This is a genomic window from Gammaproteobacteria bacterium (genome assembly GCA_021648145.1).
In the GTDB taxonomy this organism is placed as follows: domain Bacteria; phylum Pseudomonadota; class Gammaproteobacteria; order JAADGQ01; family JAADGQ01; genus S141-38.
In genome coordinates this window covers 57,672-115,342 of record JAKITI010000001.1, presented here as the reverse complement: position 1 = coordinate 115,342, position 57,671 = coordinate 57,672, and the positions used below count along the sequence as shown (strand labels likewise).

General features: G+C 43.3%; 51 protein-coding genes and 2 pseudogenes (2 of these 53 cut by a window edge). 10 read left to right on the top strand and 43 right to left on the bottom strand.

Annotated elements, in window-relative coordinates; genetic code table 11:
- The 13 genes and pseudogenes from L3J70_00560 to moeB all read right to left on the bottom strand — a co-directional run.
- Positions 1–226: the start of a MinD/ParA family protein gene (locus L3J70_00560; GenBank protein ID MCF6234864.1), read on the bottom strand. Its footprint begins 656 nt before the window's first position; only the first 226 of its 882 coding nucleotides appear in the window; the start codon lies at positions 224–226; the stop codon falls past the left edge of the window.
- Positions 219–1,532, bottom strand: coding sequence for a flagellar biosynthesis protein FlhF (gene flhF / locus L3J70_00555; protein MCF6234863.1), 1,314 nt, complete (start codon positions 1,530–1,532; stop codon positions 219–221). The genes L3J70_00560 and flhF overlap by 8 nt, the downstream gene beginning before the upstream one ends.
- A gap of 14 nt (positions 1,533–1,546) precedes the next feature.
- Positions 1,547–3,595 carry a flagellar biosynthesis protein FlhA gene (gene flhA, locus L3J70_00550; GenBank protein MCF6234862.1) on the bottom strand — a complete coding sequence of 683 codons (2,049 nt, stop codon included), beginning with the start codon at positions 3,593–3,595 and terminating at the stop codon, positions 1,547–1,549.
- A gap of 114 nt (positions 3,596–3,709) precedes the next feature.
- Entirely contained in the window at positions 3,710–4,837 is a 1,128-nt protein-coding gene (gene flhB, locus L3J70_00545; protein MCF6234861.1) for a flagellar biosynthesis protein FlhB, read from the bottom strand.
- Positions 4,838–4,843: 6 nt separating this feature from the next.
- Entirely contained in the window at positions 4,844–5,617 is a 774-nt protein-coding gene (fliR, locus tag L3J70_00540; protein MCF6234860.1) for a flagellar biosynthetic protein FliR, read from the bottom strand.
- 21 nt (positions 5,618–5,638) lie between these two features.
- Positions 5,639–5,911, bottom strand: a complete 273-nt coding sequence (gene fliQ / locus L3J70_00535; protein ID MCF6234859.1) for a flagellar biosynthesis protein FliQ — start codon at positions 5,909–5,911, stop codon at positions 5,639–5,641.
- A gap of 30 nt (positions 5,912–5,941) precedes the next feature.
- Entirely contained in the window at positions 5,942–6,679 is a 738-nt protein-coding gene (fliP, locus tag L3J70_00530) for a flagellar type III secretion system pore protein FliP (GenBank protein ID MCF6234858.1), read from the bottom strand.
- On the bottom strand, positions 6,676–7,128 hold the full coding sequence (gene fliO, locus L3J70_00525; GenBank protein MCF6234857.1) for a flagellar biosynthetic protein FliO: 453 nt from the start codon (positions 7,126–7,128) through the stop codon (positions 6,676–6,678). The genes fliP and fliO overlap by 4 nt, the downstream gene beginning before the upstream one ends.
- A gap of 12 nt (positions 7,129–7,140) precedes the next feature.
- On the bottom strand, positions 7,141–7,626 hold the full coding sequence (gene fliN / locus L3J70_00520; GenBank protein ID MCF6234856.1) for a flagellar motor switch protein FliN: 486 nt from the start codon (positions 7,624–7,626) through the stop codon (positions 7,141–7,143).
- Positions 7,626–8,621 carry a flagellar motor switch protein FliM gene (gene fliM, locus L3J70_00515; GenBank protein ID MCF6234855.1) on the bottom strand — a complete coding sequence of 332 codons (996 nt, stop codon included), beginning with the start codon at positions 8,619–8,621 and terminating at the stop codon, positions 7,626–7,628. The genes fliN and fliM overlap by 1 nt, the downstream gene beginning before the upstream one ends.
- Positions 8,622–8,627: 6 nt before the next feature.
- Positions 8,628–9,140 (bottom strand): flagellar basal body-associated FliL family protein, encoded by a 513-nt coding sequence (locus tag L3J70_00510; GenBank protein ID MCF6234854.1) that lies wholly within the window; start codon positions 9,138–9,140, stop codon positions 8,628–8,630.
- Between the two features lie 315 nt (positions 9,141–9,455).
- Positions 9,456–9,560 (bottom strand): annotated as a pseudogene (locus L3J70_00505) (transcriptional regulator).
- 210 nt (positions 9,561–9,770) lie between these two features.
- Positions 9,771–10,937, bottom strand: coding sequence for a molybdopterin-synthase adenylyltransferase MoeB (gene moeB / locus L3J70_00500; protein ID MCF6234853.1), 1,167 nt, complete (start codon positions 10,935–10,937; stop codon positions 9,771–9,773).
- A 211-nt stretch (positions 10,938–11,148) separates the two neighbouring features.
- Between moeB and L3J70_00495 the strand changes: the two genes are divergently transcribed.
- The 3 genes from L3J70_00495 (at position 11,149) to L3J70_00485 (ending at position 17,063) form a co-directional block, all read left to right on the top strand.
- Positions 11,149–13,149 carry a transglycosylase SLT domain-containing protein gene (locus tag L3J70_00495; protein MCF6234852.1) on the top strand — a complete coding sequence of 667 codons (2,001 nt, stop codon included), beginning with the start codon at positions 11,149–11,151 and terminating at the stop codon, positions 13,147–13,149.
- A gap of 53 nt (positions 13,150–13,202) precedes the next feature.
- Complete coding sequence (locus tag L3J70_00490) at positions 13,203–15,017, top strand: lactonase family protein (GenBank protein ID MCF6234851.1); 1,815 nt, start codon at positions 13,203–13,205, stop codon at positions 15,015–15,017.
- 135 nt (positions 15,018–15,152) lie between these two features.
- The gene (locus tag L3J70_00485; GenBank protein MCF6234850.1) at positions 15,153–17,063 is read left to right on the top strand and encodes an ATP-binding cassette domain-containing protein; all 1,911 of its coding nucleotides are present in this window, start codon (positions 15,153–15,155) and stop codon (positions 17,061–17,063) included.
- A 23-nt stretch (positions 17,064–17,086) separates the two neighbouring features.
- Here the strand turns inward: L3J70_00485 and L3J70_00480 are convergent, their stop codons facing one another.
- The 13 genes and pseudogenes from L3J70_00480 to L3J70_00420 form a co-directional block, all read right to left on the bottom strand.
- Positions 17,087–17,518, bottom strand: coding sequence for a DUF1841 family protein (locus L3J70_00480; protein MCF6234849.1), 432 nt, complete (start codon positions 17,516–17,518; stop codon positions 17,087–17,089).
- A gap of 15 nt (positions 17,519–17,533) precedes the next feature.
- On the bottom strand, positions 17,534–18,169 hold the full coding sequence (nth, locus tag L3J70_00475; GenBank protein ID MCF6234848.1) for an endonuclease III: 636 nt from the start codon (positions 18,167–18,169) through the stop codon (positions 17,534–17,536).
- Positions 18,166–18,870 (bottom strand): electron transport complex subunit E, encoded by a 705-nt coding sequence (locus tag L3J70_00470; GenBank protein MCF6234847.1) that lies wholly within the window; start codon positions 18,868–18,870, stop codon positions 18,166–18,168. The genes nth and L3J70_00470 overlap by 4 nt, the downstream gene beginning before the upstream one ends.
- Positions 18,860–19,495 (bottom strand): electron transport complex subunit RsxG, encoded by a 636-nt coding sequence (gene rsxG / locus L3J70_00465; GenBank protein ID MCF6234846.1) that lies wholly within the window; start codon positions 19,493–19,495, stop codon positions 18,860–18,862. Before rsxG ends, L3J70_00470 begins: the two co-directional genes overlap by 11 nt.
- A complete protein-coding gene (gene rsxD / locus L3J70_00460) occupies positions 19,492–20,532 on the bottom strand; it encodes an electron transport complex subunit RsxD (protein MCF6234845.1) in 1,041 nt (346 codons plus the stop codon). The genes rsxG and rsxD overlap by 4 nt, the downstream gene beginning before the upstream one ends.
- Positions 20,525–22,183, bottom strand: coding sequence for an electron transport complex subunit RsxC (gene rsxC / locus L3J70_00455; GenBank protein MCF6234844.1), 1,659 nt, complete (start codon positions 22,181–22,183; stop codon positions 20,525–20,527). Before rsxC ends, rsxD begins: the two co-directional genes overlap by 8 nt.
- The gene (gene rsxB, locus L3J70_00450; GenBank protein MCF6234843.1) at positions 22,180–22,731 is read right to left on the bottom strand and encodes an electron transport complex subunit RsxB; all 552 of its coding nucleotides are present in this window, start codon (positions 22,729–22,731) and stop codon (positions 22,180–22,182) included. The genes rsxC and rsxB overlap by 4 nt, the downstream gene beginning before the upstream one ends.
- Before the next feature lie 3 nt (positions 22,732–22,734).
- A complete protein-coding gene (gene rsxA, locus L3J70_00445; protein MCF6234842.1) occupies positions 22,735–23,316 on the bottom strand; it encodes an electron transport complex subunit RsxA in 582 nt (193 codons plus the stop codon).
- A gap of 42 nt (positions 23,317–23,358) precedes the next feature.
- A pseudogene (metG, locus tag L3J70_00440) lies at positions 23,359–25,062 on the bottom strand (methionine--tRNA ligase).
- Between the two features lie 107 nt (positions 25,063–25,169).
- Positions 25,170–25,451 carry a hypothetical protein gene (locus L3J70_00435; protein ID MCF6234841.1) on the bottom strand — a complete coding sequence of 94 codons (282 nt, stop codon included), beginning with the start codon at positions 25,449–25,451 and terminating at the stop codon, positions 25,170–25,172.
- A gap of 211 nt (positions 25,452–25,662) precedes the next feature.
- Positions 25,663–26,097: a thioredoxin TrxC gene (gene trxC, locus L3J70_00430; GenBank protein ID MCF6234840.1), complete on the bottom strand. Its 435-nt coding sequence runs from the start codon at positions 26,095–26,097 to the stop codon at positions 25,663–25,665.
- Entirely contained in the window at positions 26,094–26,435 is a 342-nt protein-coding gene (locus L3J70_00425) for a chaperone modulator CbpM (protein ID MCF6234839.1), read from the bottom strand. Before L3J70_00425 ends, trxC begins: the two co-directional genes overlap by 4 nt.
- A gap of 2 nt (positions 26,436–26,437) precedes the next feature.
- Positions 26,438–27,385 (bottom strand): DnaJ domain-containing protein, encoded by a 948-nt coding sequence (locus L3J70_00420; protein MCF6234838.1) that lies wholly within the window; start codon positions 27,383–27,385, stop codon positions 26,438–26,440.
- Between the two features lie 253 nt (positions 27,386–27,638).
- Here L3J70_00420 and L3J70_00415 point away from each other — a divergent pair, with 253 nt between their 5' ends.
- Both L3J70_00415 and rlmKL read left to right on the top strand, forming a co-directional pair.
- Complete coding sequence (locus L3J70_00415; GenBank protein MCF6234837.1) at positions 27,639–28,715, top strand: AI-2E family transporter; 1,077 nt, start codon at positions 27,639–27,641, stop codon at positions 28,713–28,715.
- Between the two features lie 6 nt (positions 28,716–28,721).
- Positions 28,722–30,929: a bifunctional 23S rRNA (guanine(2069)-N(7))-methyltransferase RlmK/23S rRNA (guanine(2445)-N(2))-methyltransferase RlmL gene (gene rlmKL, locus L3J70_00410; protein MCF6234836.1), complete on the top strand. Its 2,208-nt coding sequence runs from the start codon at positions 28,722–28,724 to the stop codon at positions 30,927–30,929.
- Between the two features lies 1 nt (position 30,930).
- Here rlmKL and L3J70_00405 read toward each other — a convergent pair whose 3' ends face one another.
- The 6 genes from L3J70_00405 to sdhC all read right to left on the bottom strand — a co-directional run bounded on the left by L3J70_00405 (position 30,931) and on the right by sdhC (position 36,515).
- Positions 30,931–31,959: a hypothetical protein gene (locus L3J70_00405; GenBank protein MCF6234835.1), complete on the bottom strand. Its 1,029-nt coding sequence runs from the start codon at positions 31,957–31,959 to the stop codon at positions 30,931–30,933.
- Positions 31,960–32,239: 280 nt separating this feature from the next.
- Positions 32,240–33,010 carry a peroxide stress protein YaaA gene (gene yaaA, locus L3J70_00400; protein MCF6234834.1) on the bottom strand — a complete coding sequence of 257 codons (771 nt, stop codon included), beginning with the start codon at positions 33,008–33,010 and terminating at the stop codon, positions 32,240–32,242.
- Positions 33,011–33,312: 302 nt separating this feature from the next.
- Positions 33,313–34,014 (bottom strand): succinate dehydrogenase iron-sulfur subunit, encoded by a 702-nt coding sequence (locus L3J70_00395; protein ID MCF6234833.1) that lies wholly within the window; start codon positions 34,012–34,014, stop codon positions 33,313–33,315.
- Complete coding sequence (gene sdhA, locus L3J70_00390; GenBank protein MCF6234832.1) at positions 34,010–35,803, bottom strand: succinate dehydrogenase flavoprotein subunit; 1,794 nt, start codon at positions 35,801–35,803, stop codon at positions 34,010–34,012. Before sdhA ends, L3J70_00395 begins: the two co-directional genes overlap by 5 nt.
- Entirely contained in the window at positions 35,800–36,126 is a 327-nt protein-coding gene (gene sdhD / locus L3J70_00385) for a succinate dehydrogenase, hydrophobic membrane anchor protein (GenBank protein MCF6234831.1), read from the bottom strand. Before sdhD ends, sdhA begins: the two co-directional genes overlap by 4 nt.
- Positions 36,127–36,134: 8 nt before the next feature.
- On the bottom strand, positions 36,135–36,515 hold the full coding sequence (gene sdhC / locus L3J70_00380) for a succinate dehydrogenase, cytochrome b556 subunit (GenBank protein ID MCF6234830.1): 381 nt from the start codon (positions 36,513–36,515) through the stop codon (positions 36,135–36,137).
- Positions 36,516–36,613: 98 nt separating this feature from the next.
- Here sdhC and L3J70_00375 point away from each other — a divergent pair, with 98 nt between their 5' ends.
- Positions 36,614–37,654 carry a folate-binding protein gene (locus tag L3J70_00375; protein ID MCF6234829.1) on the top strand — a complete coding sequence of 347 codons (1,041 nt, stop codon included), beginning with the start codon at positions 36,614–36,616 and terminating at the stop codon, positions 37,652–37,654.
- A 3-nt stretch (positions 37,655–37,657) separates the two neighbouring features.
- Here the strand turns inward: L3J70_00375 and L3J70_00370 are convergent, their stop codons facing one another.
- From L3J70_00370 to L3J70_00355, 4 genes are all read right to left on the bottom strand, one after another.
- Positions 37,658–38,032 (bottom strand): response regulator, encoded by a 375-nt coding sequence (locus tag L3J70_00370; GenBank protein ID MCF6234828.1) that lies wholly within the window; start codon positions 38,030–38,032, stop codon positions 37,658–37,660.
- A gap of 56 nt (positions 38,033–38,088) precedes the next feature.
- Positions 38,089–39,744, bottom strand: a complete 1,656-nt coding sequence (locus L3J70_00365; GenBank protein MCF6234827.1) for an ATP-binding protein — start codon at positions 39,742–39,744, stop codon at positions 38,089–38,091.
- Positions 39,741–40,823: a c-type cytochrome gene (locus L3J70_00360; GenBank protein ID MCF6234826.1), complete on the bottom strand. Its 1,083-nt coding sequence runs from the start codon at positions 40,821–40,823 to the stop codon at positions 39,741–39,743. The genes L3J70_00365 and L3J70_00360 overlap by 4 nt, the downstream gene beginning before the upstream one ends.
- Positions 40,824–40,937: 114 nt before the next feature.
- The gene (locus L3J70_00355) at positions 40,938–41,369 is read right to left on the bottom strand and encodes a hypothetical protein (protein MCF6234825.1); all 432 of its coding nucleotides are present in this window, start codon (positions 41,367–41,369) and stop codon (positions 40,938–40,940) included.
- Positions 41,370–41,578: 209 nt separating this feature from the next.
- Between L3J70_00355 and purL the strand changes: the two genes are divergently transcribed.
- Positions 41,579–45,466, top strand: a complete 3,888-nt coding sequence (gene purL / locus L3J70_00350; GenBank protein ID MCF6234824.1) for a phosphoribosylformylglycinamidine synthase — start codon at positions 41,579–41,581, stop codon at positions 45,464–45,466.
- A gap of 54 nt (positions 45,467–45,520) precedes the next feature.
- On the opposite strand, the gene rnt is transcribed toward purL, so the two are convergent.
- Together rnt and pyrC are read right to left on the bottom strand one after the other, a co-directional pair.
- The gene (rnt, locus tag L3J70_00345) at positions 45,521–46,168 is read right to left on the bottom strand and encodes a ribonuclease T (GenBank protein MCF6234823.1); all 648 of its coding nucleotides are present in this window, start codon (positions 46,166–46,168) and stop codon (positions 45,521–45,523) included.
- Positions 46,161–47,195 (bottom strand): dihydroorotase, encoded by a 1,035-nt coding sequence (gene pyrC, locus L3J70_00340; protein MCF6234822.1) that lies wholly within the window; start codon positions 47,193–47,195, stop codon positions 46,161–46,163. Before pyrC ends, rnt begins: the two co-directional genes overlap by 8 nt.
- Positions 47,196–47,312: 117 nt before the next feature.
- Here pyrC and L3J70_00335 point away from each other — a divergent pair, with 117 nt between their 5' ends.
- The 3 genes from L3J70_00335 (at position 47,313) to L3J70_00325 (ending at position 50,984) form a co-directional block, all read left to right on the top strand.
- Positions 47,313–48,524, top strand: coding sequence for an argininosuccinate synthase (locus L3J70_00335; protein MCF6234821.1), 1,212 nt, complete (start codon positions 47,313–47,315; stop codon positions 48,522–48,524).
- A 57-nt stretch (positions 48,525–48,581) separates the two neighbouring features.
- Positions 48,582–50,066 (top strand): glycosyltransferase, encoded by a 1,485-nt coding sequence (locus tag L3J70_00330; protein ID MCF6234820.1) that lies wholly within the window; start codon positions 48,582–48,584, stop codon positions 50,064–50,066.
- A 78-nt stretch (positions 50,067–50,144) separates the two neighbouring features.
- A complete protein-coding gene (locus L3J70_00325; GenBank protein ID MCF6234819.1) occupies positions 50,145–50,984 on the top strand; it encodes a DsbA family protein in 840 nt (279 codons plus the stop codon).
- On the opposite strand, the gene L3J70_00320 is transcribed toward L3J70_00325, so the two are convergent.
- From L3J70_00320 to L3J70_00300, 5 genes are all read right to left on the bottom strand, one after another.
- Complete coding sequence (locus tag L3J70_00320; protein MCF6234818.1) at positions 50,985–51,380, bottom strand: NUDIX domain-containing protein; 396 nt, start codon at positions 51,378–51,380, stop codon at positions 50,985–50,987.
- 131 nt (positions 51,381–51,511) lie between these two features.
- A complete protein-coding gene (locus L3J70_00315; GenBank protein ID MCF6234817.1) occupies positions 51,512–54,346 on the bottom strand; it encodes a response regulator in 2,835 nt (944 codons plus the stop codon).
- A gap of 41 nt (positions 54,347–54,387) precedes the next feature.
- Positions 54,388–56,097: a SpoIIE family protein phosphatase gene (locus L3J70_00310; GenBank protein MCF6234816.1), complete on the bottom strand. Its 1,710-nt coding sequence runs from the start codon at positions 56,095–56,097 to the stop codon at positions 54,388–54,390.
- Between the two features lie 27 nt (positions 56,098–56,124).
- A complete protein-coding gene (locus L3J70_00305) occupies positions 56,125–56,448 on the bottom strand; it encodes an STAS domain-containing protein (protein ID MCF6234815.1) in 324 nt (107 codons plus the stop codon).
- A gap of 184 nt (positions 56,449–56,632) precedes the next feature.
- A protein-coding gene (locus tag L3J70_00300; GenBank protein MCF6234814.1) for a chemotaxis response regulator protein-glutamate methylesterase crosses the window boundary here: on the bottom strand, positions 56,633–57,671 show its 3' portion. 35 nt of this gene lie beyond the right edge of the window; only the last 1,039 of its 1,074 coding nucleotides appear in the window; its start codon lies off the right edge, out of view — the gene reads right to left on this strand; its stop codon occupies positions 56,633–56,635.

The following is a 57,671-nucleotide window of genomic DNA, read 5'->3' as shown; positions in this document are numbered from 1 at the left end:
TATGTGTGGGTCTTATTCCCAATAAAACATCAATATTGGCCAACCCAAGATCCGCATCCATCAATAAAACTTTTTTTCCATTCGCAATCATCGCAAGTGCAAGATTGACTGATACATTGGTTTTACCGACCCCCCCTTTGCCGCTTGTAATCGAAAATACCTGAACAGGACGAGATTCCGTCATGTTACGTAAACCTGCTGCTTGATCCAGAGCACCTTCAAACATGTGCAGCAATCCCTCCATTATTTAAAATTGAAAGCCCTGGCGCTTCTTCTTCAAGAATACGCCCCGCTTGTTGCATGATTGATACCGCCTGATTAATTAAATTATGTGCTCGGGCAATACTTAGATCCTCCGGAACGCGCTGTCCATCACTGATATAAGCAATCGGCAGCTTATGCATAATTGCCTCACTTAATGCCGCTCCCAGGCTTGTGGCTTCGTCAAGTTTAGTCAATATGCACCCATCCAGATTTGCTGATCGAAAAGCACTCATTGTTTCATTTAAACAAGATAGCCTTGTCGTGGTTGATAATACAAGATAGGTAGTAATACTCACCTTGCTTTTTAGTAGCGAAAATTGTTGGTTTAAACGTAAGTCTCGTTGACTCATTCCAGCCGTATCAATTAACACTAAAGACTTGTCACTAAACTCTTCCAAAGCTTCACACAATTCATTGTGGCTCTTTGGAAAGCGTACGGGCATATCAAGTATTCGGCTGTAACTTCTAAGCTGTTCATGAGCCCCTATTCTGTAATGATCCATAGAGACCAAACCGACATGGCGAGCACCGTAGCGTAAAGCATAACGCGCCGCTAATTTAGCAATCGTGGTTGTTTTTCCAACCCCTGTCGGCCCCACCATCGCAACAACCCCGCCGCCGCTAATAATGGCATCATCATTTAGTGGCAACCAGCTTGAAAGTTTTGATAATGCAGCCAGCCATAATTTTTCAAAATCTTCAATTTCAGGAACTTCATTTAATAGGCGCTGACATATTGAGGTACTTAAACCCAGCTTTGTAAGCTGCTGCAATAGTTTGACACGCTCGGGATAACGCTGAATCATATCGCCCCAGGCAAAACCTGAGAGTTGATTTTCAACCAGACCACGCAGTGACTTTAACTCTTCGCGCATCTCTAAAAATGCAGGGTCCTGAGTCCAGATCACCTGAGATTTTTGGGGTTCATTGATTTCAGGGTTTATTGGAGGCTCTTTTATAGTTGAGACTAATTTTTCTTCTATTTTTTTATGTTCAAAGTTTTTTTTCTGAATCTGTGGTCTTTCATAAATTGCACTTGTGAACTCTTTTTTCTCAACTTCAACCACAGACTTTTTAGGTGTTGGTTTTTTTACAGACTCGGGGATTGTTTCGCCCAACACTGATTCGTCATAATCGACAGCCGCCATAATCTCGACCCCGCCCTGAACATTTTTATTCGACAGGATAATCGCATCTTCACCCAAATCATCACGTACCAACGTAATAGCTTTTCGCACATTGGATGCAAAGTAACGCTTAATTTTCATAATGACGATCCATCCTAACTATTTCCAATAACAACCACGACTTTGATTTTCATATCTTCAGGAAGCTCATTAAATGCCAGTACATGCAATGAAGAGATCCCATGACGTATAAATTTTGCCAATGGCTCCCTCAGCGCCGCCGCGACAACCAGCACCGCAGGCTCTCCGGCAATATCCTGTTGTTCAACTGCCTGGATGAGCGATTGCTGTATTCGCTCAGCAATTCCTGGCTCTAAGCCAACACTGTCTCCGCCTGATGCTTGTACTGACTCAAGCAATATGTGTTCCAGTTGAGGATCCAGCGTGATAATTGATAGATCATCCGATAACCCATTGATATTTTGTATAATTGATCGGCCCAAAGAGGATCGAACAGCACTGGTGAGCACGACAGGATCCTGACTACTGGGCGCATATTCCGCCAAAGTTTCGACAATCGTTTGAATATCACGAATACTCACCTGCTCTTCCAGCAGATTTTTTAGCACCTTAAGCACTACACCGAGCGGCAGAAGATCAGGCACTAATGCTTCAACCAGTTTAGGTGCTTTTTTCGCCAAGGTATCCAGCAAGTGCTGCGCCTCTTCACGCCCCAACAAGCGATGTGACTGAGCTTGCAAAATATGGCTCAAATGTGTTGCGATGACGGTGCTGGCATCAACCACGGTGTAACCTTGCGTCTGGGCGATATCACGTTGCGTGGTATCAATCCAGAAGGCTTCCAGGCCAAATGCGGGGTCTGTTGTAGCCACACTGTTTAAAACGCCTGAAACCTGCCCTGGGTTAATGGCCATATCTTGCTCAGGGTACACCTCAGCCTCACCTGCAATCACACCTTTTAAAATAATACGGTAACCATTGGGCGGCAGATTCAAGTTATCCTTAATATGAACTGAGTGCATCAAAAAGCCGAGTTCCTGTGTCAATTTTTTACGCACGCCTTTAATGCGTGACATCAATTGACCGCCCTGCTTTTTATCCACCATCGGAATTAAACGATAGCCAACCTCAAGCCCGACAATATCAACGGGTGTGACATCATCCCAACTTAGATCTCGGGTCTCTTCAGGCAGGCTGCCGCCCCCTGTCGGAACGGGTGAGGTTGTTTTTGAGGCAGATGTTTTTCCAGATTTATTGGATGCCTCTTTTGAACCGTGTGAACCATAATATGCGCCCCCGCAACAGAGCGCTGCCAGTCCAAGGAAAACCAGATTAGGCATACCAGGAACAACCCCCACCAACCCAATGATGCCACCAGTGACATAGAGCACCCGTGGATCATTAAAAAGATGATCTAAAATCTGCCCCCCCATATCCTGAGCATTTGAAACACGTGTCACCATAATGGCGGAGGCCGTGGATAAAACCAGCGATGGAATTTGTGCGACCAGACCATCACCAATCGTCAACAACGTGTAGTTATGCACCGCATCTGCCATGGTCATATCATGTTGTGCCATACCAATAGCTAGACCGCCCAATATATTAATAAAAAGGATGATAATACCGGCGACAGCATCACCACGAACAAACTTGCTTGCACCATCCATAGAGCCGTAAAAATCGGCTTCTTGAACTACTTCCGAGCGACGGTTTTTAGCTTCCTCCTGGTCAATCACACCCGCATTCAAATCCGCATCAATGGCCATCTGTTTGCCTGGCATCGCATCAAGTGTAAAGCGCGCACTGACTTCAGAGATACGCCCTGCGCCTTTGGTGACCACCACAAAATTGATCAAAACCAATATAGAAAATACCACCAATCCAACAACATAATTACCGCCTACCACAAAATTACCAAATGAATTAATCACTTCACCCGCAGCATCAGTTCCATTATGTCCTTCAAGCAATATCACTCGAGTAGAAGCCACATTCAATGCCAGTCGCATTAAAGTGGCTAGCAATAGAACCGTCGGAAATGAAGAAAAATGCAATGGCAACTTGGCATAAACACAGGCCAGTAAAACCACTAAGGCCAGGGCGATATTAAAAGTAAATAAAATATCAAGTGCCATTGGAGGTAATGGTACAACCATCATCGCCAATAATGCGGTCAACATAATAGGAGCACCCAATCCAAAACGCCCTATATTTTTTATTCCTTTCAGTACACCTGCTTTAGCAGCCATAAAAATTCATCCCTTGAAATATCCGCTTTATTTTATGTGTGTTCCCTACCGCTTCAGGTCATCCGGTATCGGTAAGTTGTCCTTCATTGACTGAGGTTCAGCACTGTAAGAGCGTTGATTCTTCTTTAATTGATAGACATAAGCCAATACTTGCGCGACAGCTCTGTAAAGCCCGTCTGGAATTTCAGCATTCAATTCCGTGTGATGAAAAATAGAGCGCGCCAGCATCGGTGATTCCATTATTATAATTTTGTGCTTAACTCCAACCGCTCGAATACGCATCGCGACCAGATCCGCACCTTTGGCTAATAACACAGGTGCGCCCCCCTTATCCTTGTCATAACGTAGTGCCACGGCATAGTGAGTCGGGTTAGTAATAATGACATCCGCTTGAGGAACACCATCCATCATTCGACGTTGCGCCATTTCCTGTTGAACTTTACGAATATGTTGCTTGACTTCAGGTTTACCCTCCGTCTCTTTAAATTCATCCTTGACCTCTTGCAGTGTCATTTTTAATTGACGCTGGTGGTTCCACATTTGAAATGGCACATCAATTCCTGCAACAACAAGCAGTGAGGCACTGACTAATAGAAAAGTCAGTAACAACAAGTCACCGGTATGCACCAAAGAGTCAATCACTGATTGATATCCCAAGTTAAAAATGACCCCCTGCATACTCCAGATAAAAATAATAGCGACTGCAAAAACCAGAAAAAACTTGGCCAGTGCCTTCAGGAGCTCCATCCCGCCCTGAGGACCAAAAATACGTTTAATTCCTTTTACTGGATTAATTTTTTCGATCTTGAAGCTGGGTGCAACAAAAGCGATTCCACCGAGTAGAACCGGTGAAAAAAGAGCCACAACAAATAACACAACAAACAGTGGAGCTAGCATCAAAAGCCCATTAGAAATAGCTTCTAAAAATAGTGTCAGTGAAGCTTGATCGCTAAAAATAATTTTTCGTTCAATGATTAATCCTTCTTTAAGAATGGTCATCAAATCTTGAATCATGCTGCTTCCAAAAATGATGATTCCTCCAGCGGAGGCTAGCAGCATCATCAATGTCGTGAGCTCTCTGGATCGAGCAACTTGACCTTTGTCTTTGGCCTTTTGCAGTTTTTTAGGGGTAGGTTCTTCTGTTTTTTCCTGTCCGCTCTCGCTCTCTGCCATTCTGCTCTATAACCCCACTATTCGCTTTATGACAGCAAAACCATTTTCAAGTAACTGTTCAAATTGAGGGTAAAAGCTTCCAAGCGATAAAATAATAATCACAAAGCCCAGAATTAAAGTGATCGGAAAACCGACGGCAAAAATATTTAGTTGAGGTGCTGTCCGTGCTAATACCGCAAAAGCAACATTCACCATAAACAGAGCGGCAATTGCAGGAATCGCAATCATGATGGCTCCAAAAAACATCCAGCTGCCCCACATCAACATGTCCCAGAAGTGACTGATGGGAATCCCCTGCAATGTCACTGGCATGGATTGAAAACTATTGGCAAGCACTTCAATCAAAATCAGATGACCATTTAATGTCACAAAAATAAGCGTCCCTAATATACTGTAAATTTGACCTACCACCGGCACAGAAACACCATTTTGAGGATCCACCATCTGAGCAAAACCCAGCCCCATCAATTGGCCAATGACTTGCCCTCCCATCTCCAGAGCAGTAAACACAACTCGCAGTGCAAAGCCCATCATTAATCCAATCACTAATTGATTGAAGGTAATTAATATCCCTTCCGGTCCCAGCGGGTCGACAATGGGCATGGGAGGAGCCAAGGGGGCAATCGTAATCGTAAGTACAATTGCAATAACGATTCGAATACGTGCGGGAATCATTCGCCCTGAGAATATAGGGGCGATCATTAACATGCCGCCAATGCGTACAAACGGCCAGAAATAACTCCCAATCCACTCTATAACTTCAGCCGCTTGAAAATGCATCCGTGTATCCTGAAAAAATGGTCAGAGACCGATCATGGTTGGAATGGCTTCATACAAACGCTGCGTATATGTGGTTAACAATTGCAACATCCAGGGCCCTGCCATCAACAGTGCTGCAAATGTAATCATCAACTTAGGTATAAAACTTAATGTTGCTTCACTAATTTGTGTGGCGGCTTGAAATGTGCTGACCAACAATCCAACTAGCAAGGCAGGAATCAGTAGTACAGAAATCAGAGCCAAAGTGACTTCCAACGCTTGTCGGCCGATTGTTAATACAAATTCTGGGGTCATTACACTCTCCCTTTATATCGCTTAATTAAGTTACATATAAAAACTTGCTGCCAGCGTACCCATGATGAGCGCCCAACCATCGACCAGAACAAACAGCATTATTTTAAATGGCAGTGAAATAATCATGGGTGAAAGCATCATCATACCCATCGCCATCAATACACTGGCCACGACAAGATCAATAATTAAAAAAGGAATGAAAATTAAAAAACCAATTTGAAAGGCTGTTTTTAATTCACTGGTAATAAATGCAGGCATCAACAATGAAAAAGGTACATCCTCTGGTGATTCGATATCTGTTTTCCCTGAAATATTGGCAAACATATTAATATCAGTATCACGGGTCTGAGCCATCATGAACTCACGTATAGGCTCTCTTGATTTTTCAAAAGCTTCTTTTGGCCCGATTTCATTTTCCAGATAAGGTGCAATACCATCTTGGTATACCTTGTCAAAAACGGGTTCCATAATAAAAAAGGTCAAAAATAGAGCCAATGCAATTAATATCTGAGTCGTCGGTGTCTGCATTGTGCCCAGTGCCTGACGCAAAATAGAGAGCACAATAATAATTCGAGCAAATGAGGTCATCATCAACAGCGCTGCCGGCAAAAATGCAAATGCCGTCATCATGGCTAATGCCTGAATGCTTAATGTATAGGTTTGTCCGCCTTCGGGATTCGTCGATACTGATATGGTGGGAAGCCCAGGTTCCGCAAAAGCTGTGACTGGAACCAGCAACATTGAAAATAGTATCAAAATATATTTCATGACTGATTCTGCCCCTCTTTTTTCATGGCAGCCGCCAACCGTTCAACAAAAGAGCTTTTTTCTGAATCAGATTTTTGTGTTTGAATCGGGTTCTCTAACTCATAAAGTGTTCGAATACTTCCTTGAGTCACACCGACCAATAGCTGTTTCCCCCCCACCTGCAGCAATACAATTCGCTCACGCTGGCCAGTCGATAAGCTGGCCAGCATTTTTAACTCATTATGAGGAATACTTTGAAGTTGACCAAAACGTTTAAATAGCCAGGCCGCAACCAGAATCAAAATCACAATCAGAAATAGACTCCCGATAACACTGACCATGCTTTCTGTATTTAAAGGACTTTGCAGCGTTTTTTCTAACGGAATTTCATCGGCTGCCAACAGAAGTGAAGGTAAAAAAGCAGAAGAGATGATTCCCCTTAAAATCCATTTTTTTCTATAAAATATCACTGCACTTCCCTGCTAATTAAGGTTTTTTACACGTTCAGAGGTACTTACTACATCCGTTAATCTAATACCAAATTTTTCATTAACCACGACAACCTCACCATGTGCCACCAATGTATTATTAACCAATACATCCATCGGCTCTCCCGCTAGGCGATCTAACTCAACCACTGAGCCTTGATTGAGTTGAAGTAAATTTTTAATGCTAATTTTTGTGCGCCCAAGCTCCATAGCAATCGTGACAGGAATATCCAGAATCATATCCAGGCTTCCGTCACCAATAATCGAATTTTCATCTTGTAAATTTGGAAAGTCTGCTGCCGGTGGTGATGTTTCTGGTGTGGGTGTGGGTGAATCCACTTCAGGCGTTGCAGCAGCCGGAGTCGCCTGATCAATGATGTCATCACTGTTTACAGCATCGTCCTCACTATCACCTGACTCCTCTAGTGCAGCGGCCCACTCATCAGCAAGTGCTTGGTCATCTTGATTTTCATCACTCATTATGCCCCTCCTGAATCGACTGATTCCCGTTCAATTTTCCCTGAAACTTTAAATGCAATATTGCCACGAGACACTCCAAATGAGCCGTTAAAAATTGGAACACCTTCAACATCCATATGAATTTCATCCTCAATATCGATTGGAATAATATCGCCGGTTTTCATATTCATCACATCACGTAACGTGATCTCTGTTTCAACCAACGTTGAACTCATACCGACCAAAGCTGTATTAATTTCACTGCGTAAAGCATTCGACCAGCGTTCGTCAGTTTCTACACGGTCACTTTGAATACCCGCATCTAATAATTCACGGATCGGCTCCAACATCGCATATGGAATGACGGCATGAAATGAACCACTTCCTCCATCAAGCTCAATATTAAAAGAGCTGACCACCACCACTTCGCTGGGGCTAACAATATTGGCAAAATGAGGGTTTACTTCAGAGCTTAAGTATTCGTACTCCAACGGCATGACCGCTTCCCATGCTTCACTCATATCTGCAAAAATTCGCTTCAATACAAGCTGGATCACGCGTTGCTCCGTCATCGTAAATTCACGGCCTTCGATCTTTGCGTGGCGGCCATCTCCGCCAAAAAAATTATCTACAATGATAAAAACAAGCTTCGGGTCCAATATAAACAGCATCGTTCCACGCAATGGATCAGCCTTGACCAAGTTCAAATTAGTGGGCACAAACAAACTATGTACATACTCTGCAAATTTGAGCATCTGCACCCCTTCAACTGAAATTTCAGAGGTGCGCCGTAACATATTAAAAAGACTGATTCGAAAGTAACGGGCGAAGCGTTCGTTAATCATCTCCAGAGTCGGCATTCGACCGCGAACGATTCGATCTTGACTATTAAAGTCATAAGCCGAAGCAACCCCCTCATCATCCGGGTCAAACTCTTCAGTCTCTACATCGCCGCTGGATACTCCATGCAGCAGTGCATCAATTTCATCCTGTGATAACAGGTCATTCGCTGACATCGTGATTTACTGAACCACAAACCCAGTAAAGAACACATCGTCAATCCCTTCCATGCCAGACTTATCTTTCAATATCCCCTGTATCTCTTTTAATACCTGGCTGCGCAGTCTTTCCTTGCCTTCTCGGGTATTAACCTCTTCATCACCGATACCACTAAATAAAATACCCAGATTATTACGTATAACCGGACTATGTATTTTCAGATTTTCAATGGCCTCAGGGTCAGTAGAAACCACTTCAATAGCGATCTGGATAAATCGAGAGCGTTTTTTCAATGTGATATTAGAGACAAAAGCGGGTTCGAGTTTAAAATAGATCGCGGCATGGCTCTCTTCATCCGTATGAGCTTCCTCCTGTGGAGTATCGTCGCCACCCATTTTGACGATTCCGGTCATAAAAAGAGCACCAACCCCACCTAATATAAGAACAATCAGCACGATCAAAATAATGACAATAAGGTTGCCACCTTTTTTCTTTTTCTCGCCCTCTTCTGGCGCATTTGTCTCTTCTTCAGCCACTTTGCTCACTCCACTCGTTAAAAATAAAATATATGTAGAGGCCAAGCAAAATTCACGCCTGTTTTTTCTATATCATTTTTATTCGGCTAGATCAGGCTCATGAGAGCTTTGTAGTTGAGTGAGATGACAAAAATTTGACTTGTTACTGAATGAAGCAAGAGATGAGCTGTCGGAAAAATGACGGGAATATAGAGTTAAGGTAGTGGGTTAAATCTGAGTATCTGCATGAATATCTAAGTTAAACTCCACTTTATTAATCAACAGTCCAATGACAACATCTGCATTTCGTCTTTTTTTGAAAAGCAGATTGTTCAGCGAAACATGAAACCGACTACTGGCCTTTTTTATCTGCTCTAGGTTTAATGACCTTTTTCCTGATAATATTTCAGACACCACGCCTTGGCTTCCTATTTCTTTTAAAAAGGAGTTTGAGCCGCCGCCAATTTGAAACGATACAAGCACAGCTTGTTACAGGATAGATCCGTCCAAAATGGCCAATTGACGACTAAATAGGCATCGAGGAACGGTTTTTGACTAACCTCACCCTCACACACACGGTGACGGTCAGCAATAAAACCTGAAAGAGGGATTCAAGGTCTCTTGGAGTCATGATGCCCCCTACCTGGAAATTTAGGCTATAGAGCACACTTCCACAACATCTTCAAAACCATTAAACTCTGCATTTTCACCACAGACTTTACAGTCAGGGTTGCGTTTGAGTTTCAGTGTCATAAAGCTGCTTTCAAGTGCATCGTAATAAAGCATCTTCCCGACCAGTGGCGTTCCCATGCCAAGTAAAATTTTCAGTGCCTCAGTCGCTTCTAGTAAACCAATCGTTCCAGGTAATACTCCAAGCACACCTGATTGTGCACATGAAGGCGCCAGATCATCCGAGGGCATTTTTGGAAACAGGCAACGATAGCAAGGCCCCTCTCCAGACTCATGATCCGGCCAAAAAACGGTTACCTGCCCCTCAAAACGGTAAACAGCCCCATGAACATTTGGAATTTTTAAGTATGCGCATGCATCACTGACCAAATAACGTGTCGCCAAATTATCAGAGCCATCAATAACTACATCATATTTTGAAAAAATTTCTTCAACATTACTGCTATCGAGGCGAGCTTCATAAGTTACGATATTAACAGTAGGATTCAGATTTTCCAGAGTCTCTTTTGCTGAAGCGACCTTCGGGGTACCAATGCGTGACTCTGTATGCACCACCTGGCGCTGTAAGTTGCTGCGATCAACAACATCATGATCTATGATACCTAATGTGCCAACACCAGCAGCGGCCAGATAAAGAGAAGCTGGAGAGCCGATACCGCCCGCCCCGATCAACAATACCTTGCTATCCATCAACTTTAGCTGGCCAGCTTCACCAATTCCAGGAACCAACAGGTGGCGTGAATAACGCTCACGTGCGTCTTTATCAAGTGTACGAGGCACTTCAAAATTTAGCCCCTCATTTTTCCAGCCATTAAATCCACCCGCAATAGAGCATACATTTTCATATCCCATATTTTTCAAATTTTCTGCTGCAAACAGCGAGCGCACTCCTCCTGCACACATCACAAGCAGTGGCTGTGCTAAATCGGTCACAGACTCTTCAATTCGAAGTTCTAAAAACCCCCGACCTAATCGCGCAGCACCCACAGGGCTTCCTTGTGCTATTTCATCCGCCTCACGAACATCAATTAATACGGCTCCATCTTGCTGCATTTCAAACGCTTTCAACGGGGCTATTTCAGGAATTTTTAATTTTATTTCAGCTAACCGGCGATTTTTTTCTTTCATTGTTTCCTTCTTTTAAAGTATGATTTAAACATTCAGCTTCATTTTTGAAGCCAGATTATAGCTATTATAGCGTGAATTATGGACTTGTGGCTGCTATAGCTTCCACACCGAAACAACTGATTTTTTCAAAGTATTCAAAAGTCTCATCTTCACAATATTTTCGTCGATACACTGTCTATCACCTAATATCAACAACTCAGGAGACAGAGATTTGCATCATACTTCAACGCCATTCCCCCTAAGAATAATTGCTATCATCTTGCTTTTATTGGCGAACTATAGCTATGCAAATACCCCTGCATCACAACATACCAAGCAGCAAAGCACTTTTTTAGAGGCAGAACGCGCTCTGGAAAAAGGTAATCTCGATCGGTTTAATACGCTTATAAAAAATCTGCAAAACTATCCGCTTTACCCTGATTTACTCTACAAATCAATGCAGCGCCGCATCAGTCATCTTTCCCAATCAGATATTGATTCATTTGCACACGCTTTTCCCGGAACACTCGCAAATAAACGCCTACAACAAGCCTGGCTCAAAAATTTAGCAAGGAACAAGTTGTGGAAAGCTTATCTTAAAAACTGGAAACCCACAAAAAATATAGCCCTGCAATGTCACCACCTCAATGCACTTTTCAACACAAATCAACAACAAAAAGCATTTGAAAAATCAGAGCCGCTTTGGCTTGTTGGCTATTCGCAAAACAATGCATGTAGCCGTGTGTTTACCGCATGGGAAAAAAACGGGGGTATTAATAGCACGTTGATCTGGAAGCGCATCAAATTGGCGATGAAAAACGGCAACTTGTCTTTGGCCAGTCATTTAGCAAAAAAACTGAACAAAACAGATCAACACTGGGTCTCGCTCTGGAAGCAAACCTATAAAAACCCATTATTTGTACTCGACAAGAAAAAATTCCGCCTCAATCACCTAGTCAAAAGTGAAATTTTTGTTAATGCCATCGAAAAAACCAGTAAAAAAAATGGTGAACATGCAGCAACTCTTTGGAAAAAACTCTCGGTAAATTACCGGTTCAGCCCAGATGAACAAGCTCGAATTAAACGAACCATCGCCATGGCTCATGTCGTCAACCATCACCCAAGTGCTCTGAAATGGCTTGCTGATATACCTGAAACTCATGTAGATAAAGAAATACGAGACTGGCGAATCAGGATGGCACTACGAAATGAAAACTGGAGTGGCGTACGTTTCTGGATCCAGCAACTTCCTGCCAATGAAAAAAATAGTGAACGGTGGCGCTACTGGCTTGCTCGTGCTTTAGAAGCGACGGGTAACAATGACCTGGCAAAAAAGCAGTATGAAATAACAGCCACCTCCCGAGATTTTTATGGTTTTTTAGCCGCTGATAAAATTGGCGTGCCCTACCAGTTCAGTGACTATCCACTCATATTTCCCAAATCCGAATATAAAACCATAGAACATATTTCCGGCTTTAAAGAAGCTCGGGAATATTATCAGCTGAATCGCCTGATTGAAGCACGAAACCACTGGTGGTTCATGTCCAGAAAAATGGATCAAAAATTATTAAAGCGTGCCGCAAAAGTCGCACAGAACTGGGGGTGGCATCATACTGCTATTTTCACCTTGGCAAAAACAGACTACAGAGATGATCTGAATTTACGTTTTCCAGTCAGTTTTGAAAAAAAGGTAGCAGAAGAAGCAGAAAAACATAACCTGGACAGCGCTTGGGTTTATGCCATTATTCGTCGAGAAAGTGCCTTTAATATTGAGGCTCGCTCCAGAAGTGGTGCATTAGGCCTCATGCAACTCATGCCCAAAACTGGAAAATATATTGCTAACATTCAAAATACCCGATTGAAAAGTAAAAAAGAGCTTCTGAATGCCAATCTTAATATCCAGCTAGGGACTGCTTATATGAAATATGTGCTGGATAAACTTGACGGCAATGCTGTGCTCGCTATTGCCGCTTATAATGCAGGCCCTAATCGAATTAAAAACTGGATACCTGAACATAAGTCCGTGCCTGCTGATATCTGGCTAGAAACATTACCTATACGGGAAACACGAAAATATCTACGTGCTGTCTTAGCCTATACTGCTGTTTATGAAAAACTATTAGGACATACTCAAACTCGGCTCAGTGACCGTATGCCCCCTATCCAGTCTGAAAAGATGGCACTTGCCATGTTGCAAAAAAATGGAAAGCAGACTATACGTCCGAATCTGTGAAAAACTCATAGGCCAAGGCACTGTTGAATATACAATAATTCAGAGATCACACATTGCACTATTACCGATTTATTTTAAATATAGCCTGTTTTATCATCACTCTGTTTTTTATAGCAGGTTGCAGTAGCAGTAATAGCGATATTTTGGTATCCACACAACTCAATATTCAAGCATCACTCCCCAAGGGAGGCAGCACAGCCAGCGGCCAACCTATCAAGTCATTTAAAACAAAAGGAGAGCTTAGCGCTTATATTCGCATCAATGGGCTTGAACCTGCGGGGGATCAATTTCGAAAAATGGTAATGGTAGAGGACAAAGCCATATATCCAACCCAGAATATTCAACCTGGCACTTATTCAATTGATATTGAATTTAGATATCAAACGGAAGAGTACGGCAGCGTCACACTGCTTGCAGTCACCAAAACCGTCACAATCAGTGAAGGTGGCACGACTCTTAATTTTAATGAAGAGTCCTATCAGGATCAATATCTTGATGATGATAAGGATAGTGCCTCAAACTACTATGAACTCAGACTCGGTTCAAACCCTAGAGATGAAGATAAAATAGACCCTGAAACGATCGCTTTTCCTGCCGGGGGAGATTCAGGTGGGTATTGGGGACAACAGTCAGTCGTGCTTGATTGTACTGACCTTGGTGGATCAGGGTGCGATAAAACCTATTACACGACCGATAAAAGCGACCCCAAAACAAGTCCAACTCGAACAGAATATCAAGACAATATTCTGATTACAGAAACAACCACGCTGACCTTTTATTCCATAGATAGGGCTGAAAATGAAGAAACCCCATCCAAAAAAGCAGAGTACATCATTAATAACGAGAGTAACCCACCCACTACAATACTCACGCCACCACCAGGCACCTTCAATCGTCTGGTTAAGGTCTCAAAAGACTGTATAGATCAAGGAGGCTCAGGCTGTGGTGACATGTATTATACAAAAGATGGCAGTGATCCAAAAGTAGAAACAAACCCAAGTCGAATAAAGTACTCCACGACGATCACAATTGCAGATACGACCATCCTGAAGTTTTACTCTGTAGATAAAGCAGGAAATGAAGAAGCCACTCAAGAAGTAGAGTATAAAATCGCCATTACAGCCGCACTGAGCCGTAGCATCAAATCACCCACAAAACCCCACATCGTAGCAGAAACATACTCTGCAAACCTCGGTAACACCGAAGCCTCTTTTTCAGTCGTTCACCCATCGGGAAGCTTTGCCTATCGTATTGAAAATAACAAAGTATTAGGCTTTCAATTAAAGCCAGCATCCACGACTCCAATACTTGAGCTTACCACTCCACACCCACCCACAAGCATAGCTCTGCACCCAACTGGAGAGTTTGCTTACATCGCATCAAACAATAGAGGTTCAAGCAGAGTCACTGCTTTCGAAATCAACAAAAAAACTGGGGACTGGAACAAAGTAGCCGCACCTGTTTATCACCTGTCCATTAATGCAGAAGTTATCACTATCACACCTGATGGTCATTTTTTATACCTTTTAAGTGATCAAAATATCATGACTTACAACATCAACCCTAAAACTGGAGAGATCACTGAATCAGCCAATCAACACACGGTATTAACCTCAATACCCAGTGCAGCACTCATCAGCCAATCAGGTGAACAACTTTATATTCGGTATCAAGCACTGGATATGATAGAAAAATATACAATAGATAGTCAAACAGGTGCATTGGATGGCCCTATCAAACAACTACCTGTTAATAGCAAAACAACTCCAAAAACCATGCTGATTCTAGGTCAAAATTTCTATCTTATTGATACCCACTATCCACTATTCACAAAAACCGTGGGTAACTATGTGGAAATTTTCTGGTAAACAGCCCTTAAGCACAACAATCACGCATTTCTATACAAAATTATTAAAAAATAGCCTCTCTCCAAGAATTTATCATCAAGCCTATTATAAAAAATTGTTATGATGTGATTTTTCAAAATACCTTAACCACTATTCATGCTTACTTTTAACGAAGTCACCCTGCGCCGTGGCAGTGAACCTTTATTCGAACACGCCTCCTTTCGTATTCATGCAACAGATAAAGTCGGCCTCACCGGTGCCAATGGCACGGGGAAATCCAGCCTGTTTGCATTAATCATGGGAAAATTAAGCGTTGACTCGGGTGACTTTTCACTGCCCCAAAAATGGGTGATTTCTCATGTTGCCCAGGAAACACCCGCCGTTGATATTGCTGCGATTGATTATGTGATGGATGGTGATAAAGAACTGCGTCATATTCAGCATGAAATCAGTCAGGCAGAGCAAAGCAGTGACGGCTCACGCCAGGCAACACTGCTCCACCAACTTGAAGCCGTTGATGGTTATACGGCTCGGACCCGTGCCGCTCAACTTATGAATGGTTTAGGCTTTACAACAGCGCAAGAAGAGAACCCCGTTTCATCATTTTCCGGGGGCTGGCGAATGCGCCTGAATTTAGCTCAAGCATTAATGTGTCGCTCAGACTTGTTGCTTCTTGATGAGCCCACCAATCACCTGGATCTTGATGCCGTACTCTGGCTTGAAGAGTGGCTCAGGCGTTACCCCGGCACTATGCTTTTGATTTCGCATGACCGCGACTTTCTTGACCGCTGCATCAATCATGTTGCCCATATCGAACATCAAAAAATCACACTCTATCGCGGAAACTATTCAAGCTTCGAACGCCGTCGCGCTGAAAGCCTGGCTCAACAACAATCAGCCTTTGTCAAACAACAACGAGAAATTGCCCATATTCGAAGTTATGTGGATCGTTTTCGCGCTCAGGCCACCAAAGCACGTCAAGCCCAAAGCCGTCTAAAAGCACTGGAACGCATGGAAGAGATTGCACCGGCACATGTTGATTCACCTTTTCACTTTGCTTTTTCCAAACCGGAGCAAGTTCCCAACCCACTGCTTCAACTTCATGAAGCCACGGCATCGTATGGTGATAAAATCATTATAAAAGAGGCTGATTTCAATCTGGTTCCGGGGGATCGCATCGGCCTGCTCGGCCCCAATGGCGCAGGAAAATCAACCCTCATCAAATTATTGGTCGGGGATATGAAGCCCTCATCAGGTCGATATAAAGCAGCAGATCAATTAAAAATTGGTTATTTTGCACAACATCAGCTCGAACAACTCCATGATGATGATTCTCCCATCGAACACTTGCAACCACTAAATCCAACCGCAACTGAGCAATCATTAAAAAACTTTCTCGGTGGATTTGGTTTCAGTGGTGAAAAAGCGCTCTCCCCCGTTGCGCCTTTTTCTGGGGGTGAAAAGGCGCGGCTTGTACTCGCACTGCTGGTTTACCAAAAACCAAATTTGTTACTGCTTGATGAGCCCACCAACCATCTTGACCTTGAAATGCGCCATGCACTCACACTGGCTCTGCAAACTTATGAAGGTGCAATGGTGATTATCTCTCATGATCGCCATCTGCTAAGAACAGTAACCGACCAACTTTTTATTGTTTGTGATGGCCATGTAGAGTCCTTTGATGGTGACCTGGATGATTACAGACAATGGCTTGCCAATCGAAAAACAACAATGGCTGAGCAGTCAAAAAACAGTTTACCTGAACAAAACAACACCATTAATCGCAAAGAGCAGCGTAAACAAGAGGCTGAAAAACGTAAACAACTTCAACCTTTACGCAATAAACTAAAAAAACTGGAAAAATCACTGGAAAGTCTTGAACAGGAAAAAAATGATATTGAGCAGCAACTCTCTTCCCCAGCTATTTACGAAGAAAAAAATAAACAACAACTTAAAGAGCTGCTACTATCTCAGAGCAAAATAAAAGAAGCACTCGAAGAAACTGAAGAAGCCTGGATGGAAGTGAGTGAAACTTTAAGTTCCGCCGAGCCCTCCCCAGAGTCGTAAATAATTGCAGTCGTTATACAGACTCAGGCGAGTAATTTTTTTAAACTTTCCATATAAGCAGTCTCATCAGGCGCAACATTCTCCCGCTGAGCTTTCCATATCATCTCAGACAAACACTCCATCATGGCATGCTCGGCATCGTGTGCACTGCCTTTTTTATTCGCTAGTTGTTGATGTAAATCAGTCATTCCAAAAGGTCGATTACTGCTGATCTGCTCCTGCAGAGCGATATGCATACTGACATGCAAAAAAGGATTGGTCTCCCCCATTTCTGGTAGATAATCACGCTCTTTTGATGCTTCACTATTTTCAAATAGTTTGTGATATTCAGGGTGCTGTGCAATCACGCCACCAATCACGGTTTCCATTGGATCCATGACTTCTGCCGCACAATGTTTACGCCATACCTCACACATAAACTGGCGCATTTTTCCGCGATCTTGTGTGTAAAACATCAATAATCACCCTTCCTATCCAATAATTTTTTTCTTGAACTCACATAAATCTTCGATAATACAAGCAGAGCAACGCGGTTTTCTTGCCACACAGACGTAACGACCATGCAGAATCAACCAGTGGTGTGCGTCTAATAAAAACTCTTTTGGAATAAACTTGAGTAGCTTCTTTTCAACTTCCAGTACATTTTTACCTGGTGCAATGCGTGTACGATTGGACACACGAAAAATATGGGTATCTACCGCCATCGTCGGTTGACCAAATGCAGTATTCAAAATGACGTTGGCTGTTTTTCTGCCAACACCTGGCAGTGCTTCAAGCGCTTCTCGCGTCTCGGGCACTTCACCCTGATATTTTTCAATCAGCATCGCACAGGTTTTAATAATATTCGCCGCTTTACTATTAAACAGGCCTATCGTTTTAATATATTGTTTTAACTTTTCTTCACCCAGATCAAAGATAGCTTGGGCTGTATTGGCAACAGGATAAAGTATATCTGTCGCTTTATTCACACTCTTATCTGTTGCTTGTGCTGACAATATCACAGCAATTAATAACTCAAAAGACGTCACATAATTCAATTCAGTGGTTGGATTAGGATTATCCGTTTTTAACCGACTAAAAATTTCATAACGCTTTTGTCTGTTCATGTGGCTGAACTAGAAGCACTCGTCTGCCTTAATTCAATTGGCACCTTGATACCTTTGCACTTTTTGCGTGAATCCATATAGTTTTTAATCGCAATCATCAACCCCAAACCAATGAAAGCACCTGGGGGTAAAATTGCCAATAAAAAACCACGATAATCATCAATGATCGTGAGGGTCATCCACCCTCCAAACTCACCAAACATCAAATGAGCTTGATCAAACAGTGTGCCTTGTCCCAATATTTCGCGTGCTCCGCCTAACACAACAAGAATAACCAGAAAACCAAATCCCATACTGAGCGCATCAATCAATGAAAGTTTGACCCCATTTTTTGAAGCAAACGCCTCTGCACGACCCAAAATCGCACAGTTCGTCACAATCAATGGAATAAAAATTCCCAAGACTTTAAACAGGTCGTAAAAAAAAGCACTCATGGCTAATTCGATCGCCGTCACTGCGGATGCAATCACCAATATAAAAACAGGAATACGAATTTCAGGACGAACTTGATTGCGAATCAGTGAAACAACCACATTAGAAATCACCAATGTCAGCAGTGTTGCCAAGCCTAATCCTAAGCCATTAATTGCCGTTGAAGTCACCGCCAGCAATGGACATAGCCCCAGTAACTGCACCAAAGCAATATTGTTATTCCAGAGGCCATCCTGAGTAATTTTTCTGTAGCTCATACTATTGTTCATCTTGTGTTTCATCTGATATGGCAAACAGTGCATCACGGTTTACGACAAAGTATTGCAGTGATTGATAAACTGCTTTTACGATGGCACGCGGCGTGATGGTCGCCCCCGTAAACTGATCAAACTCTCCGCCATCTTTTTTTACTCGCCAACGACTTCCGCTAAGACTATCCAGTGAGTGGTTATTAAATGTGGTAATCCAGTCCGACCGTTCAATCTCAATATCATCACCCAAACCAGGTGTTTCACGATGCGCGACAACCCGCACGCCCCCCAACGATCCATCAAAACGAATTGCGATCAATAACTTAATATTTCCGTTATAACCATCCTGTGCGATGGGTGTCAGCACAACGGCCACCGGTGCTCCATTACGCCGAGCTCGGTAGGCAACCACTGGATTAGGGGTACCCAAAAGCTTGGGTGAAATCACTGTGATCGTATCGTTAAAAATATCATTATCAAATGTTGACTCCGGGACAATTGCAGTCAAGCTGCGCATTAAAAATTCACGCTCATTTTCAGCTGTTTTTTCATACGTTCCAATATAGGTGATCGCCACAAGCGCCGTACCAATCACTGCGGCGAGCCCTAACAATCCCCCAGCACGTAACATATATTGAATCATTTTTTGCGATGCCCAAATACACGTGGTTGATAATAGTGATCAATCGTCGGTGCCACCATATTCATCAGCAATACGGCAAATGCAATCCCCTCAGGATAGCCTCCCCAGGTACGAATTACATAGGCCAAAACACCAATTCCTGCACCAAATATCACTCGTCCAAGTGGTGTTGTTGGCGCTGTTACGGGATCAGTCGCAATAAAAAATGCAGCAAAAATCGCAGCACCACTCATAATATGAAATAACGGCGAAGCATAATGTTCGGAATCAATCCCGTAAAAAACAGCTGCAATGATAAACAGAGCACCCAATAATCCAGCAGGCACATGCCAGGTAATCACTTTTTTATAGATCAACCAGGCTCCACCAACCAATATTGCCAGATTAATCCACTCCCAGCCCACACCGCCCATGAGTCCAAATACAGGGTGGCTGCTCAGTGACTCTGCCACTGTATGCTCAAGACGCAGTTCGGATTTAAGCATATCAAGTGGTGTCGCCATGGTCAGCGCATCTAACTGCAAGCCATTAACGATCTGCCCCGTAAAAATTACTGAAAAACTATCCACAAAAGATAAGTTGTAATCAACCAGTGTGAGTGGTGCTGACCAACCCGTCATCTCCAGTGGAAATGAAATGAGCAACATCACATACCCCACCATCGCGGGATTAAACGGATTAAAACCTAAACCACCATAAAGATGCTTGGCAATAATAATCGCAAAGGCAACGCCGAGCATCGTTAACCACCAAGGCATCAGAGGAGGTAATGCCATTGCCAACAGTGTTGCAGTCACGATGGCGCTTCCATCGGTCAAAAACAGTTTAATGGGACGTTGGCGCAATTTCAGCATCAATGCTTCACAGCAGAGGGCAGTCACGACAGCTAGAAGAATATTGATCACAATGCCCCAGCCAAAAAACCAGACATAAGCAATAAGAGCCGGCACGAGTGCATATAAAATACGCATCATCATTTGCGTCAGATTCTGACCTGAATGAGTTTGTGGCGAAGACCTGATATTAAAATTAATCATTTTTCTTCTCTGATTTCTTCGCTTTAGCACGAGCAATCGCAGCTCTCATTTCAGCTTTCTTTTGCTGACTCACAGCCATTTCTTTTTCAGGTTGGACTTGTTTTTTAGCCTCTTTTTTAGCTTTAGCACGTTCAATCGCGGCTTTGATTGCAGCCTTTTTATCATCGCTTACTCCACCTTCACCTGCGGCATCAGACTTTGCCTTTTTAGCTGCTAGTACCGCTTTTTTCTTGGCCAGTCGTGCAGCCCGTTCTGCTTTTTCCCGGTCAAGACGCGCCTGGCGAGCTTCATGACGAATACGCGCCTGATCCGCTTTTTTCTGATCTCGTTCTTTGGCTGCAATTTCAGTTTTTGAGAAACGAAAATACTGCACCAATGGAATATGACTCGGGCAAACATACGAGCAACAGCCACACTCAATGCAGTCAAACAAATTAATATTTTGTGCCTTATCAAACTCTTTCGAACGCGCAAACCAATAGAGTTGTTGTGGCAGCAGTGATACTGGGCAAACGTCTGCACAAGTTCCACAACGTATACAAGGCATCGCTGGTTGACTGGGCGACAAATCATAGTCTGTCGCGGCCAAAATACAATTAGTTGTTTTAATCACTGGAACACTGTGTTGATGCAGTTCAAAACCCATCATCGGCCCACCCATAACAAGACGAGTCATCGCCGCTGTTATACCTCCACACTGATCCAGCAGCTCACTCACAGGCGTACCAAAAAGCACCTCCAGATTATGTGGCTGTGCCACGCCCCCTCCCGTCACGGTCACATAACGTGAAACAAGTGGCGTACATTCATTCACGGCGTGATGCACTGCAGCGGCTGTACTGACATTTTGTATGACAATACCAATATTCAATGGCAAACCGTCATGCGGGACTTCTTTATCTGTAACCACCTGTATCAACTGTTTTTCACCTCCCGCAGGATACAGGGTCGGTACTTGCACCACTTCAATATCTTCATTGTGCAACTGCGCTTTCAAGATCTGAAATGCTTCAGGCTTATTATCTTCAACTGCAATTACAACATGTTTTGCTTTAAGTGCATGACGCAAAACTTTGATACCGCTAATAATTTCTTCTGGATTCGTGCGCATCAAAAGATCATCACAAGTAATAAAAGGCTCACACTCTGCGCCGTTTAAAATCAACGTATCAATCTGACAGTCCTGGCCGGGATTCAATTTTATAAACGAAGGGAAGCCTGCACCACCTAAACCCACAATGCCTGCATTACGAATCAAATTACGTAAGTGACTGGGATCCATTGACAAATAATCTTCTGCATCTGGGCGTTCAACCCAGCGGTCTTCGCCATCCGTTTCAATCACGATACAAGGTGCAGATGCACCCGATGGATGCGGAATCGCATGATCTTCAATCGCGACAACTTTTCCAGAGCTTGAAGCATGAATCGAGGCACTCACATAACCACTGGCCTGAGCAATCACCTGACCTTTAAGCACCGAATCACCCACGGCAATGACCGGTTCAGCTGATGTTCCGATATGCTGGTGCAGTGGAAGGTATAAACGATCAGGCAGGCAGGCTTTACGTACAGGTTGCCCTGTCGTCAATGACTTACGATCAGGCAGGTGAACACCACCACGAAACTTAGAGAGAATACGATTGATCATGAGCGTCTCTCTCCATCCGCTTCTGGCTCTGGCCACTTCCACTCTAAATAAGGTGTTTCAACCTCAATCATTTTAATACAATCAACCGGACACGGCTCCACACATAACACACACCCCGTACACTCACTTTCAATCACGGTATGCATCTGTTTCGCCGCACCTAAAATAGCATCAACGGGGCATGCCTGAATGCATAAAGTGCATCCAATACAGGCCTCTTCATCAATCACAGCCAGCATCGGTGGCTTGACTTCCCCCATTTCAGCATTCAGTGGTTTTGCTTCCCTGTTCAGGAGTTCAGCCAAGGCGACAATCGTATCGTTTCCACCCGGGGGACACTGATTAATATCCGCCTCATTATTAGCAATCGCCTGTGCATAAGGGCGGCATCCGGGGTAACTGCATTGGCCACATTGCGTTTGTGGTAAAAGCTTGTCGATTTGATCGACAATGGGATCGCCTTCCACCTTAAAGCGAACGGCGGAAAATCCCAGCAACAAGCCAAAAAAAACGGCTAACAGACCCAGAGCAATGATGGCCGTCAACATCGGTTAACCCTTCACCAAGCCAGAAAAACCCATAAATGCCATCGACATTAAGCCTGCTGTAATCAATGCAATCGCCGCCCCTTTAAAAGGCACGGGCACATCCGCCACTTCAACTCGTTCGCGCATCGCAGCAAACAGAATCAACACCAATGAAAATCCAACCGCAGCGCCAAAACCATAAACCAATGATTCCATAAAATTATGCTGCTCTTGAATATTAAGTAGTGCCACACCCAGAACGGCACAGTTTGTGGTAATCAATGGCAAAAAAATCCCAAGAACTTTATAGAGCAGTGGGCTGGTTTTATGCACCACCATTTCAGTAAATTGCACCACCACCGCAATCACAAGAATGAATGCAATTGTTCGCAGATAACTCAAACCCAATGGATCCAGCAAATAAAAATTAACCAGGTAACTACAAACCGAGGAGAGCGTCAGAACAAACGTTGTCGCCAGCGACATACCCACCGCCGTATCTAGTTTACGGGAAACGCCCATAAACGGGCATAGCCCAAGAAACTGGACTAAAACAAAGTTATTAACCAGTACGGTACTTACAATAATCAGCAGGTATTCAGTCATCATACACCCTGTAAATTATACTGCTACAGGAATGACAGGTTGTTGTTTTGAATCTTCAATCATCTGATCAGTTTGTTCTTTTTCCGCGCGGGTCATTAACGGTTTATATTTATTGATTTTATGTGCCAGCAGAGGGTTTTCAATATCACTCCACCGCAATTCAGGGATATTCAAAAAAATTTCTGTTTGCTGAGCAACTTGAGGCAGCACAGGTTTTAAGAAGAGTATCAACAAACGAAAAAGGTTCAATCCTGTGGTGCAAATCTCATGCAGTTCAGCGTCCCCACCCTCTTGCTTGGCTACCACCCACGGCTCTTTATCCGCAATATATTGGTTGGCCTGGTCCGCCAGTTCCATAATTTCACGAATGGCCTTGCTGTATTCACGTTTTTCAAAGCACTCACCGATGACTTCGATTCCACGAGTTACAAATATTTCATACAGAGTGCTATCGAGTGAATGGCCTAAATTTCCATCAAATCGTTTGGTAATGAAACCCGCACAGCGACTTGCAATATTAACTACTTTGCCGACAAGATCAGAGTTCACCCGCTGACGAAAATCTTCCAGGTTCAAATCAATATCTTCAATACCAGAACCCAGTTTAGCCGCAAAATAGTAACGCAGGTATTCAGGGTTCAAATGGTCCAGATAGGTTCTAGCCGCGATAAACGTTCCGCGTGATTTGGACATTTTTTGCCCATTCACTGTCAGGAAGCCATGTGCAAAAATAGCTGTTGGCTGACGAAAATCAGCCCCTTGCAACATCGCAGGCCAGAACAATGCATGAAAGTTGATGATATCTTTACCAATGAAATGATAAAGCTCCGCATCACTGCCTTTCGCCCAGTAGTCATCGAAGCTCAAGTCAGGCTGATTTTCACAAAAACTTTTGAAACTGGACATATAACCAATCGGCGCATCCAGCCAGACATAAAAATATTTACCCGGTGCATCAGGAATTTCAAAACCAAAATAAGGCGCATCACGTGAGATATCCCAGTCACGCAGCTCATCATCAACCCATTCTCGTAACTTATTGGAAATTTCAGGCTGCAATGTGGGTGCAAGTGTCGATTGAGGACGACCATAAGTATCACGCTCCACTTGCGGTGCACTTGTTCCTGCAATCCAGTCACTCAGCATCGCCTGGTAATCACTTAGCTTGAAAAAATAGTGCACAGACTCTTTTTCAATCGGTGCAGTTCCTGAAACTACTGAAACAGGATTTTTCAGTTCAAAAGAGTCGTAAGTCGCCCCGCATTTTTCACAGTTATCGCCATATTGATCATCCGCCCCGCATCGTGGGCACTCACCTTTAATATAGCGATCAGGCAAAAACATCTGCTTTTCAGCATCAAAAGCCTGTTTGATGGTACGCGTTACAATATGCCCTGCATCACGCTGGCGTTTATAGATCAGCTCCGAAAGCTCTCTGTTTTCATCAGAGTGAGTGCTGTGATAGTGATCAAAGCCGATATGGAAATCAGAAAAATCCTGTAAATGCTCGCCATGCACACGCTCAATCAATGCCTCAGGCGTAATCCCCTCCAGCTCAGCGCGTAACATAATAGCCGTGCCGTGGGTATCATCCGCACAAACATAATAGCACTGGTTACCACGCAGTTTTTGAAAGCGTACCCAGATATCAGTCTGGATATGCTCCAGCATATGACCAAGATGAATCGGCCCATTCGCATATGGCAATGCGCTGGTGACAAGGATTTTTCGAGCTTGATGAGACATTTTAAAAGAACACAATCTACATAAAAAATTAAAGGCAGGGATTATAGCCGATTATTGTGTTTATTGGGCAGTGCTATCATGCGAATTACTCTCTTAATTTCAAACCATCAACGAGAACCCCAAATTTTAGCTACGGCTCGATCTGTGCCAATCAAGCCGACCAGCAAACTGACCAAGCCAATTCCACCAAATATCAGTACAGGCAACAGATAACCTAATTCTTCTCCTTGAGCAACAAAAAATACCAGCGTTGCCAACCCAGAAAAAATAGCTCCCATAGCATTTAAAATAACTCGATGTGACGGTTTATAAATGAAAGATTCCTCCGTACCACCTGACTCAAAGAGATTCAAAATTGGAGAAAACAGGGTGCGTAATATCTGTTTCACAGTTCAATTTCTCCCTGTAAATATTTTGTTGCTTTTCCATAGATGTTGATGCGGCCATTAACCACTTCACAGCGCAGCTCTCCACCTCTTTTAGATACCCGTTTCACTCTATAGGGCGGGTAGTCAAATTTCAGTTTGCCACATAAAAAATAGATCATGTTAATAAATTTGAATCTAATTCGCCTCACCCAGGCTTGTTCAGATATTCCAGTCAGGTATGTGAACGCACCCAATTGACGATATCCCCAGCACCCATGGCACCAGGTTGACGTGCAATCTCCCGCCCATCTTTAAACAGCATCAACGTCGGAATACTGCGGATACCAAACTGAGCACCCAGACTCTGTTCAGCCTCGGTATCCACCTTGGCAAGGCGCACATGTGGCTCCAGCTGGGCGGCAGCTTGCTCAAAGGCAGGAGCCATCGCTTTACAGGGGCTACACCAAGGAGCCCAAAAATCCACCACCACGGGGATACCATTGCGGTTAATCTGACCTGTAAATGTTGCCGTTGTCAGTGCTACTGGATGAGCGTTAAAAAGTTTCTGATGGCATTTTCCACATTTAGGGTCATCGCTCAAACGCCCGCTGGGAATGCGGTTAACCGCGTGACAATGCGGGCAAACAATGTGTAACGCATCACTCATATTGATTCACCCCTTCTATTCATCATAGGTTCCTCCAACACTGCTAGCCGTGCCCGCAAGCGGTCAACTTCTCCCAGCAGATCCAGCGCCAGTGCCGCACCCGCCAGATTAACGCCAAGATCACGCTGCAAATGTTGCACGGTACGTATACGCTTTAACGTGGGGCCACTAAAGCGCCACTCAGATTTTGTCTGCTGTTGTGGCTCCAGCACACCCTCTTCCACTAACATAATGAGCCATTCAGCATTGACGGCGCAGGCATGGCTGAGCTCCACCAAAGTAAATTCAAGCTCCTCTTCAACGATGTTGCCACTAAACAGATAGGATTCTACAGTCATTTTTAAACTCCCAATGTAGCGCGTGGATTGAAGGCCAGTTTCTGCGCCATTTCGTTATATAACGCCTTGGCTTCATCACTGCTTGCCGGTGGTAGAGCGAGCTGCAGCACCACATATAGATCACCCGCAGCTTTACCAGGAATTCCTCGCCCTTTCAGGCGCATTCTGGCTCCAGATTTGGAGTTACCAGGAATCTTTAACTGAACTTTGCCCCCTGGGGTAGGCACATTGACCGAGGCACCCAAAGCAGCCTCCCATGGAGCAATCGGCAGATCAAGATAAATATCCCGTCCATCGACCCGATAAAACGGATGTGGTCTGAATTCGACTTCAAGATAGAGATCCCCCGCCTTGCCTTGACCTGCGCCGGGATCTCCCTGACCTGCAAGACGAATATGCTGCCCCTGATACACACCCTTGGGAATGCGAACATTAAGAGAGCGATTCTCCAGATGAGGTCGGCCATCAGCACCCATGACAGTATGACGTAACGTAATGGTACGGCTGGCACCGTGAAATGTATCATCAAGGTCGATAACAACCTTGGCATAACTATCTTCACCGCGCATATTGAAGTGAGGATCACGCGCATGCCCTCCTGCGGCAAAACCGTCCCCAAAAAGTGAACCAAAAAAATCACTGAAATTGGAAGCATCAGCCTGAGTAAAACCACCCCCATGAAACTCAAAGCCCTGGTTCCAGTCTGGTGGAGGATTAAAATCCTGCCCCGCCTTCCAGTTGGCACCCAACTGATCATAAGCGACCCGTTTTTCAGGATCCTTCAGCACTTCATAAGCCTCACCGACCTCCTTGAAGCGCTCCTCAGCATTCGTCTCTTTACTCACATCGGGATGAAACTTACGTGCCAGTTTACGATAGGCCTTTTTGATATCACTCTGGCTGGCTGTACGCTCAACCCCCATAATTTTGTAGTAATCTTTATACTCCAATACCTAGCTCCCCAGCTTAATACGTCAAAAACAGATTTATAACAAAACATAGCCTGCCATATTGAGCAAGCACCGTATGCAACTTAAGTTATAGACTTTACTGTATAACAAAACAACAAAACGAGCTTTGATTTTCTTTCTTGAGTAATTAACAAACCCTTTCATACTTCCTTATTGTGGCGAATTGATTCATTATTCGCTTCAGCAGATCAATCACTAAAACAAGTAAACCCTAAGAGTAAAAGATAGAAAAATGGCACAACTCAAATATACTGCGGGAATTCCTGTATTACTTTATATCGCTGCGTTCGTCATTGTTGTGGCTGGAATGCAGGCGGCCAAACCTATTATCATCCCTTTTTTGCTCTCTATATTTATTGCCATCATCAGTGCGCCGCCTCTATTTTGGTTAGAAGATCGGGGGCTCCCCCGCTCACTCGCCATGATCGTTGTTATCACAAGTGTCATTATCGTTGTGTTCGGATTGGGTGCTCTGGTCGGGTCTTCACTTAAAAGTTTTTCGGCCGACCTACCCTTTTATCAGGAGCGCCTCACCGAGCAGATGACACAAGCAAGAGTGTGGGCTGAAAGTTTCGGTTTTGAAATATCGTTGGAGGTGTTAACCACTGCATTTGACCCCGCTGTTGCAATGAAGCTGGCGGCTCAAACACTCAATGGCCTCGGGGGCGCTTTAGGGAATGTCTTTTTGATTTTGCTCACTGTTGTTTTTATTCTGTTTGAAACATCCAGCTTCCCAAGAAAGCTGCGTATTGCACTAGGCGATCAAAAAGATTCACTCATCCCATTCCAAAAATTCACCTCGACAGTAAAAAATTACCTGGCTATTAAAAGTATTAGCAGCCTTCTGACCGCTGTTTTAATCACTCTTTGGCTTGTTATTATTGGCGTAGACTACCCTCTTCTTTGGGGATTGCTGGTATTTATGCTCAATTTTGTTCCCAATATTGGTTCAATTATTGCGGCCATTCCCGTCATATTACTTGCATTAGTTCAGCTAGGAACTGGCGCTGCCATCAGTACAGCAATTGGCTTTTTGGTTGTCAACGTTGTTGTGGGAAATATATTGGAGCCGCGCTTCATGGGGCGTGGATTAGGCTTATCACCATTAGTTGTATTTTTATCGTTAGTATTTTGGGGATGGGTATTGGGACCTGTAGGAATGTTTCTTTCAGTACCGTTAACAATGACTATAAAAATTGCACTTGATAGCCGAGATGAAACACACTGGCTTGCCGTATTGCTAGGAACTGCCGACTCAGAAGAAGCCGCTCACACTCAAGTTCCGCCCTCTTCAAAATCAACTTTATAAATCATTATGACCTCAACTTTCCCACTATTCGCCACTGCGCCCAAGGGCGTTGCTTCGCTTTTATTTGATGAACTAAAAACACTTGGAGCCACAAACCTCAAGGAACAGCCCGCAGGTGTTTTATTTGAGGGAACACTGGAAACAGCCTATCGCGCCTGCCTCTGGTCACGTACTGCAAATAGAATTTTACTGCCTCTGGTCAATTTTCACGCACCAACGCCCGAAGCACTCTATGAAAATATTCAAGAGATCGACTGGTCTGAACATATGAGTGCTTATGATACGTTGGCGATTGATTTCAACCTTTCAAGTTCACGCATTACCCACAGCCATTTTGCTGCGTTGAAAGTCAAAGATGCGATTGTCGATCAGTTTCGAGACCGCTGCAATGAGCGCCCATCAATTGACACCCACCGGCCTGATCTGCGTATTAATGTACATCTGAATCGAGATCAGGCGAATGTCAGTATTGATCTTTCCGGCGATAGCCTTCATAAACGCAGCTATCGGATTGAAAACATCAAAGCCCCTTTGAAAGAAAACCTGGCTGCAGCACTTTTATTACGCGCGGGTTGGCCAGAAATTTCACAAAAAGGTGGCTCATTGCTTGATCCAATGTGCGGCTCAGGCACATTTCTTATTGAAGCGGCGCTCATAGCCATGGATATTGCACCCGGTCTGGAACGTGACTTTTTTGGTTTTACCGGCTGGAAAAAACATGATGCGCCACTTTGGCAAACGTTACGCAACGAAGCTCTAGATCGCCGTGATCAAGGCCAGTTAAAAGAAAAGCCAAGTATATTTGGCTTTGATACAGATCGTCGATCAGTCCGTGCCTCTATTGAAAATGTTGATGCAGTCGGCTTGATTAATGACATCCATATTCTTCAACGTGACCTATCTGTGTTAGAAGCTCCAGCGGGTGCTCAGGCCGGCCTGCTCATTGTCAACCCACCCTATGGTGAGCGCTTGGGTGAAATTGAAGAGCTGACTGTTTTATATGCCGATCTGGGCGACAAGTTAAAAGAGCATTTTGTAGGCTGGCAAGCGGCCGTATTTACGGGGAACCCTGATCTCGCTAAACGTATGGGAATGCGTCCTCACAAACAACATCCTCTTTTTAATGGGGCACTGCCTTGCAAACTGCTTAGGTTTGACCTGCAAGAAAAGTGGTTTATCGAACGCCCCGTTCTATCGGGCGGTGTCTCGATGCCAAAACCGGCAAAACCGGAAGAGCTCAGTGACGGCGCGCAAATGTTTGCCAATCGCCTTCGCAAAAACATGAAAACACTGAAACGATGGGCAACGCGTGAAAGTATCACTTGTTATCGAATTTATGATGCGGATCTACCTGAATATTCATTAGCAATTGACCTGTTCCATGATGTGAATGGCAAAAAACGAATCTGCGTCCAGGAATACGAAGCCCCCAAAACCATTGACCCAGCTAAAGCCAAGACCCGTTTACGTGAAGCGCTCGCAGTATTGCCTGGACTATTAGAAATTCCAATGGAGCAACTGTTTTTCAAAGTCCGCCGTCGCCAAAAAGGCAATGCACAATATGAAAAACAAGCCTCTGATGAAAATTTTATTGAGATCACTGAAGGTCCATGCCGATTTTTAGTTAATTTTACAGACTACCTGGATGTCGGGCTGTTTCTTGATCACCGAATAACCCGCAGCCTGATCGGCAAACTGGCGGCAAATCAGCGCGTATTAAATCTATTTGCATACACGGGCAGTGCCAGCGTTCACGCCGCCATGGGTGGCGCAAAATCAACCACAACAATTGACATGTCAAAAACCTACTATGAGTGGGCAAAACGGAACATGGAGTTGAATGGTTTTGATAAAACCAACCACTCATTCATTCGAACAGACTGCCTGCAATGGCTAGAAGAAAAGTATGGAGAGAGCAATGTATGGAATCGTTACGGATTAATCTTTCTTGATCCGCCCACATTTTCTACTTCCAAACGCATGGAGCGTAATTTTGATATTCAAAAGGATCACGTTGAATTAATCAAACAAGCCGCTCACTTATTGACTGCCGATGGCACACTGATATTTTCAAATAACTTTAGAAAATTCAAAATGGATCATGAAGCGCTGAGTGATTTGATGATTAAAGATATTACTCAACAAACGATTCCAAAAGATTTTTCACGTAATAGCAAGATTCACAACTGTTGGGAGATCAAACCAAGGGGCTGACTTACCTTCTTCCCCCGCCCATCATGCCACCGCCGCCCGTGTTTCCTCCCCCACCGACTCCGTAATTGTTTTGCTCTGGATCGTAATAGAGTGTCCAGTCCTGATCAAGGTTGAAATCACCATCAATGTAATCATAGGCATTGGCATCTACATCTTGGCCGCCAGCAAAATCTTCACTGCCAGGAGTGAATGTATACATGCCCGCAGTGAGCGTTGAATTAGAACCTGGTTTGTTGGCTTGGTTGGTAAATTCGGCAAAGTCAAAATCACCCTCTTTTTCCATTCCCATGGGCATGTCAGGGTCAGTAATTATCAGTGTGTTTATGGTGCTGGCAACTTTATCTTTCTCTGCATAAGTGCTGTTGCTCATGTCAAACTCAAAGTAGGTCAGCATATTTTCTTCTTCATCATTGATCGTTTGCGTAAGTTTTGGTTTGTATTCAAAAGAGTCTTTAATAAACTCCTGGCAATAGTCATCGCTCTCTTTACATTCCCAGGTTTCAGTGACAGCATCCCAGCTTCCACCTAAAACCTGATACATAATAGTTCTGGAAGGGTTGCCGGTTGCGTTGCCTGTAAAAAGGTTATCATTCCCTTTAAGACCAAGCGGATCACCTGCATTGCAGTTACTGATAAAGTTACCTCCCCCTCCCATTCCTCCCATACCACCACCACAGCTACCATCACCTTTGCTGGGAGAGGTTAAAATGGGTCGATTTGCACCGCCTCCCATCATGCCGCCTCCGCTCCCCCAATAAACATTAGAGCCGACTTTGGTATAAGTTTCTTGGGCAAAGCCCTGCTCCGGCGAACCAACAACAATGTGGTAATAAAGCTCACCATCAACTTCAAAATACTCTTGCAAGAAAGTTGAACCATCATCAACACCCCAGCTCATCATGCCACCCCCACAACCTGCATTGCTTTCATTGGGTCGATTACAGCGAACGTCGACAAGCGGATCATCACCAAAATCAGGGTCAGCCGAGTTGAAGTTAAAGGTAAAGTTCCTTTCCGCATGAGAGTGCATGGGGATGCTCATTAATAATAGCGTACCAAGAAAAAACCTGAAGAATAAATTCATTACGTCTTAACCTTCAAATCAGCTGAATGTAATATGGCTGATTTTTATGGCTTTGGAGCGTTCTTCCTTTTACGATCTTTGCCTAGATAATAATAAGAGGTGCGTAACTGCTTTTGCACCTTAGGCGATCTTATACTCATTAAAAGCCTCATTTGTGCGATTGCGGCACAAATGAAGTAAAAAAACAGACCGTTATAGCACTATTTAGCCACCTGAATTCAAATCATTAATTTTTTCGAGTAAAAACCCAGCTGTTTCCAGCCGTCAACTCTTCATTGAATTGATAACCATCGACATTAAAATTTTTAAGTTCACTCGGTTCTTCTAATTGATTTTTAATGACAAAGCGGCTGAACTGTCCACGTGCTTTTTTAGCATAAACACCCATCATTTTATATTGGCCATTTTTATAATCTTTAAAGGCTGGTGTGATCAGTTCTGCGTTAAGGATTTTGGTGTTAATCACCTTGAAATACTCATTGGATGCAAGGTTAACCAGAATATTAGACCCCATTTTTTTTAGCTGTGCATTAATACCCTCTGTCACAACATTACGCCAGAACTCATACAGATTTCTACCTCGATCATTATCAATCTTGCGCCCCATTTCCAAACGATAAGGTTGCATCAAATCCAGCGGCCTAAGCAAACCATACAGCCCTGATAAAATACGCAAATGTTGTTGCGCAAACTCAAAATCTTTTGCAGAAAATGTTTCTGCATCAAGCCCAGAATAAACATCACCTTTAAAAGCCAGCACAGCCTGTTTTGAGTTTTTAGGTGTAAAGGGCATACGCCATGTTTTAAAGCGTTCAAAATTTAACCTGGCAATTTTTTCACTTACAACCATTAACTCCATAATTTCAGGCTGAGAGTATTCTTTTACTCGGTTAATTAACATTTCAGCCTCATCTAAATAGTCTGGAATAGAATATTCAGATGTTTGAGGGCTCGTATCATAATCAAGGGTTTTCGCGGGTGAAATTACTAATAACATAAAAAAGCTCGTGGCTAAAATTCAAAACATAATCATATCGTGCCTCTTGGTAGTCACACTCTGCACGACACGTCTCTTTGTTGGCTTATCGCAAGTCATTGATTAGTAATAACGGATACTCAACATCAGTGCACCATTAAAAGACCCGCTAAATATTAACTGTATTCTTCGATTCTGAAAATTGGCTTTTGATTGAGTTTCCCAACATGATGCACATAATCAAGCAGTTCATCTAGGCTATCAATTGTATTGGGATCTATTTTTTCTGTATTTTCACTCACATTATATTCCTGTCAGGAAAATCACAATGAATGCTTCAGCATTTTTTTCTTAACGTGCCCGATGGCTTTGGCTGGATTTAACCCTTTAGGGCAGACATCGACACAGTTCATCACAGTATGACAACGAAATAATTTATACGGGCCATCCAGATTGCTAAGCCGCTCTTCAGCCATCTGATCACGACTATCCTCTAAAAACCGTGACACCTGCAATAGTGCCGCAGGCCCTAAATATTTATCAGGGTTCCACCAAAATGACGGGCATGACATCGAGCAACAGCCACACAAAATACACTCATATAATCCATCCAGCCGATCCCGTTCTTTAGGCGTTTGTTTAAGCTCAACCTCAGGCAGTGGATCTTTAGTCATTAAATAGGGCTTTGTGGCACGATATTGTTTGTAAAACGTATCCATATCAATAATAAGATCACGAATCACAGGAGCACCTGGCAAAGGGCGAACCTCTACAGGCTCTTTCAAACTTGATAGCGGTGTAATGCAGGCCAAGCCATTTCGACCATTGATATTCATCGAATCTGAGCCACAAACACCTTCACCACATGAGCGCCTGAAACCAAGCGATTCATCCTGCTCTTTCAATTTCAACAGCGCTTCAAGCAACATCATGTCAGAGCGAACATCTTTCAGCTCATACTCTTGCATATAAGGTGCTTCGTCTTTTTCCGGATTGTAACGATAAATTGAAAAGCGCATATTAATAGACTCGGGGCTTAGGGGGAAAACTTTCGACTGTGAGTGGTTTCATACGTACAGGTTTGTAATCCAGCTTCCGCCCCTCTTTAAAATAAAGGCTATGTTTAAGCCAATGTTCATCGTCCCGCTCAGGGTAATCAATACGTGAATGTGCTCCACGACTTTCCGTTCGAGCCTGTGCGGAGATCACAGTCGCCAATGCATTTTCGATCAAATTTTCCAGCTCTAGTGCTTCAATTCGAGCCGTATTAAAAACTTGACTGTGATCGGTTAAATAGACTCCATCCAGATCAGCTGCAATTTTGGAAATTTTTTCAACGCCTTCTTTTAAAATCTCATCTGTGCGAAAGACACCACAATATTTTTCCATGGTTTGTTGCAATCTATTTCGCAAGCTATCAATACTCTCGCCATCACCCTCTTGATCCCAGCGAGCCAATCGCTCCAAAGCCTTCTCAACACTCTCATTATTGAGTGGCTTATGATATCGGTGCTCTTTCAAATAATCGGTAATATGGCTGCCTGCTGCACGACCAAAAACAACAATATCCAATAGAGAGTTTCCTCCCAGGCGATTCGCTCCATGCACAGAGACACAGGCGCACTCCCCAACAGCATATAACCCTGGCACCGGCTCTTCTGCACCATGTTTCATAGGCACAACCACCTGACCGTGACGATTTGTCGGAATTCCACCCATCGTATAGTGAGCTGTTGGGTAGACGGGTATTGGCGCTTCAATCGGGTCAATATTCATAAACGTCATCGACATATCACGAATACCGGGCAGACGTTTGCGAATCACTTCGGCATCTAAATGATCAAGTTTGAGCAAAACATGATCTTTACCCGAGCCACAACCACGCCCCTCCTGAACTTCCATAAAAATTGCACGACTCACCACATCCCGGCTGGCCAAATCTTTTGCATGGGGTGCGTAGCGCTCCATAAAACGCTCACCTTCTGAATTAACGAGATACCCACCTTCACCCCTAACACCTTCACTGATCAACATTCCTTTGCCAGCAATGCCAGTCGGATGGAACTGAAAAAATTCCATATCCTGCAATGGAATACCAGCTCGTAAAGCCATCGCCAAACCATCACCCGTATTAATCATGGCATTGGTATTGGTGCGAAAAATTTGACCTGCTCCCCCTGTGGCCAACAACGTGGTTTTTGCTTCAATGATCAACACTTCCCCTGTCGCAATCGACATAACGACTGCGCCAAGAATTTCATCTTCCTCACTCTTAATCAGATCCAGCGCGAAATATTCATCAAAAAAATGAGTTTTTACTCGAATATTTTGTTGGTACAGCGTGTGCAAAATAGCATGGCCTGTACGGTCTGCCGCAGCGCATGTTCGAGCCGCTTGTTCACCCCCAAAGTTCTGGCTTTGCCCACCAAAGGGGCGCTGATAAATAGAGCCATCTTCCAGGCGTGAAAAAGGAACACCCGCGTGTTCCAGCTCGATTACAAGCCGTGATGCAGCGCGGCACATATACTCAATGGCATCTTGATCACCTAAATAATCACTGCCTTTAATTGTATCGTACATGTGCCAGTGCCAACTGTCGGGCACAACATTAGCCAGTGCCGCATTGATACCACCCTGAGCTGCAACGGTATGTGAGCGTGTAGGGAATACTTTTGAAACAACCGCTACATCCGCGCTCGTCTCGCCCATCTGCATAGCGGCACGCAATCCACCGCCGCCTGCGCCGATCACTAAAGTATCAAATTTTCGACGCTCTAATTTATCTATTGCCAATCTGTTTTTTGAAAGCGTCATAATGTCATCCCTAGTAATACCCGTCCGAACCATATTCCCATAGCAATTAAACTGGTCATAGCCAATGTTAATGCAGTAAATCGTAACCAGACAGGATGGATATAATCAATAATTACATCACGAACACCTATCCAGGCATGCAATAAAAGAGCAGCAATAAATAGAGCGCTGGCGACAAATACCCAAGGATTTGACAACCAGAGTTGCCATGCATAAAAATCAGCTGGGGGATGACAAATGAAATGAAAAAACAGATAAATAATAAATAGCGCCAAATAAACAGCACTGATTCGCTGAATCACCCACGCACGGAGTCCACTCATTAAGGTATTCAAAATAGAGCGCCCAAAGTGAAAAGAAAAATAACAAAGCCTAAAATAAATACAATCTGCGCACTTAGCCGTGAAGCTTTCTTGTCTATTGCCACATCAAAATCAAGAAGCAAATAACGAATTCCTGCAAATAGATGATGAGATAACCCCCAGAAAGTCAATGCAATAAAAAGTTTAACAGTGGTTGAATCCAACATGGAAACGACCTCATTAAACCCGGCTTCCCCTTGCAACGAGCGTTCAAAAAAATAGATGAAAAATGGAATAAAAAGAAAAAGTATGACACCAGAAATACGGTGAAAAATTGACAAGATGCCTTGCAATGGAAGTTTAATCTTTAGTAGATTAAGAAAAACAGGTGGTTTTTTTTGAGTTACCATAGCGTCCAGTCTAGTTTTATATGAGTGGCAAAATCAATTTTTATATACAATTATAATAACTTATCGTAACTTCTTTACTAATTTTTAAGTGATTTTTTATGAATATTGAGTGGCAAAATTTTTTAGCTTCTAAAGAAGCTGTTATTGAGAACGAAAAAATAGTCTATTTCGGCAATATCAATAAAGAGCTTCGGCAAAGTAATAATGGCCATATTATGGCTAATTTATCACATATCGGTTTGATTTCAGCTGGAGGTGATGATGCCTTAAATTTCCTTCAAGGGCAGCTCACCAATGACATTAACCAAGTCACAGATAACAACGCTCAACTCAGCGCATACTGCTCGCCTAAAGGCCGAGCACTGGCGCTTTTTTTAATTTACAAACAAAACCAGAGTATATACCTTCAGGTTTCTGAAGAACTAATAGAGCCCACACTCAAGCGACTTAAAATGTTTGTCATGCGCTCTAAAGTCACTTTAGAGGATTGCACTGATCAATTCATCCGGTTCGGTTTATCTGGATCTAACAGCGAACAAAAGTTGATCAAACTATTTTCAAATATTCCCACTGAAGACTACAGCGCACTGCAACTGCCAAAAATAACGATCATTCGACTCCCTGGCGTTCACCCACGCTTTGAACTGATTGGCAGTAATGTGAGCGAAATGAAAATTATCTGGTCAACTTTAAGCCAGGAGTTCACACCTGTTGGGTATTCAGCGTGGGAACTGACAAATATTCAAGCAGGAATACCAACACTCAGCGCAGCAACCGCTGATAAATTTGTTCCACAAATGATTAATCTGGACGAACTTAATGCAATTAACTTCAAAAAAGGGTGCTATGTCGGGCAAGAAGTGATTGCACGAGTCAAGTATCTCGGCAAAGTAAAACGCCGAATACATCAGGCTTCCATTGAATCAACTTTCACACCACAAGCAGGTGATACTGTTTATTGTGGCGACAATGAAGCAATAATCGGGCTTGTTGTTTCAGCGCAGCCCACAAGTGAAAAAAAACAAGCTTTATTAATCTCTATAAAAGAGGACTTTCTTGAAAATAACCACATCTATCTAGAGAGTAATCAAGAAAAAACGCTGGTTAAGTTGATATCAAAAGTGCCACTGCAAGAATGACCATCACTCTTTATTTTTCAGGTAAGCCTCTACTTGAGTGACAAAGCGGTCGGGCTCAATGGGTTTCTGAATGTAACCATCAAAACCTGCTGCAAGAATGGCTTCACGATCACCCGCCATCACTTTAGCGGTCAGGGCAACAACTGTAGGTGCATTTGTAGTCGCCTGAATGCGTCGAGTCGCCTCCAGACCACCCATCCCCGGCATCTGGATATCCATTAAAACCAGAGCCAGTGAATTTGACTGAACTGCTGCTACCGCTTGTTCGCCATTATTGGCTTCACAAACAGTATAGCCACTGCGTTCAAGAAGAAAACGTGTCAGATAAAGATTTTGTTCATTGTCATCGGCGACTAATATTGTGGGTTTTGGCATCATTTATTGTACTCATCCTTAATTTTTCAGTCACGTATACGGAAACAATTTTTATGATGTTAATTATTCACAAATACGCCATGCAGTACGATACGGAAAGTAGAGCCTTTACCGAGCTGGCTATGCACTGTAATTTTACCCCCTAAAAGCTTGGCAAAACGTTGGCTGATAGCCAGCCCTAACCCAGTGCCTTCGTACTCTCGCTCTGTACGGGTATCGACTTGCTCGAAAGCACCGAAAACTTTACCTTGATCCTCTTCACTAATACCGATCCCCGTATCCACGACTTCTAACACCACATCATGGTTTTTTTGTCGACAAACTAGCGTGACACTGCCCCGCTCGGTAAATTTAATCGCATTCCCCATGAGATTAAACAATATTTGACGCAACTTACCACGGTCGGTATACACAATTTTTGGAGCATGACCTACAAGCTTTAAAGATAGATCTTTAGAGCCTATTTGAGCCATCATTAAGGCCTTGATCTCTTCTAACAACGGCATCAGTTCAAAGGCTTCCTTGATAACTTTCAACTTGCCTGATTCAACTTTGGATAGGTCCAGAATATCATTAATCAACTCCAGCAAATGGCTGGCAGAGCCATAAATCATCTGCAATTGACGAGCCTGCTCCTCATTCACCTTTCCGGCCATACCACTCTTCATGATTCCGGCAAAACCAATGATAGAATTCAGAGGTGTCCGCAGCTCGTGACTCATATTGGCTAAAAACTCTGACTTGGCACTATTGGCTTTCAAAGCAGATTCTTTAGCTTGAATCAGTTGTTTCTCCATCTGTTTGCGTTCAATAATTTCTTGTTTGAGAGATGCGTTAGTATCAGCCAATTCAAGAGTTCGCTGAACAACCAAGCCTTCAAGTTTGAATAAAATGTACCCCACATAGGCGAGTAGTAATATTGATATCAAGTAGAGTGCCAATCGATAACCATTGGCTTTGATGAGCAAGCTTTCATTATGACGCTGGTAGACATTGTATAATGAATTCAGCTCTCGAGAAGTAGGCAAAGTCATGAGCTCTTGCAGTATAGAATCCACTTTGATTTTTTGTTGCACAATCACTTTTACATGCGTCATAAGATTGTTGATACGCTGCTGCAAAGGCGTATCCCACTGGCTCTGCAAATGAAGCAATTGTGGTAACAGCGCCTCTATTTTCCCCGGATACACTTGGTCGCTGGTGAGGTTGTATGCCAAAGTGTAGTGCTCCAGAAGATTGATGTATTTAATCAGTGGATGAGCCTCATCTCTAGTGAGAGCCAAGGCTTTTGTCTGAGTGGCAGCGATGGGAAGAAAATTCAGTGAATTTTTGAGAACAGAAACTTGTGACTTAAGCTGCTCTAATAAATCAACCTTATGTTCAAATGCCTCTATCACTTTTTTTTGGTTCAGATTGATATCATCGTACTGAAACATATCAGCCGCTTTCAAGGTGTTATTTAGTCGGTTCTGAACTGCAATAATCTCTATCGAAGTATCCATGAGCGTATCGTAATGAGCGAGTAGACCATAGCGCACTTTAAGGAAATCCTGATTCAAGGCGGCATCAAGCTGGTGTAACTGTCTCAGATTATCAATAACCCGAGTATGCCGCTCAGGAACAACGGCCTGAGTGTTAATATATAGATACGATAATACAGCCATCAACAAGAAACCGACAGCCCAATGCCCTGGCTTTTTGGCATATCGCCTCATCGCGTTTGCCCTTCAGGTTCGCTGAATGTGGTTTCCTCGTAAACTCTGGATAGTGGTTGCCCTTGATACTCACCAGGCAAGGTCTTGAGAAAGGCAATAATGTGTTCAATATCAGCATCCGGGATGGTGCGCCCCAACTGATACTTAGCCATGATTTTGACTGCATCATAGAGAGTTTCGGCTGAACCATTGTGAAAATAGGGGGAGGTCAGCGCAACCAATCGCAAGGAGGGCACACGAAATACATAACGATCCCGCTCTTGGCCGGTCACATTAAAGCGCCCTAAACCCCTCTTTCCTGAAAGTCTGTCATCATCAAAAAACTCTTCAATTACACCGAGTTTTTGAAACATATTACCACCTACATTGCGCCCTTGATGGCAAGCAATACAACCATAGTCCTTAAATAATCGGTAACCAGACTTTTCCAGTGCATTGATCGAATCAACATCACCGCGCAAGTATTGATCAAAACGTGAATTTACAGTGATTAAACTACGCTCAAAGGTCGCGATAGCATTACGAACATTAGCTGCAGTGATACCATCGGAATATAATGTCCCAAAGCTCTTTTGATATTCGCGATCCCGTTTGAGTTTGCTGATCAATACTGGCCACTGAGTCGCAAACTCATGAGGAGCAGTGATTACAAAGTCGATCTGTTCTTCCAGAGTTTTGGCACGTCCATCCCAAAACAGGCGATGGTTAAGACTGCTATTGAATACGGTAAGACTATTAGCTCCCAATTCAACACCATCCTGCCCCTGAGCTTTTTCTGGGCAATCAGCGCCGCCACTTTTCAAAATGTGACAACTGGCACAGGACATATCATTATTGTGCGCCAAGCGAGGTTCATTAAATAATCTTTCGCCCAAAGCAGTCTTATCTGGATTAAGCCCCTTTAGAGAAAAAAGGGGCTGGATAGGTTCCAATTGTAAATCAAGTGGTGACAGAGGTTTATCTTTCACCTGTGGTGCGCTATTCGCATAGATCAGGCAAGGCAAGAGAAACAAATTAATCAATAAAAGTTTCAACAAATATTTAGGTTGTTTTTTATGATTTTTTATCAATCCATCCATGTCACTGCGCTCCCATTTTCACTGCTCAGCACCCTCTTTACCGAAAGGTGACTGCACCAAGAGTATCACTATCTCACTTTTAATCAGGCCTTGTGAAAATTTTCTTACCTGAATTCAGGTTACTTGTTCTTGACCAGTTTTTTTAAAAGCAATGCCCACAACACAAAACAGTGCTGCAAACACCCCCCCAACCACCGCTGACCCCACGAGGATAAATGATAGAAAAATAAGCCCCGAGCTTGCAATCACAGCATTATTCTTCATATTAATACTCCTTGCTATCCAAATGATCACTGGAATCAACAACAGTAAAAATAACCCATACTTTATTCCGATACTAATCAGGTCACTTTTAATATTTTCTTCCGAGTTAAGCGCTCGAAAAAGCACTTCAAGATGTTCTTTATCTTCGTTAAAATCTCGAAAAAGTACTTCAAGCTGATCTTTATCTTCTTTTGTAATCTCATCTTTGCTCTTTAGTTCATTATATTTAGCTTCTTTGCTCTTTAGCTCATTATATTCAACTTCGTACTCTGCTTTTGCCATTGCAGACTGTGGCAATAATAAGTAGCTGGAAGTCACTGCTATTCCCCACGCTACCAAGCCAACCAACAGTATTTTCAAATATTGATTCACAATTTTACCTCCATGATTATTTTTTGCCAGACTACCATATTCATTATTTCGCGGCGAAGTTATCCAGACAATGATAAAATGCCGATTTTTTAGCCCACTAATTAGAAATTAGAGATATCATGTTTCAACTTCGCGGCTCCATTGCTCTTTCATTTTTTCGTCAAAAGAAACTTCTAGCCACTCTAAAGGCTCAGTTTCCAGATATTTTCTCCATCAAAGCAGAGTTCACTCATTTTATTAATGACGAACAGGCATTGACCCAAGATGAACTCACACTGCTCAATAATCTGTTGGATTCGGGTGAAGAAAAAAACGCAAAAAAACCAAATGGACAACTATTTCTAGTCACTCCGAGATTCGGAACAATCTCGCCCTGGTCGAGCAAAGCCACAGATATTTTGCATATTTGTGGCTTAAATAATATCAAACGCATTGAGCGTGGCATTAATTATTACATTTCAAAACAGAGCGGCTCACTCAGTATTGATGAAAGCAAAGCCATCAGTGATCTTATTCACGACCGCATGACCGAAGTCGTGATTTCAAATTCAGATGATGCACATAAGCTGTTTTTGGCCGCTGAACCTGCGCCATTAGAACGTATCAATCTACTTAATGACGGTAAACCTGCTCTGATCGAAGCTAATCAAAATTTAGGATTAGCTCTCAGTGATGATGAAATTGATTACCTCGTTGAAAACTACATCACACTCGGACGCAACCCCAGCGATGTGGAGTTGATGATGTTTGCTCAAGCGAATTCCGAGCATTGTCGGCACAAAATTTTCAATGCTGACTGGAGTATTGACGGCATTGAACAGCAAAAAAGCCTGTTTGCGATGATTAAAAACACCACTATTTTAAATCCAGAAGGTGTTTTATCGGCTTACCATGACAACTCATCGGTGATTCAAGGCTCACCTGCTTACAAGTTATTCCCCAATCCTGAATCAAACAGCTACGAGCACCATGAAGAAGTTAACCATATATTAATGAAAGTGGAAACTCACAATCACCCCACTGCCATATCACCTTTTGCAGGTGCTGCAACAGGTGCTGGCGGTGAAATTCGTGATGAAGGTGCAACAGGTCGTGGCAGTAAACCTAAAGCGGGATTATCCGGATTTTCAGTTTCCAACCTAAGAATACCCAACGCAGAGCAGCCGTGGGAAACCGATTTTGGTAAACCAGAACGCATTGCCTCAGCACTGGATATTATGCTTGAAGGTCCTATTGGTGCGGCTGCATTCAATAATGAGTTTGGTCGCCCCAATCTCTGTGGCTACTTTCGTACTTATGAAGATAAAGCCCTCGGCCCCAATGGCGAAGAGCTACGTGGTTACCATAAACCCATCATGATCGCGGGTGGCCTTGGCTCTATTCGCGAACAATATATTGATAAGAACCCAATCCCTGCGGGTACTCATCTGATCGTACTCGGCGGCCCAGCCATGTTAATTGGTTTAGGTGGTGGCGCGGCCTCTTCAGTTGAAAGTGGCGCAAGCAGTGAAACCTTGGATTTCGCATCGGTACAACGTGGCAACCCTGAAATGGAACGTCGCTGTCAAGAGGTGATAGATGCTTGCTGGCGTATGAATCATAACCCCATCGTCGCTATTCATGATGTCGGCGCGGGCGGTATTTCCAATGCATTGCCTGAATTGGTGAATGACTGTAATCGTGGCGCAACAGTCAGGCTGCGTGACCTGCCTTGTGATGATTCCAGCATGTCACCCATGCAAATTTGGTGCAATGAGTCACAAGAGCGTTACATGCTGGCCATCACTTCTGAAGATTTAGAGCTGTTCAAAGCACTGTGTGAGCGTGAACGCTGCCCGTATGCGGTGGTCGGTGAAGCGACTGACGAGGCGCACCTTATACTTGATGATTCGCTGTTTGATAATCAACCCGTTGATCTACCGCTATCACTGCTTTTAGGTAAACCCCCTAAAATGTTTCGTGATGTACAGCGTCACCCTTTTGATAAAAACGAGATCAATCTCGATGGCATTGATTTTCATGAAGCGGCCTTTCGCGTGCTGCGTTTACCCACCGTTGCAGACAAAAGCTTTTTGATCACCATTGGTGATCGCAGCATTACGGGGCTGGTGCATCGTGACCAAATGGTCGGGCCATGGCAAATTCCAGTGGCTGATGTTGCCGTGACACTGACCGACTACGATGGTTACACTGGTGAAGCGATGGCAATGGGTGAACGTGCCCCGATTGCTCTAACCAATCATGCCGCCTCAGGTCGCATGGCGATTGGTGAAGCACTGACCAATCTGGCGGCAGCACGCATCAACAAAATGGGTGATATCAAGCTTTCCGCCAATTGGATGGCAGCGGCTGGTCATGATGGCGAAGATGCTGGGCTGTATGATACGGTTCATGCCATTGGCATGGAACTGTGCCCCGCTTTGGGCATTGCAATTCCTGTCGGCAAAGATTCCTTGTCGATGAAAACAGTCTGGCAAGAGCGTGGCCAAAACCAGGAGATGACCTCCCCTTTATCGCTCATCATCAGTGCTTTTTCACCCGTCACTGATGCACGTAAAACGCTCACGCCTGAGCTGGTCACCGACCAAGCCGATACAGGTCTTATTTTGATCGATCTGGGTCAAGGCAAAAATCGCCTGGCAGGATCAAGTTTGGCGCAAGTCTATAACCAAGTCGGTAATCAAGCGCCTGACTTGGATGATGTTGATGCTTTCAAGAGATTCTTTGATGTTATTCAAACCATGAATGACGCTGGGCTGTTATTGGCCTACCATGACCGCTCCGATGGAGGCTTGTTCGCCACACTCTGCGAAATGGCTTTTGCGGGACACACCGGCATTACTTGCAAACTCGATGAGTTAGGTGATGGTGTTATGGCCGCACTATTCAATGAAGAACTGGGCGCTGTGATTCAAGTCGCTGATACAGAAAAAGTGCTCGATTTACTGGATGATGTAGACCTCGACAAATATAGCCATGTAATTGCCCAACTCAATGATGAAGATCGCATTGTATTTACATATGAGACCCAAGAAATTCTGAGCGACAGCCGCGTTAATTTCCAACGAGTATGGTCTGAAACCTCATGGCGCATGCAAGCTTTGCGAGATAACCCCGAATGTGCAGATCAAGAGTATGCCGCCATTCTAGACGATGAAGATCCAGGTTTAAATATCGAATTAAGCTTTGACCCTGAAGAAGATATCGCAGCGCCTTATATCACCCAAGGTGTTCGCCCACGCATGGCTGTATTACGAGAGCAAGGCGTCAATGGCCAGATTGAAATGGCCGCCGCATTTGATCATGCCGGTTTTGATTGTCAAGACGTACATATGAGTGATTTATTGGCAGGGCGAGTCTCGCTCTCTGATTTTCAGGGACTCGTTGCTTGTGGCGGATTTTCTTATGGTGATGTACTGGGTGCAGGGCAAGGCTGGGCAAAATCCATTTTATACCACAACAATACACGCGATGAATTTGCCGAATTTTTCTCACGCTCTGATACGTTTGGATTGGGAGTTTGTAACGGTTGCCAGATGATGGCGCAATTGCATGAAATCATTCCAGGCAGTGAATTATGGCCCACTTTTCGCCGCAATATCTCAGAGCAATTTGAAGCACGCTTCTCCCTGCTTGAAGTGCAAAAATCCCCTTCTCTGTTTTTTCAAAATATGGCGGGTTCTCGTTTACCGGTTGCAGTGGCTCATGGTGAAGGGCTTGCTCAATTTCGTCAGAAAAATGGGGCTCAAAAAGCAGAGGATGCAGGTATTATTGCATTGAACTTTGTGGATAACAGAGGGCAGAAAACCGAAAGTTATCCCGCGAACCCAAATGGTTCACCCTCAGGAACCACAGGCTTCACAACAACGGATGGCCGATTTACAATTATGATGCCGCACCCCGAGCGGGTATTTCGTACAGTGCAAAACAGCTGGCACCCAAAAGGCTGGGAAGAGGATGGCCCTTGGCTCAGGATATTTCGTAATGCTCGAAAGCAGGTGGGGTAAGACAGCCCGACCCAGTAGGCGCTCAATAATTAAGAGCGCCCTGGCTTGAGCCTTTTATTTTTTAAACTGGTCCCACTGATTCACTATCAAGCAAAATAGCTCAGCTGTTTTTTCTGTATCATAACGTGCGGAGTGTGCTTCATCGCTACTCCATTCCATTTTGGCTGCTTTGGCAGCTCGTGCCAACACCGTCTGACCAAATGCCAAACCACCTAACGTTGCCGTATCAAACGTACTGAAAGGGTGAAATGGATTACGTTTTATTTTTGAGCGCTCTGCGGCGGCATTAATAAAAGAGAGATCAAAAGAGGGGTTGTGGCCCACTAAAATGGCTCGTGTACAACCTGTTTCTTTGACGGCTTGGCGGATGGGGCGAAATATATCGTGCAGTGCTTCACTCTCTTCTTGTGCAATACGCAATGGATGAAAGGGATCAATCCCCGTAAACTTCAGTGCCGCTTCATCAAGGTTTGCACCTTCAAAAGGTTTGATATGACAAGAATATATTTCGCCAGGGGACAATACTCCATCGTCATCCATCTCGATAGGAATTGCGGCCAGCTCTAATAATGCATCACGTTTGGCATCAAATCCCGCCGTCTCGACATCGACCACAACAGGCAAATAACTTCTAAAGCGTTTTGCAATCGGTCGCTTTTGAGATTTATTTGTCTCTGCACTATTTTTTTCTGAATTACTCAACCAATTTCCACCTTAATTCTGATCCTGCCCGAAATGGAATAAGTGGCTCTCCACCCAAATCAAATTGATCGGGAACTGAGCTGGCTTCTGCTCGAAGCATGATCTTTTCTTTATTGCGAGGTAAACCATAAAAATTAGGCCCATAAAAACTGGCAAAACCTTCCAGTTTATCAAGCGCATTCACCGAATCAAACGCTTCGGCATAAAGTTCTATGGCTGCATGAGCCGTATAAATTCCAGCACAACCACAGGAATTTTCTTTATTACCCTGAATGTGAGGTGCGCTGTCCGTTCCTAAAAAGAATTTTGGATTGCCACTGGTTGCAGCTTTCAACAATGCTAAACGATGGCGTTCACGTTTCACCACAGGAAGGCAATAATAATGAGGGTGAATCCCTCCTACCAACATTGCATTACGATTTAGTAGCAGGTGATGCACTGTCATCGTTGCAGCAATATTTTCACCCGAAGCACTTACAAACTCCACCGCATCCGCAGTTGTAATATGCTCAAGCACAATTTTCAAACGAGGAAATCGAATCACCAGTGGAGCCAGTTTTGTTTCAATAAAAACTTTTTCCCGGTCAAATACATCAACGTCAGAATCCGTCACCTCACCATGCACCAGCAGAGGCATTTTTAGCTCAGCCATTACTTCAAGCGCATCATAAATGGCTTCAATCTGAGTCACACCCTGTGCAGAGTTTGTCGTCGCCCCTGCCGGATACAGCTTTGCGGCAACAACATGACCACTTTGGTGAGCGCGCCTGATTTCATCTGCAGATGTATGATCGGTCAGATAGAGCGTCATAAGTGGTTTAAATGATCTTGCATCAGGAATCGCACCTAAAATGCGTTGCCTGTAAGCCAGCGCGGCTTCCGTCGTCATCACAGGGGGCTGTAAATTAGGCATTACAATCGCACGTAAAAACTGCTCAGCGGCATGCGAAACGGTTGTACTTAAAGCTGTCCCATCACGCAGGTGGATATGCCAATCATCGGGCTTTATTAGAGTTATTGTATTCATGTGTGCTCACATTAAGGGAGGCAGCATAAGGATGCAAGTTACTTTTCTTGACCTTGTCGATGAAAATACCGATGATAGCGCAATTATTTTAAGTTTACCTTTGTTTACAAGAATATTATGTCAAAAATCAATAAAGTTGTTTTAGCTTATTCGGGTGGCCTTGATACCTCCATCATTCTCAAATGGCTGCAAGATGAATATCAATGCGAAGTCGTCACGTTCACCGCTGATATTGGCCAAGGTGAAGAGGTTGAGCCGGCACGCGCCAAAGCCGAAGCGATGGGAGTTAAAGAGATCTACATCGAAGACCTTCAAGAGGACTTCGTTCAAAATTACGTTTTCCCCATGTTTCGTGCCAATACCATCTATGAAGGCGAATACCTGTTAGGGACTTCTATTGCACGGCCTCTGATTGCAAAACGTCTGGTCGAAATTGCAGCTGAAACAGGTGGTGATAGCATTTCCCATGGAGCAACAGGAAAAGGCAACGACCAAGTCAGGTTTGAATTAGGTGCTTATGCTCTGAATCCAGACATTCATGTGATTGCCCCTTGGCGAGAGTGGGATCTCAACTCGCGTGAAAAATTACTCGCTTATGCAGAAAATCACGGCATTCCTATTGAGAAAAAACACGGCCAAAAGTCACCCTATTCGATGGATGCAAATCTGCTGCATATCTCTTATGAAGGTGGCATTCTGGAAAACCCCTGGACTGAAGCTGAAAAAGATATGTGGCTTCATACCGTTTCACCCGAGCAAGCACCTGATTCGGCGACTTATATCGAGCTAGATTTCAAAAATGGTGATGCGGTCGCACTCAATGGCGAGGTTATGACAGCCGCTACAATACTGAGAGCCCTTAACAAAGTGGGCGGCGATAACGGCATTGGTCGTTTAGATATTGTTGAAAACCGTTATGTAGGCATGAAAGCTCGCGGTTGCTATGAAACACCCGGTGGCACCATTTTACTCAAAGCCCACCGTGCCATTGAGTCGATCACACTGGATCGAGAAGCGGCGCACCTGAAAGATGAGATGATGCCTCGTTATGCCACGCTTATTTATAATGGCTACTGGTGGAGTCCTGAGCGCCGTATGTTGCAAGCGATGATTGATCTTTCACAAACCACTGTTAATGGCAAAGTCCGCTTAAAACTGTACAAAGGATGTGTCAGTGTCGTGGGACGAGAGTCCAGCACTCACAGCTTGTTTGATGAAAACATTGCTACTTTTGAAGATGATGCAGGCGCGTATGATCAGAAAGATGCTGAAGGCTTCATAAAACTAAACGCACTGCGTTTGCGCCTTGCCGCCAAAAAAGGGCATTAATCCCATCATTTAACTTCTAGCTCCCACGGCCCTCCGTGGAAATTTATATGGCCAGCCATGAAACAGCGCTCTATTCCTTCTCATCAACTCATTTTTACCGTCGCTATTAAAGATGAGATTCCTGTTGATTGGCTCAAAGAACGCAACGTCGCCGTTCACTTATTAAAGGCGATAAAAGCCGGTATATTAAAAAACAGCCCCCTATCTGAGAAAAATTCCGGTGTTCTTTTTGTTATCACTGGAGTCGGATCTAAACATTCAACGGATGCTGCAATCTGGATAAAAACCCACTTACAACCGCTTTATGTCATAAATATTGGCTCATGTGGAGCTATTGGCAACAGCGCTGCAATGGGAACATGGATTACTCCTGTCGCCATTGAAAACAGCGAAGAAGGTCAAACACAACCCATTGATACGCGCCTTCCCTTCTCTTTTCCAAAAAACCTCCCTTATAAACCCCGTGGCCGGCTGCTGACTGTCAAAAAACCAGAGTTTGGAAAAATCCCTGATTCGTGGAAAACGTGCCATTACGTTGACATGGAAGCATTTCACCAGGCACAGATTTTTGCTGATAGTGAAATTTCGTTTCATCTGTTAAAAATGATCTCTGATGAATCAAACTATGAAACAATTGAGCTATTTCAACGAATGCTTTTTGTGATGCGAAAGCAACTAAAAACCATTCTTTCATTTTTAGATATGCCTATTGAACCAGATATTACCGTCGTCATTCCAACATACAATCGGCAAGATCGAATCACTCATGCGATTGAATCTGTATTAGCACAAACCTTGTTGCCACAAGAGATCATCGTCGTCGATGATGGCTCAAGTGATTCAACCCATGAAGTACTGAAAAAATACTCTGATAAAATCAGGCTAATTTCTTTAAATAAAAACCACGGTGTTTCCTATGCTCGAAACAAAGCAATCACGCTGAACCAAAGTTCGTGGATCGCACTGCTTGACTCGGATGATTTATGGAGCCCTGACAAACTTGAAAAACAGTGGCAATTTTTACAAGCCAATCCTTTTTATCAAATCATGCAGAGTCAGGAGATCTGGATTCGTAATAGCAAGCGTGTTAACGCCTGCAAACATCATAAAAAGCCTCAAGGCTGGATCTGGAAGGAATCACTAGAGCGCTGCATGATCTCCCCATCTTCCACCCTGATCAAGCGTAACTTGTTTGACTTATATGGCACGTTTGATGAAAATCTGCCTGCCTGTGAAGATTATGATTTGTGGTTACTCATTACTCGCCATCATGTGGTGGGTCTTGAATCCAGCCTATCGTTGACTCGGTTTGGTGGACATAAAGATCAATTATCAAGCCAATATCCTGCGATGGATCGTTTTCGTATCAGCGCCTTAATTAAGGCGCTTGATGCAGAGCAAGAGCCGTACTACCGGCAAGCCTTACTTAAAGTACTCATCAAAAAATTACCGATCCTGATCAATGGCTATCAAAAACGTGACAATCAAATCATGAGTCAAAAATATCAAACTATTTTATCCTCACTTAACAACAATCACTAAAATAGTAGGATAATTTCATGAAGATAGGTAAAATCGAAAAAATTTTCGTTTTTTTTGCTAACAAAAGGTTCAGTCACTATGTTATTAAAATCCATTAAAACATCAATAATATCCACAGTTATTGCGTCAGTATTTCTCTCGGCCGCACATGCCGAAGAACCTAAACAAAAAATAGAACCCATCACTGATACACAGACTTCTGAAGTCGCAGCCTTTTTAGATAAGTTACCACCACAGTTGCTTCAATCCGTAAGCAATTCATTAGCTGAGTATAAAGCTGCAACTGAAATTAAAAAAGAGACCACACCAAAGCGTATGGCTTTTGGTCAAAAAGAGAGTCCAGTCCATATCATAAAATGGCTAGACATTCTCTGCCCTCATTGCAAGCACATGGATGAAACACTACATGCAATTTTGCAAGATACGCCTGACGACTCGTGGAGCCTGGAAATACGTAACTACCCTTTAGACAAAGAGTGTAATTCTAACGTCAACTTTAGTGCTGAAGATGGCGTACGCTGTTTAGCAGCCAAAATCATGATCTGTCAAACAGACTCCGCTGAACTAGAGCGCATACGCTTTGAGATGTTTCAGCAACAAAAATTCTTAACGACTGAGAGAATTTGGCAGAGTGCAATTTCTGATGAAGCTCAAAAGAAAAAATTGGAAGCTTGTGTGAAATCAGCTGAAACAGCTGCGACTCTGAAAGAAGATATTAATTTTGCAAAACAGCATGGTATTACAGGAACTCCCCTACTCGCCTTGAATAATAAAAGAATAGAAAATTTCCCTCCCCTTATTTATGCGCTAATTTTAGCTAAAGGTGATGTTAATAACTCTGCTTTTCTAGCACTGCCTCCTGCGGCTCCAAAAAAGGAAGGGGATCACCATGATCACGACCATAAGCATGACCATTAATTAAGGGTATTTTTGAGTATAATATTCTATAATTTTTTTAACTGACTCAAAACCAAATAGATCCAAATCTATTTCGTGCAGCGGTGTAAACTGATATCCAGCCACATCATCCGCTGCACGAATTTTAGAAAAATCCCTGACTTGGCAAACAAAAGCTAAGTCCAGCGTAAAATAGATCATATCGCCATAAGGGTAGTCGTTTGGAAAAGTGGCTAACAGTGAAAACTGCTCAATTTCGAGATTAAGCTCTTCTCGTATTTCCCGCTGCAGTGCATCCTCAGCTCGCTCACCCACATCAACAAACCCACCAGGAAGATCCAGCATTCCCTTAGCAGGTTTTCGGCCACGCTCAACCACAAGCAAGTTTCTATTTTCATCAACAATCAGTGCAGCCACAGCCGCCGCTGCATTAAGATAGTAGTGAAATTTGCAAGCTCCACAATGAAAAGCGTTGTCTTCAGATGAAAGAAGGAACCCCTTCCCACCACACTTTGGACAATATTTAAATATATTTGTCGCGTTATGAATCATTCAATTTGACGTGTGACGGTGTTGAATAATTCTCCAACCTGTGTAAATTCGTTAATCAAGCTGTCTAGCGCGCCATCAATACCTATTATGTTTCCACTACGCGCCATTTTTTCCAGGCAATAGCTTTCATCCGCAAGCAGTGTTGCCCCAACATTGCTACTACTTCCTTTCAGACTGTGTGCGATCCAGCGTATTGTTTTAGCATCCTCATCAACAACAGCCTGTTTCATTTCTTGAATACGACTATGAGTATCACTTATAAAATCATCAATGAGCTCACCAAATTCACCCCCCAATACCGAACGTAACTCATCTAATACATGCATATCGAGAGACACTCCATTGGATACTAATGACTTCGGAGCAGATTTTTGTTGCACCAACCAACGTGACAATACTCGATTAATGTCACTGAGTTGTACGGGTTTGGAAATATAATCGTCCATTCCAGAATCAATGCAACGTTGGTAATCTTCTTTTAATGCATTGGCTGTCATTGCGACAATCGGTGTATGTCGCATTTCACCTTCAATGCGGCGAATTGTCGCAGTGGCTTCATAACCATCCATTTCAGGCATTTGACAATCCATTAATATCAGATCATAGGATAGCTTTGAAACAGCTTTCACCGCCTCCACACCATTCGCAGCAACGTCCGCACGACAACCCATTTTTTTCATGATTCCTAAAGCGACTTTCTGATTGACAGCATTATCTTCTACCACCAAAACCCGCCCTTTAAATTGATAGGACTTAGCATTCACATCAATACTTATTTGAGGGTTGGCCTCAGTCGCTCCCCCCATTATCGAGTCAAGACATGCATACAATTGAGTTTGACTCATCGGCTTCGATAAACAAGCAGAGACACCTCCAGTACCAAGCCGCTTTTCACTCTGCCTACGCAAGCCGTAACAAGTGATTTGCACAATACGCGGAGGTGTCATATCAAGCGCATTACTAATTTTTTTCAGTAATGGCATATAATGCAGATTCGGTGAGTTTTTATCCATCACTAAAATATCAAAATGTTCACCTTTTTCAGCTGCGCACTGCAAGCGCGTCATCACTAAGCGACTGCTATTTACAAATTCATAAATAGCACCTACATCATGAAGCGCATGATTCATAAAAGTCTGGCCTGCAGATGTGCACCCAGCAATGAGAATACGCACATTTTTCAATTGATTTGGCAATACAATATCAAGCTGCTGAAAGCTTTTATTTTTGGCCTTCCTTGAGGTAATTGAAAAGTGAAATGTAGTGCCATGCCCTTGCTGACTACGCACACCAATCTCCCCACCCATTTTTTCAACTAATTGCCTGGAAATTCTCAGTCCGAGCCCTGTTCCTCCATATTGACGCTTGGTTGAACTATCAACCTGTGTAAAGGAGTCAAACAGATGTGAACAATTATTTTCGTCAATACCAATACCTGAGTCGGACACTTCGAAAAAAAGCTGTATTCGATCACCCATTTCGCTTGAGAATGACCCGCGAACAATAACCTCTCCCTGCTCAGTAAACTTAACAGCATTACCCACGAGGTTCACTAGAATCTGACGTAACCGGCCAGGATCACCATTGACAAATCGAGGCACATCATGCTCAATCATACAAACCAGTTCTAAATTTTTACGGCCCACCTGTTCAGTAAAAAGGTCAAGCACCTCATCAACAATTTGTCGCAGATCAAAGTCGATCTCTTCCAGCTCTAATTTACCCGCCTCATTTTTAGAGAAATCCATAATATCATTGATAATGCCTAACAATGATTCCGCTGACCCGAGTACTGATTCTGCAAACTCACTCTGCTCTGCAGACAACTCAGAGTCCAACAACAGACCTGTCAAACCAATGATTCCATTCATAGGCGTACGAATTTCATGACTCATTGTTGCTAAAAATTCACTTTTAACCTTGCTGGCAATCTCTGCAACTTCTTTTGCTTTTTTTAGATCATGCTCAACTTTTTTGCGTTCATTAATATGAGTTTCCAGCTCATTCATTGTTTTACGCATCATCTGCATTTGTGTGCTGTACTGTGAGTTAATCACAATATTATCTTTACGCCTTAAAGCAATATCACAAACTCGCCGCAAATCATCAAGATGAAAGGGCTTCTGCACAAAATCAATCGCGCCCGCCAACATGAATGACTCAACACACTTCATATTAGTATTGGCAGTCATGATTACGATACTTTGTTCAGGATCAATTTTCATAATCTCACTGAGAACCTGTTCACCTGACAGGTTCTTTATCATGAGATCAAGTAATATCAAATTATGACGACGTTCTTTCCATGCTTGCAGGCCTAACAAACCATCCGCCGTCACTTCCATTTCATAACGCTTATTTAAAGCACGCCGTGCGATATCGGCAGTATCTTCGTTATCTTCAATAACAAGCAATGAAGGTTTACTGATCCCCCACCCTACATCATCAATACAAGATTTCACTAATGATATTAATGATTTAACACTCTCTATAGGATAACGTATAAAACAGTTTACTTCGTAGTCAAATGCAGTAATTTTAGCGATATGCCGATTATTGGTGTGTGCTATCACAATAATCGGTGTTTTTTGTGAAGTATTAAAAACACCCGACCGCACAATACGAGCCAAACGCCAACCATCAATATGAGGAACTGCAATATCAGTGATAATCAAATCAAATGAATTTTCATGTAACAAACGAAGTGCAGATCGCCCATCTTCAGCTTCCAATACCTGATGGTATCCTGCTTGACGAAGATAACTGGCAATTTCAAAACGTATACCAGGATCGGCATTTATAAGTAAAATTTTTATATTTTGATGCTGCATAGCTTCACAAAGAGGATAAATAATTTAAGTTTTGCGAGCCCTTACTTCCAGCAGTAAATAACTCGAGCAATATTTCCGGTTTTATTATAAGAAAATTCATCACAAAGTGATTTGATTAATGCGACCCCACGGCCTGTCAAGCTTTCAATTCCAGCCATATTAGCCAAGTAACTTTCTGCATCAAAACCTTCACCGTTATCTTCAACATGAATTGTAAGTGCCCAGCCATCAGAAGTAGGCCGACACAAGAGCTTGACTCGAATCCAGCCGCGCTCCAATACCTCGAGTCCTTTCTCCCTCATGCTGTAATAATTCGAAAAGCCATCTGATGTATTTTTAATATTTGAATCTAGCTGGAGAAGGCCATGTTCAATAGAATTAGAGATCAATTCCGATAAAACTGTGCATATACGTGAGCGATGAATTTCGGAAATACGATGCTGTTCCAACATTCGCATAAATACATAAACAGGGTCTGCTGCCTTAAGAGATACTCCTGCAATAAACTGCTCAGCACTCCAGCAATCTGGATCTTCCATACTGTTATAAACAGGCATTTCATCTTCTACAGCCATGGCTGAAACCAACTGATCACAATCAAGTTCGACGAGTGTGATATCGTCCGTTTGAGGCATTTCGCCTCTGAAATTTTGCAGATCACTAATAATCGTATTGAAGAGTTTTCCTGACTGAGTGTTCCCATCAAATAACCCATGTAAACGTACTTTTCGATACATTTCATTCTGGCTATTTTCTGCTTCAATCAATCCATCTGTATAGAAAAAGAGCCTCATTCCAGGTTCAATATCAATATCAGTCACACCACTGTAACGCCCAGCATCACTGACAACACCTAAAGGCATGGCCGTGGAAGGCAATAATTGATGAATACGTCCCTCTGAGTTCACGACTAATACGTCAGGCAACCCACCATTCCACAGGCTGATTTTACCTTGAGCAACATCAATTTCTATTAAACATGCTGCACAAAAAAGCCCTGTAGGCAAGACAGTATTTAGCTTTTTATTCAGTTCATAAACAACATCACTAACAGGGTAGCCTTTAGTCGTCATCGTATAAAATACGTCTGCGGCAGGCATTGCACAAACAGCAGCTGGCAGACCATGTCCAGTAAAATCCCCCAACATTAGATACAGGTTATTTAATGGGTTACGGCCACAGATCAATAGATCACCATTGAGTACAGAGGCAGGTCTGCTCCAGCTTTTAATGCAGTCAGGAAGTGTTTCACTCGCTTGAGTAATACTGTCAAAAACATGCCTTGCCACTTCCATTTCACGCTGCATCTCTACGTGGAAAGACTCTAATGCATGCTTTTGTTGCTGTAACTTATCGTAGAGCCGCCGAATGCGCTCCATGGCATCAATTTTTGCTTTCAAAATTATGCTATGGTAGGGCTTCGTTAGAAAATCATCACCGCCCGCTTCAATACAAGCACTCAGTGCATCATTATCAGTTAATGCTGTCAGGAAAATCACTGGAACAAAACGATCGGTACAGCGTAACTTTATCTCTCGTGCCGCCTCATAACCATCCATCACGGGCATCATGACATCAAGCAGAACCATGTCTGGCTGCTCTTTTTCAAAAAGGGTGACCGCCTCTTTTCCATCTTTGGCAACAACAACCTGATACCCAGCTTTCAGCAAGATGCCTTTGAGTACTCGACAATTGACCCGATCATCATCAGCAATCAGCAATTTAAGTGATCTATCATCCTGATATATCATTTTTTAAAACTAATTTAAAAAGATAAATTAATGTGAGGCCGACTCTACTTTAAACAGCAGATGAAAATTAGAAATATTCAAGATCTCTTTAATCTCTTCACGACATTTGGTGATAGCAATATTGGCTCCATTTCCACCCGCATATTCGCGCAGAAGTAGTAACATTCCTAGCGCAGAGCTGTCCATATAATCTGTACCACCGAGATTAATGACATATTTAGGATGTTCCATTTGTTGATCCACATTTTCGTAAGCTTCGCGAAACTCACGATGAACATTAAAGTCAAATCTGCCACTGACTTCAATTTCAATGATGTCTTCCTTATTCCGTATATTTGCTTTAACTGACATAATAGTTACTCCCAAACAAATCAGATAGCTCTATCAATTCCATCTTTCACTACAGACAACTACGCGAAAGCATACACCTTTCGCCTCATTTTTCATAATTCAGGATCGTAAATGAAATAATATCCAGAATTACGTCTGATAATTATCGGCTTACTGTCATGCAATCTTAAGGAAAATTTAGACCCTAATCAGCAAGGCAAGGGGCGTTAATACGCTTTAAAACCTCTGTTGCAACATGATTGAGTGGCAATACTTTATCCACTCCGCCGAGTTTAACCGACGCACCTGGCATTCCCCAAACAACACTCGTTTCTTCATCCTGTGCCACTGTAAATGCTCCCGCTTCATGCAACTCTTTCATACCGATCGCGCCATCAGTTCCCATTCCCGTAAGAATCACTCCAACCGTATGAGCATTGACATTTTGAGCAACTGATCGAAACATAACATCTACAGCAGGCCGATGACGATTAACACGTGGTTCATCACTTAATTGGCAAACATAACCATCACCCTCAGGAACAACCAATAAATGACGATCTCCAGGTGCAATATAAACATGCCCATGTAAAATCTTCTGACCCTCTTTTGCTTCACAAACCTCCATCTCTGACATTGTGTTCATACGATGAGCAAAAGGCGCACTGAACGCTTCTGGAATATGCTGTGTAATCACAACGGGAGGTGTATCGGCCGGTAGCCTCATCAATACCTCTTTAATTGCTTCAGTGCCCCCCGTAGATGCACCAATCGCGATCATTCGATCCACCACTTTTGTTGAAATAGAAACGCTGTTATTTTGTACTGTATTAGATGGGGATTTTTGTGAGACAGGTGCACGTTGTGCTGGCTGAATACGCGCAACTGCTGCAGCTTTTACTTTTTCAATTAGCTCATCTGAATATAATGAGAGTTGATTTGAGACATCAACGGTTGGTTTGGTTACAAAATCAACAGCACCTAGCTCCAACGCCTTAAAAGTGACATCGGCACCTTTTTCAGTCAATGTTGAAACCATCACCACCGGCATAGGCCGCAAACGCATCAAATTTTCTAGAAATTGAATGCCATCCATGCGTGGCATCTCAATATCCAGTGTTAAAACATCTGGGCTCAATTTTTTAATTTTATCTCGAGCAATATAAGGGTCTGCTGCAGTCCCCACCACTTCAATTTCGGTGTCACTTTTTAAAATTTCAGTCAAAAGATTACGAATCAGTGCA

Excerpts from the sequence above, each read along its gene's own strand:
- rsxC (MCF6234844.1), bottom strand. The coding sequence starts at position 22,183 with ATGATCAATCGTATTCTCTCTAAGTTTCGTGGTGGTGTTCACCTGCCT.
- fliN (MCF6234856.1), bottom strand. The coding sequence starts at position 7,626 with ATGAGTGATGAAAATCAAGATGACCAAGCACTTGCTGATGAGTGGGCC.
- nth (MCF6234848.1), bottom strand. The coding sequence starts at position 18,169 with ATGAACAGACAAAAGCGTTATGAAATTTTTAGTCGGTTAAAAACGGAT.
- L3J70_00480 (MCF6234849.1), bottom strand. The coding sequence starts at position 17,518 with ATGTTTTACACACAAGATCGCGGAAAAATGCGCCAGTTTATGTGTGAG.
- sdhC (MCF6234830.1), bottom strand. The coding sequence starts at position 36,515 with ATGGTAACTCAAAAAAAACCACCTGTTTTTCTTAATCTACTAAAGATT.
- fliM (MCF6234855.1), bottom strand. The coding sequence starts at position 8,621 with ATGTCAGCGAATGACCTGTTATCACAGGATGAAATTGATGCACTGCTG.
- L3J70_00330 (MCF6234820.1), top strand. The coding sequence starts at position 48,582 with ATGAAACAGCGCTCTATTCCTTCTCATCAACTCATTTTTACCGTCGCT.
- L3J70_00315 (MCF6234817.1), bottom strand. The coding sequence starts at position 54,346 with ATGCAGCATCAAAATATAAAAATTTTACTTATAAATGCCGATCCTGGT.
- rsxD (MCF6234845.1), bottom strand. The coding sequence starts at position 20,532 with ATGATTAATTTTAATATCAGGTCTTCGCCACAAACTCATTCAGGTCAG.
- L3J70_00405 (MCF6234835.1), bottom strand. The coding sequence starts at position 31,959 with ATGCACTCTCATGCGGAAAGGAACTTTACCTTTAACTTCAACTCGGCT.
- sdhA (MCF6234832.1), bottom strand. The coding sequence starts at position 35,803 with ATGACGCTTTCAAAAAACAGATTGGCAATAGATAAATTAGAGCGTCGA.
- pyrC (MCF6234822.1), bottom strand. The coding sequence starts at position 47,195 with ATGAATACAATAACTCTAATAAAGCCCGATGATTGGCATATCCACCTG.
- rsxB (MCF6234843.1), bottom strand. The coding sequence starts at position 22,731 with ATGTTGACGGCCATCATTGCTCTGGGTCTGTTAGCCGTTTTTTTTGGC.
- L3J70_00325 (MCF6234819.1), top strand. The coding sequence starts at position 50,145 with ATGTTATTAAAATCCATTAAAACATCAATAATATCCACAGTTATTGCG.
- L3J70_00365 (MCF6234827.1), bottom strand. The coding sequence starts at position 39,744 with ATGAGGCGATATGCCAAAAAGCCAGGGCATTGGGCTGTCGGTTTCTTG.
- purL (MCF6234824.1), top strand. The coding sequence starts at position 41,579 with ATGTTTCAACTTCGCGGCTCCATTGCTCTTTCATTTTTTCGTCAAAAG.
- L3J70_00415 (MCF6234837.1), top strand. The coding sequence starts at position 27,639 with ATGGCACAACTCAAATATACTGCGGGAATTCCTGTATTACTTTATATC.
- L3J70_00310 (MCF6234816.1), bottom strand. The coding sequence starts at position 56,097 with ATGATATATCAGGATGATAGATCACTTAAATTGCTGATTGCTGATGAT.
- rlmKL (MCF6234836.1), top strand. The coding sequence starts at position 28,722 with ATGACCTCAACTTTCCCACTATTCGCCACTGCGCCCAAGGGCGTTGCT.
- flhA (MCF6234862.1), bottom strand. The coding sequence starts at position 3,595 with ATGTTGACCGCATTATTGGCGATGATGGTTGTACCATTACCTCCAATG.
- L3J70_00370 (MCF6234828.1), bottom strand. The coding sequence starts at position 38,032 with ATGATGCCAAAACCCACAATATTAGTCGCCGATGACAATGAACAAAAT.
- trxC (MCF6234840.1), bottom strand. The coding sequence starts at position 26,097 with ATGAGTGATGCGTTACACATTGTTTGCCCGCATTGTCACGCGGTTAAC.
- L3J70_00425 (MCF6234839.1), bottom strand. The coding sequence starts at position 26,435 with ATGACTGTAGAATCCTATCTGTTTAGTGGCAACATCGTTGAAGAGGAG.
- L3J70_00355 (MCF6234825.1), bottom strand. The coding sequence starts at position 41,369 with ATGGCAAAAGCAGAGTACGAAGTTGAATATAATGAGCTAAAGAGCAAA.
- sdhD (MCF6234831.1), bottom strand. The coding sequence starts at position 36,126 with ATGAGTGGACTCCGTGCGTGGGTGATTCAGCGAATCAGTGCTGTTTAT.
- yaaA (MCF6234834.1), bottom strand. The coding sequence starts at position 33,010 with ATGTTATTAGTAATTTCACCCGCGAAAACCCTTGATTATGATACGAGC.
- flhB (MCF6234861.1), bottom strand. The coding sequence starts at position 4,837 with ATGGCAGAGAGCGAGAGCGGACAGGAAAAAACAGAAGAACCTACCCCT.
- L3J70_00360 (MCF6234826.1), bottom strand. The coding sequence starts at position 40,823 with ATGGATGGATTGATAAAAAATCATAAAAAACAACCTAAATATTTGTTG.
- rsxA (MCF6234842.1), bottom strand. The coding sequence starts at position 23,316 with ATGACTGAATACCTGCTGATTATTGTAAGTACCGTACTGGTTAATAAC.
- L3J70_00485 (MCF6234850.1), top strand. The coding sequence starts at position 15,153 with ATGCTTACTTTTAACGAAGTCACCCTGCGCCGTGGCAGTGAACCTTTA.
- fliP (MCF6234858.1), bottom strand. The coding sequence starts at position 6,679 with ATGAAATATATTTTGATACTATTTTCAATGTTGCTGGTTCCAGTCACA.
- rsxG (MCF6234846.1), bottom strand. The coding sequence starts at position 19,495 with ATGATTCAATATATGTTACGTGCTGGGGGATTGTTAGGGCTCGCCGCA.
- moeB (MCF6234853.1), bottom strand. The coding sequence starts at position 10,937 with ATGAAAGAAAAAAATCGCCGGTTAGCTGAAATAAAATTAAAAATTCCT.
- flhF (MCF6234863.1), bottom strand. The coding sequence starts at position 1,532 with ATGAAAATTAAGCGTTACTTTGCATCCAATGTGCGAAAAGCTATTACG.
- L3J70_00375 (MCF6234829.1), top strand. The coding sequence starts at position 36,614 with ATGAATATTGAGTGGCAAAATTTTTTAGCTTCTAAAGAAGCTGTTATT.
- L3J70_00305 (MCF6234815.1), bottom strand. The coding sequence starts at position 56,448 with ATGTCAGTTAAAGCAAATATACGGAATAAGGAAGACATCATTGAAATT.
- L3J70_00335 (MCF6234821.1), top strand. The coding sequence starts at position 47,313 with ATGTCAAAAATCAATAAAGTTGTTTTAGCTTATTCGGGTGGCCTTGAT.
- fliQ (MCF6234859.1), bottom strand. The coding sequence starts at position 5,911 with ATGACCCCAGAATTTGTATTAACAATCGGCCGACAAGCGTTGGAAGTC.
- fliR (MCF6234860.1), bottom strand. The coding sequence starts at position 5,617 with ATGCATTTTCAAGCGGCTGAAGTTATAGAGTGGATTGGGAGTTATTTC.
- L3J70_00470 (MCF6234847.1), bottom strand. The coding sequence starts at position 18,870 with ATGAACAATAGTATGAGCTACAGAAAAATTACTCAGGATGGCCTCTGG.